The organism is uncultured Thalassolituus sp. (genome assembly GCF_950066645.1).
Lineage (GTDB): Bacteria > Pseudomonadota > Gammaproteobacteria > Pseudomonadales > Oceanobacteraceae > Thalassolituus.
This window is the reverse complement of the sequence record NZ_CATMFB010000018.1, coordinates 1-57,671: the sequence shown is the minus strand read 5'-3', so window position 1 is coordinate 57,671 and position 57,671 is coordinate 1. Positions and strand designations below refer to the sequence as shown.

Sequence of the window (57,671 nt, the reverse complement as noted above, 5' to 3'; positions counted from 1 at the left end):
TTGCAATGCAGATAAGTGCGAGAGTCAGAGATGCGGTGAAGTATAAGTAGTTGATAGGTATGGATTTTCTTATTGAATATATAAGTGCCCCTGAAAAGAATAGCTCACTTAGGACAAGGAATTTATGAATGAAAAGACTATTGAATTCCACTAGGTGGCGAAAGGCACTTATTAATACTAAGAATAGTAAAATTGAATACTCAGGGTTTTCTTTTAGTTTTCTGGATACATAATTTCCGCTGATTATGATGATTGGGAGTGTTATGTACATATATAATTCGAAGGGAAGTGACCATAAAGACCCGTTCACTGCAGTTCCGAGGGGATTCTCACTGAATACACCGGGCAGTTCGTAGTTTGCTCGAAATATCAGTATTGAATTCTTGAGTGTGTATACCAGGGTTTGGGTAGATAAAAAGTAGTCTGTCATTGAAAGGTTTGTGACGATAGGGCCTAGTACAAACACAGTAATAAGAATCATAATAAATAGGCCGGGATAGATTCTTAGGAACCGCGATAAGGCGTAGTCTCTGAGTGAAGGTCTTCTATCCAAGCTTGAATATATAAGGAAGCCGCTGGTGACAAAAAAGATATCTACAGCAAACGAGCCCAGGCTGCGGTCTAGCAAGTGGTGTAATGGCTCTAGTTCAGGTGACCCAAAGTGTATCGCGTAACTGTGGCTCACTAAAACAGCGAAGGCCGCAATGAATCGTATTAAATTGAAGTTGTTTTCTCTTCCTGCTGTGTAGCTAGATAACATCATGGTCAGTCCCGGACACCTATCTATTGGCACTTTTCGCAAGTAATACGTTACTTTAAGTAAGTGAAGCATGGCGTGCATGCCTGTCCGAGTGATATTATCATGTTTTACGAATTAAAGGACTTTTTTATGGCCGGTAAAGGTAAGGTTTGGTGGTTCATTAATGTTCAGCTCAGAAATTTTATTTTAGATATACGAATAAATTTCTATCGTAAGTTTTATGGGATGGATATAGGTCGCGGTGTCAAGATATCTTTGAATGCTAAGCTGGATAAAACGAATCCGCGTGGCGTTCACATTGGGGATGACACTTATATTGCATTTGATGCAGCTATTTTGGCTCATGATATGTCGCGACTCGTGCACAAGGACGTCTATATCGGTCAGCGATGTTTTATTGGTGCTCGTTCAATCATACTCCCAGGGGTTTCAATTGGAGATGAAGTCGTCGTTGCTGCAGGATCTGTTGTAAGTCGGGACGTTCCTTCCAACTGTTTGGTTGCAGGCAATCCTGCCAGAGTGATAAAAAGTGTTTCAACGGGCAAGCTAGGAATAATAAGTAAGTTACGAAATCATTAGAATCTATTGAGGGGTTCTTCTATGAGTGCCATTCGTGATTATTACAAAGGAATATGCAAGTGATTGTTCGCCATAACAATGTCGTATAGAGTGGGTTGTTTTAGATGTTGTGCTTTCGACAAAGCTTGCTTTTCTAAAATTAAGTAGTGCTTGGGAAAAGCACCATCTTTAATTTTTTGTATTTTAGTGGACTTACTATTTAATTATTTTTATCGCTGGGTACAGCAGCGGGGTTTAATTCCCGGATTGCATGGATGCGATCTGTTAGTACGCGAACAAAATTATCATAATTATATGTTTTCTTCACTGCTTCGTATGCTTTCTCTGTCATGCGTGTAGTAGAGCCTTGGTTGCTGATGAGGGAGTCAATAGCGCATACGATAGTTTCTGGTTTTGAGTCTTCTAATATTAACGATATTTCACCGAATAGATCTTCTCTTCCCTGGCCTTTAACCATAATTACAGGTAAGGAATTTTCCATAGCTTCGAAGTATACTATACCAGTACTTTCCCACTGTGATGGCATGCAAAAAATATTACTGGATCGTATAATCTGATCAAGTTTTTCTCTTCCAGACTTCGTTCCTTTGTCGATAAAGCCATGAACATTGGCTGAGTTGTTATTGATAGCTGGCTCGCAACCGACGATATCTAGCGTAGCTTTAGGGTATTTTTTTAACAGTAACTCGAAAGCCGATATAAGTTCTGGGCCACCTTTGCGCTCCCAGTCTTTTCCGATAAATAGTAGTCGAGGCTCAGAAAGCACAGGTTTACGGTAGGCTTTATTCGAGGTGGTGTTAATGCATGGGGGAAATACTAGCAATTTTTCTTCTGGTAGCCCGATTTTTCTGAGGTTATCAGCCGTCCATTGTGTATTAGTCCATATCAAGTCACACTGGTCAATGAATTCACTCTCCCCGGAAAGTGCATCTTCTATAATGCTTTTGGGTAAATCATAGAAGCCATATGATTTAGCGTAGACTTCGTCACTCATCGCCAGGCAGATTGGAATTTCTATGTGCGCAACTTTCAGGCAGTTTCTCGATGGCAGCCCTCCGCAACCAATCTGAAAGAATACGTCGAACTCTTGGTTGGCTAATTTCTTGTCTATTCTTGTTGATAGCTTTTTAGTTGTTGCTTGGCGAAATCGCCAGAGTGCATTTCGATATGGTTTTTTCTTTGTGAATGATTTTTTTATATCGAAAAAACCTGAGAAATAATCCAGCTTCTTGATATCGTACCCATTTATTCGCTGCTTTATCAAGGAAGCTTTATCCATTGCTTTGAATAGCTGATATGGAACGCCAGAATACGTCGATGCTGACGTTGGATCACCTATTGTCGACACAACAAATTTAAGGTTCTTTGCATTCTTGTTCATGAGCTTGATACCAAAGTACTTATTAACCTATGCGGTTTAGTTTATAGCTTCCAGTCAATACATTTTGCCACCATTTTGCATTGGTGAGGTACCATTGTACTGTCTTTCTCAGCCCACTCTCAAACGTCTCCTCGGGTTTCCACCCGAGTTCTTTATCAATTTTTGAAGCATCAATTGCGTAGCGTACATCGTGCCCAGGGCGGTCTTTAACGAAGGTGATAAGGTCCTCGTACTTTTCTACGCCTTCAGGTTTTTGAGGGGCGAGTTCTTCAAGCAGAGAGCAAACAGTCTTCACTACGTGTATGTTGCTCTGTTCGTTGTGGCCACCGATATTGTATGTTTCACCGATCTCGCCCTCGGTAACTACCTTATAAAGAGCGCGAGCGTGGTCTTCTACAAACAACCAGTCACGAATCTGCATGCCGTCGCCGTATACTGGTAGCGCTTTGCCGTGCAAAGCGTTAAGAATCATATGAGGGATCAGCTTCTCGGGGAAGTGATAGGGGCCGTAGTTGTTAGAGCAGTTCGTAACAATGACAGGAAGTCCATAGGTGCGGCCCCAGGCCCGCACCAGGTGGTCTGAGCTGGCTTTGCTGGCAGAGTAGGGAGAGCTTGGGGCGTAAGGCGTAGTCTCTGTGAACAGATCATCCGTACCTTCAAGGTCACCATACACTTCATCGGTAGAAATATGGTGAAAACGGAAGTTTGCTTTCTGCTCTTGCGGTAGTGCGCTCCAATACCCGCGAGCGGCATCCAGCATGTTAAATGTGCCTATGACGTTTGTCTGGATAAAGGCACCAGGGCCTTCAATAGAGCGGTCGACATGGCTTTCTGCGGCGAGGTGCATAACCGCGTCGGGTTTATGTTGTTCAAATACGCGCATAACTTCGTCTTTGTTGCAGATATCGACTTTCTCAAAAACGTAGCGCGAACATTCTGTAGCACCTGGGAGTGACTCGAGATTGCCCGCGTAGGTCAGGCAGTCCACATTGACGACTTCATCGTTTGTATTCTCGATTATATGTCTTACAACGGCACTTCCGATAAAACCTGCACCGCCGGTGACTAAAATTTTCATTAATTTTCTATCCTGTATCTTTAAACTTAATTCTTTACTGTTTTTGGGGGGAGCTCTGTAATCAGATCAATACTTCCCAAGCCCTGTCTTATATTCTGTGATTTGCCCGTCATAGCTGCACTTCGGTAGAGTTCTTTTCTATCTTCTCTAACCCAATCCATTGGTAGTATCAACCGGTAAACAAAGCTGAAAAACTCAGGCTTGGTCTTTTCTTCAATGTCTTTAATGGTCAGCTCGTTGGCTACATATGGGGCGTAGCGATCCAGTGCAGACGCGATTGATCCAGAGTTTTCAGTGAATTCTTTTTCCCATATTGGCGGATATCCGGCTTTCTCAGTGTTGATTGCCGTAATCACAAGAGCCCACAGGCTGAAGTTTCCGTAGAAGAATCCTTTGTGTTGCGAGGCTCGCACAGACTCATCATATATCTCACCGGTAGACTTTACAGCAAACGGGATCAGCTTGATCAGTGATGAAGGGTTTTCGTAAGGTCCTGATACGCCGTCGTCGTAGGCTGTACCGTAATAAACATAGTCAAGTAGGGCTTTGTCGTTCAGCGCCAGCCCTGCCGTTGCTAAGCCTGCGAGGCACCAGGATAAGTGATTGTCAGATCGATAACGCTCGTAAGCAGCAGAAAGGGGGTGTGTATCCGCGAATTTGGTCCAGACATGAAATCCAGAGTTAACGGCCGGCACCAGTTCGTTCGCTATCCATGACCTTACTGTTTGTATATCAGTATGTCGAACTGCTGCATATCCCGAATTCGCCAGCATGCTGTACGCTTCGCTAAAATTTATAAGTCCATATGTTTGCCAGATACTGTCTAGCATCATATTCCATGAGCGGTTACAGAACCCCTCTTCCATTCCAGGGAAGGAGCTACTGCTGTGATCGACTCCCCAGTGGTAAGTGTTGAGTAGTGTAGAGTCTTTCGCCCATGCCAGGATGATGTCCAGTGATGCGGAAAAAGCTTCATAAGAGCCGGTTATAACGTAAAGTTGAGCGAAGTTTCGGGCTTTCTGGGAGTCTTCTTCCAGCCGGGTTACCAGGTCTTTTAATGACTTGTTCCGTCGGGGGCGGTCAGTGCACCAGTCGAAGCTGAACGTCTCACCCTCAAGGTTAAATGGGTCGGCCGCACTGCTTGACTTCAGATAGCCCTTCAGATCGTTCAGAGCTTTGTTGAAAGAAGGGGCCGTTCTTGCTTCTTTTGTCGTCAGTGGGCTTGCGAGACTGGTGGTGATGTGTATGTTTGTGCTGGGCATGGAGCAGGAAATCAGGCAAAGAGCAGTGACTACTGTCATTACGTTTTTCAGGACGCTGAATTGCACTCGATATGAAGACATTGATCTATTCTGACCCTTCCATGTTGGTGTGATTCTACCGGTAAACAATACCGAGACCAACCTTCTTTGGGAAATGTCACTATTGTGCGAGTGTCGCAGTTAGTCAGAGAGCGAACGGTGCTCTTTCGTATGCCTCGTGATACCATGCGCAGCATTACCCGATAGGACGATCAGGCCGTCGCCTGATCAGATGCAATGGAGAAGTGTAGATGGCGACTGCCATTGTTCCCGCCCACAATGAATCGTCAGTGATCCGCCGTTGTCTGGATAGTCTGATTAGTCAGGAAGGTCTCGACACCATCATCGTTGCCTGTAATGGCTGTAGTGACGATACCGTCGACATCGTTCGACGTGAATACCCCACCGTTGTTTGTCTTGATATCGCAAAACCATCCAAGGTTAATGCCCTGAACGAAGCTGAGAAGCATATAACCTCCTGGCCTGTGTTTTACATTGATGCCGATATCGCTATCTCCGATGGTGCGGTTAAGCAGATCTGCGAAGGTATGAAAGAACAGAACCTGTTACTGGCTGCACCAGAACCACAGATTGATACCAGCCAGTCACCATGGTTAGTGCGTCGTTTCTATGATGCCTGGTTACGATTGCCGTACATCCGTGAAGGCGTGATTGCGACCTGCACTTTTGTGATCAGTGAGGAAGGGCGTAAGCGCTTTGGCGAGTTCCCTGACGTAATTGCTGATGACGGTTATGTCCGCTCACACTTTTACGATCACGAGCTGGGCAATGTGCCGGGCGCGACTGTCTATGTCGCAGCGCCTCGTACGGTGCAGTCCCTTATTAAGATCAAAACCCGCGCTCGCCTGGGTAACATCGAGTTAAAGGCGCGTAAGTTGGGCTATGACAAGCCTGCACCGGATTATGGGTCCATTCTCCCTTCGTTGTTGTTTAGCCGGCATTGGCTGTCAGCCGTTGTGTATATGGGTTTCGTGACTGTTTTCCGTCTGCGTGCGCGAAAGCAGTTTCAGAACCTGGATAATTACGAGTGGGAAGTCGATCACTCCTCCCGCTAATGTACTGAAATGACTGAAATTAAGGATTCCCGATGAATCAATACAAAGGAATAATTCTGGCAGGTGGCTCTGGCACTCGTCTGCACCCGATCACCATGGGTGTCTCTAAGCAACTGCTGCCAATTTACGATAAGCCAATGATCTACTACCCATTGTCAGTGCTTATGCTGTCGGGTATCCGTGACGTATTGATCATTTCTACCCCTGAAGATATGCCTTCGTTTCAGAGGTTGCTGGGCGATGGCAGTCAGTTTGGTATCGCGATCTCTTATGCTGTTCAACCGTCCCCCGATGGTCTGGCGCAGGCTTTCCTGATCGGCGAGGAGTTTCTGGGTAACAGCCCGGCCTCTCTGGTACTTGGGGATAATATCTTCTACGGCCAGCATTTCAGCAACAAGCTGAAAGCGGCCGTTGCCCGCGCTGAGGGTGGGACTGTTTTCGGATATCACGTCAGTGATCCGGAGCGCTTTGGCGTCGTTGAATTTGACAGCGAGGGTAAGGCGCTTTCTATCGAAGAGAAGCCAGCGAAGCCGAAGTCAAACTACGCGGTTACGGGCTTGTATTTCTATGACAATCAGATTGTCGATATCGCCAAAGCGGTTAAACCGTCTCCTCGTGGAGAGCTCGAAATCACCGACGTCAATAACGCATATCTCGAAATGGGTAAGCTGAATGTCGAGGTGCTCGGGCGGGGGTTTGCGTGGCTGGATACTGGCACGCACGATTCATTGATCGATGCCGGGACGTTCGTTCAGACCATTGAGCACCGTCAGGGACTGAAGGTTGCCTGTCTTGAAGAGATCGCCTTTGATCAGGGCTGGATCACCGTTGATGAGCTGGTTCAACGTGGAGAAGGTCTGAAGAAAACAGGCTACGGCCAGTACCTGCTTAAGCTTGCGGCGGAGGGCTGATTGTGGAAGTCATCAAAACCTCTCTGGAAGGTGTTGTCATCATCGAGCCAAAAGTTTTCGGTGATGAGCGCGGGTTTTTCCTTGAGACCTTTCAGGCCGACAGATACAGAGAACAGGCCGGAATAGATCTGCCGTTTGTACAGGATAATCACTCTCGTTCAGCCAAAGGTGTTCTTCGTGGATTGCACTTCCAGAAAACTAAGCCCCAAGGCAAGCTGGTTCGGGTTGTTCGTGGGGAAGTATTCGATGTAGCGGTGGATATTCGTCAAGGTTCTCCGACCTTTGGCCAGTGGGAAGGCGTCATTCTGAGCGAAGAAAACAAACGCCAGTTCTGGGTACCACCAGGATTTGCTCATGGCTTTGTAGTTCTGTCTGATGTTGCTGATTTTGAGTACAAGTGTACTGACTATTACGACCCCTCTGATGAGGGCAGTCTTGCCTGGGATGATCCTGAAGTTGCGGTCCAGTGGCCACTGGACAAACTGGATGGGGCGCCACAGCTGTCGGCAAAAGACAGCGAGGCGGGGTCTCTGGCTTCTCTGAGGGTGGCAGAATGAAGTGGCTGATCACTGGTGGAAACGGTCAGCTTGGTCGCTGTCTTCAGGATCGCCTTCAGCTTCGGCCTGGTGATGAATTCAGAGCAGTGGATGCCGATATCCTGGATATCACTGACGAGGCAGCCGTCGCCGCTGAACTCGCCTCATATCAACCAGACGTTCTGATCAATGCAGCGGCTTATACAGCGGTTGATAAGGCCGAGTCAGATGAGGCTGTTGCTGCTCGTGTCAATGCAGATGCGTCAGGTATTCTGGCCGCCGCATGTGAAAAGGCAGGGATCTGGCTTGCGCATGTTTCTACAGATTATGTGTTTGATGGTTCTGCAAGTATTGCCTATCGCGAAGAAGATCCGGTGTCTCCGTGTTCTGTGTATGGCGCAACTAAGCTTGACGGTGAGAAGCTGGTGACTGCTGGCACCAGCCGCCACCTTATTGTCCGGACAGCCTGGGTGTTCAGTGAATACGGCAATAACTTTGTTAAAACTATGCTGCGCCTCGGCCGTGAGCGCGACAAGCTGTCGGTCGTTGCTGACCAGTTTGGCTGTCCGACTTATGCGGGCGATATTGCAGACTGCCTGATCCGCCTGGTGTCGATGGCTCGTGATGGTAAAGCCGAAGCCGGTATTTATCATTTTGCAGGTGACCTGGCAGTGAACTGGTGGAGCTTCACTCGTGAAATTCATGCCATGGCGGTGTCAAAGGGCTTGATGTCTGAAGCACCAGTACTCGAGGCGATCCCGGGCTCTGCGTATCCGACACCGGCAAAACGCCCTGCGTTTTCTGTACTCGACTGTTCTAAGTTAAACGCGTTGGGAATTGCGCCCTCAGATTGGCGGTCAGGCCTGAATCACGTCTTAAATACTGTCTCTGAGTGAGGAAGTCATGGATCGAAAGCGGAAGATAATGGCGGTCGCCTCCGAAGGTGGCCACTGGATTCAGTTAATGCGCCTGCGACCGGCGTTTGAGGGGGCATCGGTAGTATATGTGTCCACTAATCCGGGGCTGGCGTCTGCATTCAACCTGGATGATTTCCGCTGTCTTCCGGACGCCAACCTGGATAAAAAACTCAAGTTGATGTGGGTGTTACTGAAAGCGTTTTTCCTGGTACTGAAAGAACGTCCGACGCACATTATTACTACCGGGGCAGCACCTGGGTTTGCGGTGCTTCTGTGTGGGAAGCTGCTCGGAGTAAAAACCATCTGGATAGACAGTATCGCTAATGCAGATGAGTTATCAGGAGCCGGTAGCAAAGCTGGCAAGGTGGCTGATCATTGGTTGACCCAGTGGGAGCACCTGACAGAAAAGTATCCAGGCCTCGAGTATAGGGGGCGGGTGATATGAAGAAGCGACTATCCTTAAGAGAGCTAAGCGTCATAAGAATACTAAATAATGAGAATTTAAGGCTGCACTAATGGAGTTGATATTAATCTTATGTACAGTGGTCGCATGTTTTTTCGTTGCAAAAATATTTTCTCTATTTGATGGCTTTAGTTATGTGGGTGATAGAAAGTCAAGGTTTGAGACTCTAGATGGTTTGCGCGGTTACCTAGCTTTGGCTGTGTTTTTACATCATTTTGTTATTACATATAAGTGGAAAACGATTGGTGAGTTTTTCAGTGCTGACGAAATTTACTTTCAAAATATGGGTAAGGTAGGTGTTGCCATATTTTTTATGATTACGGGGTTTCTGTTTTTTTCGAAAATAATCTCTGATAAGGGTAGGACTAACTGGCTAGGTTTATATGAGTCACGTTTTTTTCGAATAATGCCGTTGTATATTTCAACAGTTGTTATGATAGTTTTCTTTGCTTTTTGGGCAACGGATTTTAAGCTTCTAGTAGATTTTTCTACGATACTATTGCAGGTTTTTAAGTGGGTGTTTTTTTGGGGTGGGGAAGTTAATACGTATGAGGATACTAAGTTAATTATTTCAGGTGTTCATTGGACGTTGAAGTATGAATGGATTTTTTATCTTTCTCTTCCGCTCGTTTCAGCCCTTTTTGTAAGACTTGGTTTTTTCTCTATACTATTATTCCTGGTGCTGTCTATATACTTATACTACTATCCTTCTTATGCGATTGGTTTGTCGACAAAATATATCTATTTTTTTGCTTTCGGGTCTCTTGTTGCATGGGTTGTTGATGAATTGAAGGGAAGCTATTCCGAGTTCTTCTCTAATGGTTACTGGTCGTCCCTATCAATTGTCTTAATTTTATGTGCGGTGTTTTATCCGGATACTTTTGATTTTTTACATTTTATATTGATATCTTTATTTTTTGTTCTAATTGTTTTTGGTGTCGATATCTTTGGTTTGCTGAAACTGAGGGGGTCTATAATTTTAGGGGAAGTTAGTTATAGTATTTATCTGCTGCATGGAATGGTTCTGTATGTGCTGTTTAGTGTGTTTTTCAACGATGTTGTGACTGAGCTGTCTAGGTCCGAATATTATATGTACATGCCCTTGGTTGGCATTGTTGTTGTTTTGCTATCTATTTTTACTTTTTGGTTTATAGAGAAACCAGCGATACTCTACGGTAAAAGATATTTGCTATCAAATTTCATCTCCAGTTTTAGTGTGTTTAGGTTTAATGGAAAATAGATTTTTGATTCCCCCCCCCCTTCACCGTTTTATTTGGGTTGCCGTCATTGAGTTTAGAGTGGGTGTTAGTATTAGGGTTCGATGTTATAAGTAAACGCTGATCCTGATTAATCAGATTTACGCTGTCAATCAATGAATCGCTACTGGCTGATTGCATTTAGATATCGCTATGTGATTAGGATTCGGCCCCTGTAGTTTGAGATGCTTGTCTAGACCATTACCGCTGGCAACTTCGGCGCCTGTTAAAAAACTTCCTTGGTGAGCAGTAAGAGTGCAGTGGGTCTTGTGCTGGGAGGGCGCATGCGGAAACTGTTTTGGAGTAACAAAATGGGAATGGTTAACCTGAAGAAACTACCGAGCTCAGGGTTGAGTAGAATTGGATATAATTAATTATATCGAACGGTTCCATAATTCAAGAATGAGACGTAGACTTGTAACACAGAGTACGGAGGTTTAGTGCTTTATTAAGCTTTGCGGTTAGACGGGAAAAAACAGTCAGTTAGTACTATTTGATTATCGTGAGCAAAAAGCAACTATCCCGGGAATCACTTAAAAATCAGAACCCCTTTTAATGTGATAGTTAAAGAGTGACCTTCAAGTACGGGAATGAAAACTGTATGTCTTGCGGTTACTAACTTGCCGCTCCATAGTACTTCCGATGCCCTCGAGGCCTCTCTGGAGTACAGCTAATTACTTGGTTGAGGCTTAAAAATTCGGAGTTAGTTATATGATCTACGTCACAGTAGGGACTCAGTTGCCTTTTCCTCGTCTCATCAAGGCGATAAACGATTGTGCCGCAGAGAAGGGCTATGATGTGTTTGCTCAGATTGGTCCCGATGACGGCGACTATCCGGCGATCCGGACAGAGGCTTTTGTCTCGCCTGCAGAGGCTGACACGTTAATTCAGAAGGCTGATCTGGTGATCGCACATGCGGGCATGGGGACCATCATTACCGCCTCGCAGTATGGTAAGCCTCTGATTGTGATGCCTCGGCAGTTTCGCTTCGGCGAACATAGAAACGATCACCAGGTGGCGACGGCTAAGCGCTTCTGCGATTTTCCCAATATCGAGGTCGTCGAGTCTGATGAAGCCTTGAATGTGGCAATTGGTCGCTTTCTGGATAGTGCTTCCGACACCTCTTACCAACAGGCATCGCAGTTCGCTCCGAAAGAATTTACTGACGCTCTGAAAGAACTACTTTCAGACTGACTCTATGCTTGTTCCTGTTATTCTGGCTGGTGGCAGCGGCACCCGCCTTTGGCCTGTATCCCGGGAGCTTCACCCCAAACAGTTCCTGCGTTTTGGCTCTGATATAAGCTTTTTTCAGCAGTCCATTCTGAGGGCTGGATCTCTTTCTGAAGAAAAGCCCATTGTTATGGCATCCGAGGATCATCGTTTTCTTGTTGCTGAGCAACTTCGCGAGCTGGGTGTCGAGGCGCATATCATTCTGGAGCCATGTGGACGGAATACTGCACCTTCTATTGCGGTGGCGTCTGCCTACCTGTCTGAGAGCTTGAATGCTCCGAATGCCGTCATGGTTGTGATGGCATCGGATCACGTTATGGAGGATGTTAACCCCCTGCAGGTGGCCGTTAATGCATTGGCCTCAGAAGTAGTTGGTGAATCAATCGGGGTGTTGGGTGTGCAGCCTGATCATCCTGCGACGGGTTATGGGTACATTCAGTGCGGCGAAGCGTTTGAGTCTCGCCATTGTGAGTTGTGGAGTGTTGAACGGTTTATCGAGAAACCTCCTGTTGAGCTGGCCAGCGAGTTGATCAAAGATCCCGGCTATGCCTGGAATAGCGGTATGTTTGTCGCCACCGGCGATACTTTTTTGCAGTTGTTCTCCAGGTATTGCCCAGACATCCTGCAGGCGTGCGTGGGCGCATTGGAAGGGGCCTCCCGGGATCTCGATTTTCTCCGACTTGATCAGTCTGGCTTCACACAATGTCGTTCAGATTCCTTCGACTATGCCGTGATGGAACCTCTCTCTGCCGCCGCGGATGGCGTTGGAATTCTGATGGCCAGAATTGACAACGGCTGGAGCGATGCGGGTAGTTGGAGTGCACTGGCGGCAACGCAGCCACCTACAGGCGATAGTAATGTCTTGCTGGGTCACGGTGAGGTGGTGTGCGAGCAGACGCGAGACTCCGTGATTCATTCCTCGGGGAGATTAATCGCCACGCTTGGTGTAAATAACCTTCTTATTGCTGATACAGGTGATGCGCTCCTTGTGGCGGAGCGGTCCTGCGAGCAGGAGATAAAAACGGTGGTTCAGAGGTTACGTCAGCATAATGTTGGCGTAACACGTGAGCATGTGCGGGTTCATCGCCCCTGGGGGTTCTATGAAACCCTGGATGATGCTGTCGGGTTTAAGGTGAAACGCTTGTGTGTGCACCCCGGCGAGCGTTTGTCTCTGCAGAAGCATGAGCACCGGGCAGAGCACTGGATCGTAGTCTCTGGAGTTGCGACCACTCAGATCGGCGGCGACACCCATGAGTTTGGGGCCAATGAGTCAGTGTTTGTACCTTGTGGAGTTCCACACGCGCTGATCAATCAGGGCGCTGAAGACCTGGTAGTGATTGAAGTCCAGACCGGGAGTCGCCTGAGTGAAGATGATATTGTCCGTCTGGATGATCCTTATCATCGTTCCTGATCAGGAACGCGATGTTGCTGATAAGACAGAGCGGCTATTCTGTCTCGCGGGTAACTCCTTCGAGTGGTAACATCCACTTGTTTTTCACATTGTTCAGGGAACAACACTGATATGAAAATTGCGATTGCCGGTACAGGGTATGTAGGCTTGTCTAACGCTATGCTGCTCGCGCAGAACCACGAAGTTATTGCGGTAGATATCGTCCCAGAGAAAGTGGCTTTGCTGAATGACAAGCAGTCTCCGATCGTGGATGCTGAAATCGAAGACTTCCTCGCTAACCGTGAGATTAATTTCAGGGCGACACTGGACAAAGCAGAAGCATACGCAGGGGCGAAGTTTGTCATTATCGCCACACCGACTGACTATGACCCTGTTACCAACTACTTCAACACCCGCTCTGTCGAAAGTGTCGTGAAGGATGTCGTAGCGATTAATCCCGATGCGGTCATGATCATCAAATCTACGATTCCGGTTGGCTACACTGCACGGTTAAAAGAAGAGCTGGGCACCGACAATGTTATCTTTTCGCCAGAATTTCTGCGTGAAGGGAAAGCGCTCTATGACAATCTTTATCCTTCCCGGATTATTGTCGGAGAGCAGTCTGAACGGGCACAGGAATTCGCGAATCTCTTGCTTGAAGGCGCAGTGAAAGAGGACGTTCCGGTACTGTTTACGGATTCAACTGAAGCTGAAGCTGTTAAGCTGTTTTCGAATACCTACCTGGCAATGCGGGTGGCTTACTTTAACGAGCTGGACTCATACGCTGAAACACACGGACTGAACAGTCGTCAGATTATTGAAGGCGTTGGTCTCGACCCCCGAATTGGTAATCACTACAACAACCCGTCGTTCGGTTACGGAGGGTATTGTTTGCCAAAAGATACCAAACAGTTGCTCGCCAACTTCGAGGACGTGCCCAGTAATATCATCCGGGCGATTGTTGATGCCAACAGTACGCGCAAAGACTTTGTTGCTGATTCTGTGATCCGCAAGAACCCGAAGGTAGTAGGTATTTACCGTCTGGTGATGAAGTCAGGTTCTGACAATTTCCGGGCGTCTGCTATTCAGGGCATTATGAAGCGAATCAAGGCCAAGGGTATTGAGGTTGTGGTTTACGAACCCGTGCTGGAAGAAGACAACTTCTTTAATTCCCGCGTTATTAATGACCTTGAGGCTTTCAAAGCCGAGGCTGACGTCATTGTGGCCAACCGCTTGTCGGATGATATCCGCGACGTGGCTGACAAGGTGTATACCCGGGACCTGTTTGGCTCTGATTGATTCGGCCCCGTCATCAGATTGTAGAGGCTGCTTTAAATATCCTGTCATCCTCGCGAGGGCGGGGATCCAGCGTAAGAATGCATATGGATTCCCACTTTCGTGGGAATGACAGAGGCTGCTTGAAATACCCTGTCATCCCTGCGAACGCGGGGATCCAGCGTAAGAATGCTTATAGATTCCCACTTTCGTGGGAATGACAGAGGCTGCTTGCGATGCCCTGTCATCCTCGCGAACGCGGGGATCCAGCGTAAGAATGCATATGTATTCCCACTTTCGTGGGAATGACAGAGGTTTCTTGAAATGACAGAGGCTATTTGAAACGGCTGAGGCTGCTTGAAATATCCTGTCATCCCCGCGAAGGCGGGGATCCAGAGTAACAAGAAAACCAGGGAAGGTTTTTATGTACCAGATATCGCACCACGGTGCCGTCACCGGCGTGACCGGCTCCTGTCACCGCCTGACACTCGAGTCAGGCGGCTCCATCCTTGTCGATTGTGGCATGTTTCAGGGGGCAGAGTCGTCTCCGACCGAGCCGGGACAGTCTCCCATCGATTTTGATATTGAAGATGTCGAAGCACTGGTCGTGACGCACTGCCATATTGATCACGTTGGTCGCATTCCTTATCTGCTCGCTGCCGGGTTCAAAGGGCCAATCTTTGCGACCGAAGCAACTGCACAGTTGTTGCCGCTGGTTCTGGAAGACGCTCTTAAAGTAGGGGTGACCCGCGATGAGGCCCTGATCAAAACCTTTCTGAAGCTACTCTCTCAACGTCTGCGCCCCGTCCCTTACAAACAGTGGTTTCAACTGAGTGATCTTGCAGGAGTGAAAGCGAAGTTTCATCCTGCGGGCCACATTCTTGGCTCTGCTTATGTCGAGTTTGCCGTGGGCGCTTCACTGAGGCAGTCAAAAAGGGTGATCTTCTCGGGAGATTTAGGTGCGCCTTACTCGCCATTGCTCCCTGCACCAAAGTCGCCGTACCAATGTGATGATCTGGTGATTGAAAGTACCTATGGAGACAGGCTTCACGAGGGGAGAAAACACAGGCGCAAGGCGCTGCAGCTCGCAATTGAGAGAAGTCTGAAAAACGGCGGTACCATTCTGATTCCTGCGTTCTCAATAGGGCGGACCCAGGAGCTACTGTATGAGATTGAAGACATTATCCATCGGATGAAGAATCGTAGAGTGAATCGGGGGCAGGCGCTACGGTGGGAGGCGCTGGACATCATTGTTGATTCACCTCTCGCTGCGCAGTTCACAAGCCACTATCGCTCTCTTAAGCGATTGTGGGATGCGGAAGCGAGGCGAAAGACACGAAGTGGCCGGCATCCGCTGTCATTCGAGCAACTCACAACCATCGAAAGTCATCGCGAGCACTTGCAAAGTGTTCGATATCTTGCGGACTCCGGTCACCCGGCGATTGTAATCGCCGCGAGTGGCATGTGTGCGGGTGGCCGAGTTATGAACTACCTGAAGGCTTTGCTTCCCGATAGCCGCACGGACGTCGTGTTCGTCGGCTATCAGGCCGCGGGAACGCCAGGCCGGGACATTCAGAAGTATGGTCCTTCTGGCGGGTATGTCTTGATTGATCGGCAGAAGATCGATATCAGGGCGAACATACATACCTTGTCGGGCTATAGTGCTCACGCGGATCAGGGAGATCTGGTGCGCTTTGTCACGAGAATGAAACGGCCACCGGACATTATCCGCATTGTCCACGGCGACTCTACTGCTAAGCTTGCCTTGAAGCACAAATTCCAGGATAAGTTCCCTGATACACGTGTCTATGTACCAGATTGAGCCATAATTCTGCTTTCGGCTTTAGACATTCTGAGAACACTCTTGCGTTTTCAATGATGACAATCTGGTTCTTTGGTATGAAATCAGGAGTGACTTACCGGCTTTCCTGTCATATCCGGCATGGACATATTGCGCACACCCGACGATAATCACCACATCGACAGCACAACGCTGTGAAAGGAGATTTGCATGACGAAACAGGGAGTTATCCGGTCAAACGAAGGTACCTTCGGACTGGTCTATCGCGTCATTGATATGGCTGTCATTCTTCTCGCTCTGATGGCATCGCTGTCAGCGTTCGGGATTCAGCCAGACCCTCGTTATCTGATTGCGGGCCTCTCCGGTTCTGTACTATTTCTTTTGTTTGCAGAGTCTCTTGAGGTCTACCGCTCCTGGCGGGCGACATCCTCTATCAGGATGCTCTCCACCTCGACATTCGCATGGGTGATCGTTTCGGCCTGCCTCACAGTCATGGCTTTCTTTGCCAAAGTGTCTGAAGACTACTCCCGCCTGGTGATGGGGGTATGGATGTTGGGTACCTTATTTGCTCTCACTGGCTGGCGCTTCATATTCCGTCAGTTTCTGAGAGAAGTGCGGGTTCGCGGCTATAACACCCGGCGGGTTGCCATCGTTGGTATCAACGATGCTGCTATTGCCATGAAAAAGCAGATCGCGATGAACCCGGAACTGGGATACCAGTTCAAGGGCTTTTACGATGATCGTTGTCATGAACGCCTGAAGTCTGAGTTTCCTGATGCCACCCTTGAAGGAACGATTGATCAACTGATTGAACTGACGCAGGCAGGCAAAGTTCAGGTGATTTTCATTGCGTTACCTTTGAAAGCACAGAAGCGGATTGCGCAGATCCTTGAAAAATGCGGTGACACTACTGCGTCGGTACATCTTATCCCTGACTTCTTTACCTTCAACCTGCTGCATGCTCGTCTCAGTGAAGTGGGAAGCATGCAGACACTCAGTGTTTATGATTCGCCGATCTTTGGTATCAATGACGTACTGAAACGCATGTTCGACATCGTTTTTTCATTAAGTGTACTGTCGGTGATCGCTCTGCCGATGGCAGTGATTGCAGCTCTGGTGAAGATCACATCTCCCGGACCAGTGATTTTCAAGCAGGTCCGCTATGGGCTGGATGGTCGCCGTATCGAAGTCTGGAAATTCCGCAGCATGACCACCATGGACAACGGGGATAAAGTGGTACAGGCAACGAAGGGCGATGCCCGTATCACTCCATTGGGTGCCTTTATCCGTAAAACGTCACTCGATGAGCTGCCGCAGTTTATTAACGTCCTGCAGGGAAGTATGTCAGTGGTGGGTCCGCGCCCCCATGCTGTTGCTCACAACGAGGAATATCGGAAGCTGATTCCATACTACATGCTGCGCCACAAGGTGAAGCCTGGCATCACTGGGTGGGCACAGATCAATGGCTACCGCGGTGAAACTGATACACTCGACAAAATGGAAGGGCGGGTTGAGTATGATCTGGATTATATTCGCAACTGGTCGCTCTGGATGGACATCAAGATTGTCTTTTTGACCTTCTTCAAGGGATTCACGGGTAGTCACGTACATTGAGTGGAGAATCAATGTTGTCATCTGATAGACACCCGAAAGTATGGGTGTTTGCCTTCATGTTCTATGGCACTCTCTTGTCAGGGATGAGCTTGTGTAAGTCACTGGGCGTCTATGAGCCAGAGTTGAAAGATCTTGCGCGGTTGATGGGGGGCGATAAATGGATGCATTTCTTCTTTTCCGCTGGGCTGAGCGTTTTGACGCTTAAGGCCAGTCAATCCTGTTTCGTTAACTGCAATGAGGTCCTCAGAATATCCGTTATTGTAGTCCTTCTTCTTGTCATTCTCAGTGTAGAGGAGTTCCTGCAGCTATTCTCAGATAATCGAGCCGTCGACATTCGTGATGTTTTCTATGGTATGTCGGGTGTATTGTCAGGCACTGGCCTCTATACTTTGACCAACATTGGGAATATAAGAGTGCGGTTTCTAAGTGGTACAGATTTTGATTAAGACCAGTTCGGTATTTGGTATGTTGCGTCACTTTTTATTGTTCTTCCCTCTGGTTGTCGTTAATCATGTTGGAGCTTTGGAGCAGGCTGGTATCGCAGTCGGTAGCGGTTTCGTAGTGTTTCCCGCGGTTACTTATGGGATCAAGGATGACAGCAACGCATACAGTCAGCCGGATTCCACAAAGGAATCTGCCACGGTGACTAGTATAAGTCCTGAAGTCGTTATGACCCTTGATACGGGGCAGGGTGAGTACGAACTGATGTATGTGTTGGAACAAGGGGCCTACAGTACAAACGCGAACGATAATTACACTGACCAGACTTTAACTGCAGGGGGAGTAGTATCCTTGAGTCGGAGGTCGACGGCGACAGTAGAAGGTTCCTACGTGCTGGGACATGATGCGAGGGGGGCTGGTGTAGATGAAGGTGTGGTCGCTGTTGAGGATGTATTTTATCCAGATAAACATCGGACGGCTTCTATTGGTGGGAGTATTGAGTTGGGGGCTGAGAATTCGCTTCTTGGCTTTTCAACCTTTGGGCGGTTTACAGATAAGAATTACATAAATAATTTTGACAGAGGTACCGCGGACAGGGAGTATTTCTCTTGGCTTGCAGGGGTTGGCACATCGATATATCTGAGCCCGGATGCTGACATTGTTGTTGAGGGGCGTGCGACAAGAGTTGACTACATCAGTAGCTCTGGCGATGCGCAGTCTAAGGAAGCGAGTGGGCACTCACTTCTCGGCGGGTTTTCCTGGAGTTTTTCCGGAAAGAGTACAGGGCGGGCGGTTGTGGGTGCAACCCAGAGGGTGCCTGACGACACTAATCAGAGCGCTCAGACATCCCTTAGTTGGGAGGTTGAAGCAGAATGGAGCCCCAAGGCACATTCAACTTTTGCTTTGACCACTTCGCGGGCTTTTGCTGAAACGTCCGGGCCCGGATCATTCTCAAATGCATCATCAACCGTCATATCATGGGATCATGCCTACTCAATATTCTTCGCGAGCTCTATTCAGGCAATCTATTCAAGGCAGCTGTTTTATCTTAACGATAAGGTCGTCCGTACCGATAACTCATATACTTTGAGTCCCTCGCTAATATACTCACCTTCGCGAGCTATGGATATTTCTGTTGGGGTGAGTTATCTCACAAAGCAATCAACGAACGATGATTTGGAGTTTGATCGCATGATTTATTCTCTGGATCTGGCTTTGGGGATCTGATCAGAGTGTATAAAGCTTAACCATAAGAACTTAACTGGTGATGGATAATCTACGATGAAAGCGATTTTTTTGTTATTGATAACGTTATTTAGTGTTGGGGTGTCGGGCAATGAGGCGGACAACTATAAACTGGGTGCGGGTGACTTCATATCTATCTCAGTGTACGGTGAGCCAGACTTGAGCATCGACGTCCGGATAGGATCATCTGGCTCGATCTCTTATCCTTTCCTTGGGGATCTCACAGTTAGTGGGCTTACCGTCAAACAATTTGAAGAGAAAATTGTAGCAGGCCTGAAAGGTCCGTATCTGATTGATCCTAGTGTGACTGTTGGGATGATCGAATATCGACCTTTTTATGTTAATGGAGAAGTTAAACGCCCTGGTAGTTATTCATTTCAACCCGGCTTGACGGTCGATCGGGCGATTTCCATTGCGGGCGGTTATACCGATCGGGCATCCAGAAATAAGATATTTGTTGAACGCAGCCAGCCTAGTGAAGGGAAAACAACACGGATAAGTGTGAAGCTGCAGGATAACATCATGCCCGGTGATGTTGTCACCGTTGAACAGAGTTTCTTTTAAAGGGAAGGGTAGTCATAAATCATGTATCCACAAAATCAGAACGGACTTGGACTTGATAGCGGTGCTCCTCAAGGTCTGGATCTAACGAGGTATGTCCATCTAATTCGTAGGTATATGTGGCCAATTTTGGGGTTTTCCATATTGGTTACGACACTTGCCTTTTTCGCTGCAATGGCAATCACGCCAAAGTATCAGGCGGTTGCGACACTCCTGATTGAGGAGCAGGAGAGTAATGTAATTCCTATTCAGGAAGTTTACGGTATTCCAATGGGCTCGAGAAACTATCTCTCTACGCAGTTTGAAGTTTTGAAATCAAGAGAGCTCGCGAGGCGTGTTGTTCAGAATCTCAATCTGATCGATGAACCAGAGTTTAACCCACTTCATCCAAAGAACCTTGAATCGTTTTCCTTGAAACGTGTTATCAGAGAGGCGTTCTCGGGTCCCGTAGAGTTTGACGAAAATGATGTGATGGATGCGACAGTAGGCACATTCTGGTCTTCTGTGGCGATCCGCCCAGTGATGGGCACGCAGCTTGTGCACATTGTGGTGACATCTGAATCTCCAAGCCTGGCTCGTAGAGCAGCGAACCGAATGGCTGAAGGCTATATCGAGAGTCAGCTTGAAGCGAAAATTGGTTTGACACAGCAAGCAGCCGGTTGGCTAACAGAGAGGTTATCGGAGTTAAAAGATAATCTTGATGACTCTGAAGCTCGCTTACAGGCTTTTCGAGAATCGAATAATCTCGTAGATGTTTCGGGTGTTGGAACTATGGTATCGAGGGAGATAGACAATACTACCTCACTACTTGGGCAAGCCAGAGCGAAGCGAGTTGATCTTGAGAGTACTTACAGACAGATAAAGGCGCTTCCAAGTTACTCTTACGATAACCTGTCGACAATCCCGAGTATTTTGAACAACCACGTCGTAGCATCTCTTAAAGGTCAAGAGACGCAAGCTGAGTTGTCTGTATCAGAGCTGGGAAAACGCTATGGACCAATGCACCCTAAAATGATTGCTGCGCAGTCAGATCTTGATGCTGTGCGACAGTCAATGCTCACTCAGATGCGGCGCGTAACGCAGACGATTGAGTCAGAATACCTCGCAGCTCGTTCTAAAGAGCAGGCTTTAGAGCAATCACTCGCCTCAGCAAAAGATAGTGCCCGGGATATTAACCGAGTTGAATTTACCCTCAGAGAACTTGAGCGAGAGGTAAACACGAATCGTACGCTTTACGACACGTTTTACGAGCGAATGAGTGAAACTAAAGCAACTGGTGATATGCAGAGCGCTAATGCTCGTGTCGTTGACCCTGCGGTGTTACCGGTCGCACCATCTTGGCCAAACAGAAAAATGATTATCTTGTTTGCCTTTGCTGCAAGCCTTGGACTGGGTGTTGGCGTAGTGGTCTTGCGCGATTATCTGGACGCTACTGTGAAAAATACTGATGATGTGGATAGAAAACTTAAAGCCCCTATGCTTGGAATACTTCCTCTCGTAAGAGTTGCAACTAAGCAATCTGAGGAGGAGGCAGAAAAAGCCGCTGCAACCGCATTTACGGATGAAACCCAGACAGGTTTTGCGGAGTCTGTGCGGACGCTGCGTACCAGTATTACTCTGACTGGTCTGGAAAATCCTGCTCAGGTCATTCTTGTCACTTCCTCTGTGCCGGGCGAGGGTAAGACCACAACGGCCTGTAACATCGCGGAAGCGTTTGGTCAGATGGAGAAAGTGTTGTTGATTGACGCTGATATGCGTCGTCCGACCATGGCCAAAAAGCTGGGTCTTGAGCCTGGTAAGCCGGGTCTTTCTAACGCAGTAGCCTACCCGGATACGATTCAGGATTCGATTCAGACTGTTGAAGGTCTGAATATTGATGTTATGTCCGCTGGGCCGATTCCTCCGAATCCACTCGAGTTGCTGGCTTCTAAGAAGTTCCGTGAGATTCTGGAAAGCCTTCGCGGTCAGTACCAGCGTATTATCATCGACTCGGCGCCGGTTCATGCCGTGAGTGATGCTTTGTACCTGTCGACGGTAACGGACGGTGTGGTTTATATCGTCAAAGCGGACGACACCCGTGACAAGCTTGCCGCCGGTGGTATTGAGCGTCTGCGTGGCAGTAACGCCCGTATCCTTGGCGTGGTACTGAATCAGGTAGACGTAGAGCGTGAAGCGAAGTACGGCGGCTCGTATGCTGGCTACTACGATAACTACGGATACAGCACGCAAAGTTAAGGAAGGCTTTGATGTCTGACAGGGATTTACTGGCTGCGCGCAACTGGATTAAACGCCGCAGCTGGTGGTTACCGATGGGGCTGGCAATCGCTGGCCTCTACCTCAGTTTCTCTTTTCTTTTTGTTGGTATTGGCAGGGCGTTGCCGGCCGACAGCCCCGACAATATTGTCCTGGATACGATTCTTGCGCTTGCCCCCTTCAATCTGAAGGCGAGGGAGGCGAAAGCCTCATGGTTGCGTGAGTATGCGATGACCCTTGAGCCAGAAGAGCGCATTGCACCTATGACGGAAGTGATTGCGTTGCTGGAGCCGGCGACGAAATGGCGTCCGAGGTGGCCGTATTACCATCTGGCTTTGTTGGATGCGGAATATATTATTGGTAGTCCGGCTGAGGTGATTCAGGCTCGTTATGATGCTCTGCTATCGATAGCCCCTAATGAGCGTGGTCTGGACAGCTATATGATAGAAGTTGCTCTTCGCTCATGGCCTAAGCTCCGGGCTGACCAGAAGCAGCGTATCGCTGCGAATCTTAAGCGCTCGAAGTCCTACATTCTCACTCCTCTGCTCGACGTCGTGGAGCAGGAAGTGCCACGCCACCCTGAGTTGTGCGGTGAGCTGCCCTGGCCTATTGTTCAGCCATACTGCAGTACGCAGGGCTGAACATCTTTCTCCTGGTTTGATTTCTGCCACCCGATCCTGGCGTTTTTGACGTCAGGATTACGGCATACATATTGCTACTTACCTGTTAAACAACTAAAAGCGTCAGGAGATCGACGATGTTTGATGGTAAGAGCATTCTGGTGACGGGCGGTACCGGCTCGTTTGGCCATGCCTTTGTGCCTATGACGCTGGAAAAGTACAACCCTCGACGAGTGATCATTTTCTCCCGTGATGAGATGAAGCAGTGGGAGATGGCGAAGTTATTTGAGGGGGATCCTCGTGTACGCTTCTTCATTGGCGATGTCAGAGATAAAGACCGCCTTTACCGCGCCCTCGACGGTGTGGACTACGTTGTTCACGCGGCTGCAACCAAAATCGTTCCGATTGCAGAATACAATCCCTTTGAGTGTGTGAAGACCAATATCAACGGTGCCATGAATGTGATTGATGCCTGCATTGATCACGGTGTGAAAGGGTGTGTGGCGCTGTCTACTGACAAGGCGAGTTCGCCGGTCAACCTGTATGGTGCGACAAAACTTGCCTCTGATAAGCTATTTGTTGCCGGTAATTCGTATTCCGGAGATCACGGCACCCGCTTTTCTGTTGTCCGTTATGGCAATGTGATGGGATCACGGGGGTCGGTGATTCCATTTTTTATGTCCATCAAGGATAAGGGCACCTTACCGATCACAGATGCGCGGATGACGCGCTTTATGATTTCTCTGGAAGATGCGGTTAAGCTGGTCTGGCACGCTTTCGAAGACATGGAAGGAGGCGAGATTTACGTGAAAAAAATTCCTTCGATGAAGGTGACTGATCTTGCCCGTGTTATCGCCCCTGACGCCGAGCAGGAAGTGGTTGGCATTCGCCCGGGCGAGAAGCTTCATGAGCAGATGATCGGTAGTGAGGATGCCATTCATACGTTTGAGTACGATGAGCATTTTAAAATTCTCCCTGCGATTCACGGTTGGGATCGTTGCCCATCACGCATCAAAGATGGCCGGCCTGTGTCTGATGGCTTTGTGTATGCCAGTGATAACAACACAGAGTGGATGACCGATGAAGAACTCCAGGACTGGATTGCAGAAAATCAGGAAAAGATAGGTCGTATCTGAAATGATTCCGTATGGGCGTCAGGATATAACAGAAGAGGATATTCTCAGTGTCACCGAGGTGCTGAGATCGGATTTTCTCACCCAGGGGCCCGCCGTAGAACGATTTGAAACCAGTGTTGCCGACGCTGTGAGTGCGCCATTTGCGGTTGCGGTAAACAGCGCTACCTCGGCGCTTCATATTGCTTGCCTTGCTCTGGATGTTGGCCCTGGGGATATTGTCTGGACGTCCCCGGTCACTTTTGTTGCTTCAGCCAATTGCGCCCGCTATTGCGGCGCGGACGTCGATTTTGTAGACATTGATGAGTCTACATATAACCTGTCTGTCTCAGCACTGCGCACGAAACTTGAGGTTGCTCAGGCAGAGAACCGTTTACCCAAGGTTGTTATTCCTGTGCATCTTGCTGGTCAGTCATGCGATATGAAAGCGATCGCTGGGTTAGCTAAGGAGTTTGGCTTTCGGGTGATTGAAGATGCTTCACATGGCATTGGCGGCAGCTATAAAGATAGCCCGGTAGGCAATTGTCAGTATTCGGATATTACTGTATTCAGTTTTCATCCGGTGAAAATCGTGACTACTGGTGAAGGTGGCGTTGCCACGACGAAAGATGCCGCTCTGGCTGAGCGAATGCAGAGGCTACGCTCTCACGGCATTACCCGCGATACTGCATTAATGACCAAAGCGTCGGATGGCCCCTGGTATTATCAGCAACTGGAACTCGGGTTTAACTATCGGATGACGGATATTCAGGCGGCGCTTGGTATCAGTCAGATGAATCGGTTAAGGAGTTTTGTTGATCGCCGGCGACAGCTCGCCATGCAGTATTCTGAAAAGCTTTCTGAGCTGCCTCTGATACTTCCCCATCAGATATCAGAAAGCGACTCTTCCTGGCATCTGTATATTGTCCGTGTGAAACCTGAGGGAAAAATAGCGCGTGATCAGTTATTTGATGCGCTCAGAGAGCGCGGAATTGGGGTGAATCTGCACTATATTCCGGTACATCTGCAGCCGTATTATCAGGCGCTTGGGTTTCAGTCGGGTGATTATCCGGTAGCCGAATCGTATTATCAGGACGCACTCAGTATTCCTCTGTTTCACGGCATGTCCGATGCGGAACAGGACATCGTCGTTGCCAGTCTCAGGGAGTTATTGATATGAGTAGAGTTGCTGTCATTCCCGCGCGGGGCGGAAGTAAACGGATTCCCCGTAAGAATATTAAGATGTTTTACGGCAAACCTATGATCGCGTGGTCTATCGAAGCGGCCATAAACTCGGGCATGTTCGATCGTGTTATTGTTTCTACCGATGACGAAGAGATTGCCAGTGTGGCGAGATCGTATGGCGCGGAAACCCCTTTCATGCGGCCTGCAGATTTATCGGATGACCACACCCCCACCATTCCAGTCATTGCCCATGCGATCCAGACACTTACCGATCAGGGAGATCAGCCCCAGGAGGTGTGTTGTATTTACGCGACCGCTCCTTTTATCAGTATTGATGATCTGAAAGGTGCTCACAAACTGTTGGCTGCATCGGGCAGTCGTTACAGTTTCACTGTGACTGAATTTCCGGCGCCGATTTTCCGCTCTTTTCAGCTGCATGACGATGCTTCGGTTGAGATGTTCTGGCCAGAGAATTTTAATAAGCGTTCACAGGATCTGCCTCGTGCATTCCATGATGCAGGGCAGTTTTACTGGGGTGTCAGTGAGGCCTGGCTGAATGGTGACGTGATATTTTCATCGGCATCCCGGGCATATGAGATACCACGCTGGCGGGTTCAGGATATTGATACGGTCGATGACTGGGCGCGAGCTGAGCTGATGGCCCCAGAAATTATTGGTACTTCATCTGCTTATGAGTCGTGAGCAGATGAGGGTAGCCTTCAGATGTGATGCATCTCCCAGTCTGGGGACAGGCCATGTGATGCGATGTCTGACATTGGCAGAGAGCCTGAAAGCGGGGGGACATAAATGCGCTTTCTTTATGACAGAAGCTTCTGAAGTACTGCTTGGACTTCTGAGTAAAAAAGACATTGGTTATCGGCTATCTGGCACCGCCCGATCTGAACAGTATGCAACGGAAGGTGAGTGGAGCGTCTGCGAGCAAGAGGCTGATGCTCGTCACTTTCTGTCGGAAATGATGAATTTTCAGGCTGACTGGGTCGTGTCAGACCACTATGGTCTGGGTGCGCATTGGCAGAAACAGATTAAGGCAGCGGGCTTTCCTCTGATGATGTTGGAAGACTGGCCCCATCGTAAAATTCACGCCGATTTATTGTTAGACCCACGCCCGGGAGCCGCGTCAGAAGATTATAAAGAGATTACGGCCTGCGCAAGAATGCTGGCGGGTGCAGATTATACGCTCGTGCGTCCGGAGTTTTTTAACGTAGAAGATATTCCGGTGAACGAAAAATCTGATGTTCTCGTGAATCTGGGCGGCGCCGACCGGGATGGACTGACTGCCGAGCTGTTACGGCAGATGACCGGAATTCCGCAAGCCGAGGGCTTGAATATCACGGTTCTGGTTAATCGCAATTCACACTCCTGGGATGAAATTAAGGGAGCTGGCGGGAGCTGGCCATTTAATGTGCAACTCATTGCGTATTGTGAAGACATGTCCACCTTGTATGGCCGTCATAAACTCTGCATTGGTGCCGCCGGTGGTTCGCTGTGGGAGCGGGTCGCTGCTGGCCTGCCAACGGGGTTAGTTATTGTCGCAGACAATCAGGTGCCCCAGGCGCAGGAAGCCGCAGCCAGGGGTTGTGTGTGTATCGTGGGTGATTTTCGTCAGGCAGTCGCAGAAATAGATCGCGGGCTTATCTCAGAAATGATAGTGGATGCCGACGTGAGAAAGCAGATGCGGAGCCGTGGACGTCACCTTCTTGATGGGGCGGGGCCTGAACGTGTTGTTCGTGCTCTTTCGTCTACTGTTGCGTACGGTTTTGTTCTCCGGTCGGTGGATGCTGGTGATTGCGCGCGTCTGTATCAATGGCAGAAACAACCGGGAGCCAGGCGATTTTTCCGTCACCCTCAGGTGCCTCGCTGGAGCGAGCACCGGCGTTGGTTTGAGCGCCATCTGAAGCAAACCTCCTCGCGGATTTACATTGTGGAGTGGGATGGCTATCCGGCAGGGTATGTTCGACTTGATTTCGCTGGAAACAGAGGCCGCCGCAAAACCGCTGAGGTATCGGTGCTGATTGATCGTCGTTACCGGGGAAATAATCTCGCACGGCGTGCGCTGCGGGCCTGTTGCTTAAGGCACCCGGATATTTCTGTGGTCGCCGATATAGATACAGGCAATATCGCCTCTCGTCGTGCTTTCAGAAACGCCGGTTTTCAACGTGTGGGGCAGCGTTGCTATGTGTTCAGATAGAGCAGTGCAAACTTATATTATTGCCAGTAACAAGCGTTGGCATTTTGACAGTTTCTGTCAGCTACGGGATAGCTGCCCTGGTCACTGGATGTGGGTAGAAAACACAGCCGGGTTGGAGCAGGCGCTTGAATCTGCTGATGTGCGGTTTATTTTCTTTCTGCATTGGAGTGAACGGGTGCCTCAGTCGATATGGAGCAACTACGAATGTGTCTGCTTCCATATGACCGATCTCCCGTTTGGCCGGGGAGGAAGCCCGTTACAGAACCTGATTCTTCGCGGGCATACAGAAACAAAATTGTCGGCCTTCCGAATGGTGGAAGCAATGGATGCCGGCCCGGTATATATGAAACGCGTACTCCCGCTTGAAGGGCGTGCACAGGATATTTATCTGCGTGCCGGTCAACTGAGTTTTGAAATGATTCGGCTTATTACTGAGTCGGAGCCAGTGCCCGTAGAGCAGCAGGGACCCCCGCTGCTGTTTAAGCGCAGAACACCAGAGCAGAGCCAGATACCAGAGGGGCTGAACGAGCAACAACGATACGATTTTATCCGTATGCTTGATGCCGACGGCTATCCACATGCATACATAGAGCAGAGTGGTATGCGGGTGGAATTCCGGGATGCGGAAATGGTGGATGGCAGGGTCGTTGCACGAGCGACCTTTCTGCCCATTGAGTCGTCAGATAATGCAGAGGAGTCTGTATGACTTTTTCGATCAATAACAGAAAAATCGGACCAGAATATCCGCCTTATATTATTGCTGAGCTGTCAGCCAATCATAACGGCGATCTGTCGAAGGCGCTGCAGACGATTGATGCGGCGGCGGATGCCGGTGCCAGCGCGATTAAAATTCAGACCTATACCGCTGACACTATGACGATTGATTGTGACAAACCGGATTTCTGCATAGAGGGCGGTTTGTGGGATGGCTACCGTCTTTATGACCTGTATAAATGGGCAGAGACGCCCTATGACTGGCATCAGGCCATCTTTGAACATGCTGCACGGCGTGGTATCACAATCTTTTCAACGCCTTTTGATGAGACGGCTGTCGAGCTCTTAGAGTCACTGAATGCGCCTGCTTACAAGGTGGCATCGTTTGAATTGACTGATCTGCCTTTGATCCGTTGTATTGCAGCGACGGGGAAGCCAATGATTATGTCCACCGGGATGGCCACGCTGAGCGAGGTTGCTGAAGCGGTTGAGGCTGCAAGAGCAGCGGGCTGCCGTGATCTGGTGCTACTGCATTGTATCAGTAGTTACCCAGCGCCTATGAATCAGGCGAATCTGCGTCAGATGGCGTGTCTGCAGCAGGAATTCGGCGTTACCGTTGGCTTGTCAGATCATACTCTGGGTACGGTGGCTTCGGTTGCGGCAGTGTCGCTGGGAGCCTGCGTCATTGAAAAGCATTTTACCCTGAGTCGTGCAGATAAAGGGCCTGACAGTGAGTTTTCTATCGAGCCCGCAGAGCTGCAGCAGTTGGTGACTGACTCCGGATCCGCCTGGGAGGCACTTGGGGTTGCGGAATATAAACGTCAGCCTGCGGAAGAGGCGAACAAGCGCTTCCGTCGTTCGATTTATTTTGTGAAGGACTTACCTGCGGGCCACCAGATTACTCCTGATGATGTTCGCCGGATTCGTCCCGGTTTTGGGTTGCCTCCTAAGTACTTTGACGATGTGGTGGGGCGGACGCTGACAACCGCCGTCGACTTTGGAACGCCGGTCAGCTGGGACGTACTGACTGGCCCTGCTGCGGATGAACAGGTAGGTTGAATATGCCAAATTCTGAACAGGACATTGTGCTGGCAATCTTTGCACATCCGGATGATGAAGCTCTGGGTTGCGGAGGCGCTCTGGCCCGGCATTCTGCCCGAGGCGATCGTGTTTATGCCATTTTTATGGCAGACGGAGAAGGCGCAAGAGCCAGTGCAGACGACGAGTCTTTTGCTGCACGCAATCAGGCCACCGACCATGCGGCGGATAAGCTGGGTATTGAGCAGATTACACGTCTGAACTGGCCGGACAACCGCCTTGATGCGGTTCCGCTTCTGGATCTGGTTCAGAGCATTGAGCCCCTGATTGACGAAATTCAGCCAACGGTTGTATACACGCATTTTTATGGCGATCTGAATGTAGATCATCAGCTTACCGCTAAGACAGTGATGACGGCGTGCCGGGCTCTGCCGGGTAGTCGTATCCGCAAGATACTTGCCGCTGAAGTGCTCTCAAGTACTGAGTGGGGTATCGGCGACGCATTTCAGCCAAATTACTGGATTGATATTTCAGATTATATCGAAGCCAAAGAAAGCGCTTTACGTTCGTATGATGCGGAAATGCGGGAATATCCACATCCCCGCTCTTATCAGAACTGCCGACAGTTGGCCGGAGTCCGTGGGGCTGCGGTGGGTGTCGACTATGCCGAAGCATTTATGCTGATGCGTCAGGTAGATAAATGATGACACTGAGTGCACTCATTATCGGTTGTGGCCGGATCTCCGGGGGCTTTGATTCTGACCGGAAATCCGAAGTGCTTTCCGGCGCGGGCTGGCCGCTTTCTCATGCGGGAGCGCTGGCGCGGTGTGAGGGCGTGAGTGTTTCAGCGTGTGTCGACCCTGATGACCGAGCGCGTGCTCTCTTTCAGGAAGAATGGGGGATCACCAGCGGGTATCGCGCGTTGCAGGATGTCAGCGTTCCTGAGGCGGGTTTCGACATTATCACTATTGCAGCTCCGACGGCTTTTCACTCGCAGATGGTCGACCAGGCACTTGCTCTCAGACCGAAAGCAATCTTCTTAGAAAAGCCGGTGAGTCAAAGCCCCGCAGAAACTGAGGCCGTTGTGCATGCCTGCCGTGAAGCAGGTGTGTTGTTATTGGTAAATTACAGCAGACGTTGGGACGATAAACTTCAGGAGTTGCTCAGGGATATCCGTGATGGTGTGCATGGCAAATTACGCAGCGTTGTCGTCGTGTATAACAAGGGCATACTGAATAACGGCTCCCATATGCTGGATCTCCTGTTGACGCTCTGTGGTGATCTGACGCCTTTATGGGCCGCCTTTTCTTCCCCGGCGCAGGTGACTGATGAGTGTGATCCGGACGTGGATGCTGTTTTACGGTCTGGTGACGGTGTTTTGTGCCATCTGGTCAGTACTCAGGCCGCGGATTTTTCTCAGTTTGAATTGCAGATCCTGACCGAACATGGCGAGTTTCGTATTCTGGATAGCGGCTTTCGCTGGAGTATCCGCTCGGCGGATGAAAGTCCGGACTTTCCCGGTTATCGCCGCCTTGCCCGTGAGCATCATGAGGATGGCGGGTACCCTCCTGTTATGCAGAATGCATTTAACGAACTGACAGAACTCACTCGTGCAGGTATCCGGGTGCATTCGTCTGCGGATGCGGCAGTCCGAACAGAGTCTTTGTGTGATCAGATTAAAAGGTTGGCTTATGAAAACTGCTGACGAGTTACGGCAAGTCCCTTTGGCGGAAGCTGGTGGAACTCCGGTAATTGATCGTGTTTTTCCTCGGTATAACAGTCTCGGAACGGAAGAAGCCGAGGCTGTTCAGAAAGTCATGGAAACCGGTGTACTGTCCCAGTTTCTTGGGTGCTGGCATGAAGATTTTTACGGTGGTAGTAAGGTTCGGGAGTTTGAAACTCAGTGTCAGGAATACTTCGGCGTTAAGCATGCTATCACTGTGAATTCCTGGACCTCCGGTCTGATTGCAGCCGTAGGGGCATTGGACATTGAACCCGGGGATGAAATTATCGTGAGCCCGTGGACCATGTGCGCGAGTGCGACAGCCATACTGCAGTGGAATGCGATCCCGGTATTTGCAGATATTGATCCGCATACCTTCAATCTGGATCCTGAATCTGTACGGGCAAATATCACCGAAAAAACGCGAGCCATAATGGCGGTCGATATTTTCGGACAGTCAGCGGACATGGATGCGCTACGTCAGATTGCGGATGAATTTAATCTGCGGATTATTTCAGATACCGCTCAGGCGCCAGCGGCTCTGTATAAGGGTAAGTTCGCCGGTACGCTCGGAGACATTGGTGGTTACAGCCTCAATTACCATAAGCATGTCCATACGGGTGAGGGTGGGGTGGTTGTCACCAATGATGATGCACTCGCTGAGCGTGTACGCCTGATACGCAATCATGCTGAGGCAGTGCTGAATGATCGCGAAGAAATGCCTCTGAATAATATGCTGGGATATAACTTCCGCCTCGGTGAAATTGAGTGCGCTATTGGCATTGAGCAGCTTAAAAAGCTTCCTGCGCTGGTGGCGTCACGACAACACCTGGCCGAACGTCTTGCAGAGGGGATCCGTGACTTGCCAGGCCTGCAGGTTCCTGTGGTGGGTGAAGGCAATACCCATGTGTACTACGTATTTCCGCTGCTCGTTGATCCACTGATTACCGGGTGCTCCAAAGAAGAGCTGGCTGCTGCGTTAAAGGCAGAAGGTGTTGAACTGGCGACCCGTTATCAGAATTTGCACCTGTTGCCTATGTACCAGAAAAAAATGGCATATGGCTCTACGGGCTTCCCCTGGAGTGCAGAATTCAGTCGTCAATCGGTCAGCTACGACAAGGGGATATGTCCGGTCGCAGAGGTCATGAATGATTCAACATACCTCGGATTCGGGATGTGTGTGTATGATCTTAATGAAGCTGATATTGACTTGATTATTCAGGCATTTCGTAAGGTCTGGGCACACAAGGTTGCAGCGGTATGATGAAAGATCAGTTTATTGCGGCGCTACCTGTTTCTGCAGAGGATGTTACGGTCCGTTTGTTCAGAGCGGAAGATATTTCTGAGGCGTATATAGGGTGGCTGAATCATCCCGGGACGATGCGCTTCAGTAATCAGCGCTTTATTCAGCACGATGACGAAAGCTGTCAGGCTTTTTACCATTCTGTAAAAGCGTCCCCTTCGGTGTTTCTCGCTATTGAACACAAAGCTTTCGGTCACGTCGGCACTATGACAGTTCACTTCAATGACCGGCATGGTACCGCTGATATGGGGATTCTTGTCGGTGCCCCCGACGTTAAGGGGTCAGGTGTCGGACGTCGTGCCTGGCAGCTTGCGCTTGATCTGGCGTTATCTCTTCCTGAAATGCGTAAGGTGACAGCGGGCACTCTTAGCTGTAACAGGGCAATGCTTGGCGTGGCGGAGGCGACCGGAATGGTCCCGGACGGTATTCGTATTGCGCAGGAGTTAGTCGATGGGGAAGCCTATGACATGCACTACTTTGCCGCCTTCCGCTGATACAGACTCCCGCCCATCAGATATTCCAGCTGGGCGTTTTGCGGTTGTTGCCCACGACGCCGGCGCAGCAAATCAGATCTTTTCCTGGTTAAGTTCCGGGGATCTCGATCCAGATCAGGCTATTTTTGCACTTGCTGGCCCCGCACTGACTCTTGCGCATCAGTTTGGTTTTGACGGCACAAACTACTCAGTTGAACACGCGGTATCTGAATCAGGCTGGGTGCTGACCGGAACAGGCTGGCAAACCGACCACGAGAAATCCGCCATGTCTGCTGCTCGTCGCTGTGGTAAAAAATGCGTAGCCGTGCTGGACCATTGGGTGAATTATCGTCCTCGCTTTCACTTCTGTGATGAGGGTTCGGTGGAGATCGACGAGCTATGGGTTGTTGATTCAGAGGCTGCCAGGATCGCCGAAGAAGAAATTCCCGGAGCGGAAATCCGCAGAATGCCAGGCAGATATCTTGAGCGCCAGATAGCAGAAGTAAAGTCAGCGCCACATCGCGGACGTATTCTGTTTCTTATGGAACCCGTGCGGGATGCCTGGGGGATGGTCGGTGTTGGCGAGGCAGGCGAATTTGCCGCGTTCCGATTTTTTCTTCAATGTCTTGAAGATTCTTCAGCGGCGGTAGGGGATATCACTATCCGTCCTCACCCGTCAGATCCGGAGAATAAGTACACCTTATTAACTGACCATCAAATTTATAAGATTACCGTTGATAGCACCCGCTCTTTATCGTCAGCACTGTCTGAGGCTGATTGCGTTGTAGGGTTGAACAGCTATGCGATGGTGGTCGCGCTGGCAGCGGGAAGAAAGGTGTATTGTGCATTGCCGCCACAGGCACCTGCATGTGTTCTGCCACATGCAGGTATCATGGACCTCAGGTCTGTATCATTCTGCGTATAGATGTTCGTTCGAGACGATATCGTTGCGAATCCAGGGGTCGTCAGAATCTGGGTATGTCTTAGACGTAATGCTGTCAAAGTGTGCTGGCAGATCTTTCAGGAAGCTTCCGAAGTTTTCTTTCCACGCGTTTATAAAGTGATCACGGCTTATTTGATTCTCAATCGACAGTGAATGAGCGCACGCGACGTTCAGGTAATGCCAGATTGAGCCACGGATAAAGTACGCGGTCAGCCCGTATTTCGGAAAAATCTGTTGTATCAGATTCATGTTAATGGTGTGGCAGACCCGGAAGACATCCTCGGGCTCGGTCGACTTTAACGAATTCAGACAGATGGTCAGTGAGCGGCTGATTTCTGTCAGGAACGTTGCCAGTTCTTTTATTTTTTCGCGCATCTGCTTTTGCGTATAGGCAGTCCCTTTCAGTGATTTCAGAAACTCGGTGGATGTAATCTCGTCACGCTTACTGAAAAAACTGTCGACGTCTTCTGGTGTCAGATAGTTGGTATTAGCGATCTTTGCGCCCTCTGAGCAGGCATAACTTTTCGTACCCTGATGAATGGTCCTGTGTTTGATCAACTGCTCTATGCTCATCCGTGATGTGTTGTACATCGGGAATGTGTACATCAGATCTCCATGCACGGACTCAGTCTCAACCAGCTTTTCGAGGTTGCGTTTAACGCCCTCTTTGATCGAGTCACTCATCTTGTCGCTGAAGTAGATACTGTTCTTCGAGTGATGCTGATTCTTTTCGGGGAACCCGAAGTCCATCCCGTACAGAAATACGCTGTCGAGCTTCAGGTGTGTTGCGATAGCGACACCTGTGTTGGTACAGGTTGGAGTGGCGCGATGAACGATCTCTTCGGGTTTACCGAACATATTGCCCAGCGCGGTTGAATCTTTCAGGAAATAATATCCATGCCGGAACAGGCCAAATACCTGAGGCGGGAGTTGTAGTGCGCCGACGAGCAGGGTGTTCTCGAAAAATTCTTCAGCCTCAATCTTCGACAGATGATCGTAAGTCAGCATGTGTGACTCAATCTCAACATGAATATCGGGCATTAATCCGGCAGCAATGATGCTGTGCACCGCGGTCCCACAGGAGATCAGCAGCATTTTGCTTCTGTGACGCTTAATTTCTTCCACCCGCATATCGAATGATGGCCCGCCACCCACGATGACCGCTGGAAGGCTGGTATCAATCTGGTCATAAGACATCGGAGGAACACCGGCGCCTATGTTATGCAGTGCGTTGTTCAGCTGATTAATTTCATCATCGTAGTATCCCCACTGGTTCAGGAAGAAGTGCATATCGCCCTGAATACGTTTGATGATAGGGCTGTAAGGCTCGCTACTGATGTGGTTATAGAAGAGCGCACACAGTGGAAAGCTTGGTCCGTAGTTGATCAGCAGATTCCACAATGCTGGAGATGATACCTCGGGAGGAGCAACACCGCCGCTGGCTACCAGGATGTCTATTTTATTGCCCTTACGCTCGAACTCTTTAAACAGGTTTTCCCAGTCTGTGACGTACAGGCTGGCAAAGAAATACTCTGGGTCGGGTTCGAAGATAATGACATTGAGTATTCGGTGTTCCTGAATCATCTTCTCGATGTGGATGCCAAGCCCGCAACCGAAAAACGCAATCATCGGATAGAAATCGGGAATGGAGTAATACTGTGTCAGATCCGCGTCCTCCGGGATCTGATCTGTCAGGGCGTGCATACGTTTGGAGAAGAAGCGGTGGAACCCTATTGCTCCCGGCCTGGGGGGCAGAATAGTAGCAATTGACTCACCCGGCCCGAAATTGCGTTTGTAGGCGGCGACCTCTTTTTCAGCAAATGCGTGTGCATCTCCCTTGTACAGACTTTGCCTGTTCAGCCACAGGTCGACCTTTCCACTCTCGCCATCGATGTTAAGCGTCAGGCGGCTGAAGTTTTCCTGGAGTGCTGTCTGATAAAGCGCCGGGTGCTTATTTTTAAAAAACGCCAGATTTTTGTCTTTCAGCGCCATTGCTCCGGCGGCTCGCGGGTGTGTCATGCCATTTCTCCTTATTGAACAGAGAAAGTAGCAGAGATCATGCCATCTGAGTCCGGTACGAAGGCCCTGGCGAACCGGCAGAAAACAATTTGTAACAAACTTTTCTGAGGCCAGAAGTATCGGGCGTCAAAATTAAATTTCTATGTATTTCAGTGAGTTAGATGGGCTAACGATAAAGCGTCAAAGTAGTGTCGCAGGTGGGTGCTGTTTCGGTGGAAAAAACTTCTAAAGAACTCTGGAAAGGGGCCGTTAAAGGCTATGACAAAGTCAGGCGGAGCCGAAAAGCGTCCAAGGCGATGCCGGTTCCAATAGAAGTAGGTACAGGAGAAACACCATGCCTCAAATTATTAATACGAACATTGCCTCGCTGAATGCTCAGCGTAACCTGGACAAATCCCAGTCCTCGAACCAGCAGGCTCTGCAACGCCTGTCTTCTGGTCTCCGTATCAACAGCGCGAAAGACGACGCTGCGGGTCTGGCGATTTCTACCCGTTTCACTTCTCAGATTAAAGGTCTGAACGTTGCCGTACGTAACGCCGGTGACGGTATCGCTCTGGCGCAGACCGCTGAAGGTGCACTGGGTTCTATTAACGAATCACTGCAGCGTATCCGTGAGCTGGCAGTTCAGTCTGCTAACGCCACGAACTCTGATGTCGACCGTGAAGCTCTCCAGGCGGAGGTTGATCAGCTGGTGTCTGAGATCTCACGTACTGCAGATGAAACCGACTTCAACGGTCGTAAGCTGCTCGATGGTTCTTTCTCGGCAACGTTCCAGGTGGGTGCGAACGCTGGTCAGACAGTAGATATCTCCATCGGTGAACTGACCGCTGACAAGCTGGGTTCTTCTTCTCAATCTGGTCTTTCAGCGCGTGGTACTGACAACGCTCTGGAGAATGGTGACCTGGTTATCAACGGTACAGCAATCGCTGCATCCCGTGCAGAAGACGACACCTCTTCAGTATCTAACAACGCTGCATCTGCGATTTCTAAAGCAGCAGCGATCAACCGTTACAGCGACGAAACTGGCGTAACCGCGCAGGTAAATGAGAACGTTGCTGGCGGTAGCGAAATGAGCGGTACTGCAGGTTCAGGTACCTTCACCCTGAACGGCGTTGATATCTCTTTCTCAACCACCACTGATACCGCACAGTCCCGTGCTGCGATCACTCAGGCGATCAATGCGGTTTCTGAACAGACAGGCGTACGCGCAGTCGATACCGAAAACGGTTCTACCGGCGTTAACCTGGTTGCTGAAGACGGCCGTAACATCACCCTGACGTTTGACACTACTGAGCTGACTGGTCTTGACCAGGACACCTTCGCTGCGGCGACTGGCCTGGCAGGTGGTGCGACTCTGCAGTCAGGTACGACTTACAGCAACACCTACGAAGGTGGTTACACTCTGATTGCAGATGGCGATCAGAAAACCATCGAGATTTCTGGCGGTAACGGTACTGGCCGTGGTGATCTGGCCAACGCCGGTCTCACTGCTGGCACCTACGATCGTGCAAAAGCGGTGTCTGTATCTTCTAAAGTGTCTGATGATACGAAAGCGTCAACGGTTGGTGGCGGCTCGCTGTCGAATACACTGGAGCGTGCAGATTCAGGTGGTACTTTTATCTCGCAAGCGGGTGGTTCTGTGACTACCACTGTGACAACCACTGCAACTGCAGCACAGATTACCGATAGTGGTGCATCACTGACGATTGTTCAGGGTACTACTGCGGTTACCTACTCCAACGCGGGTGACCAGGACATTGCTGCCTACGCCGATGCTGCTGAAACAGCCGCAACAACCGCGGGTATCGATGTTAATTTCTATGAGCAGGGCACTATGACCCTGTCTGGTCTGGATGCCGGTGACTCGTTCGATATCGGTGGTGTGACCATCAACGTCTCTGGTTCTACTGCGATTCTCCGCGCTGAAAACGTTGTCGACCAGCTGAATGCCGGTAACTTCACGGCAGACCTGGGGGCAACTGGCTTCCTGAATGCAGAGTTGGATGGCACCGGTGGTGATGTAACCTTTACCTTCCGCAATGAGACCAACACTCAGCTGACTGCAGATCGTACGACTGCGGGTGCTGTGACTATCGACGGTACCACTATTTCTACCGGTGCGAATGCGACCATCCTGACGGGTGAACTGGGCTTCGCTTCAACCTCCGCTACAGGTGAAGCGGTTAATGTCACTCTGACTGACGCAGGCACGGAACTTCTGGCAGCTCCTGGCTCTGTAACAGCGAGCTCCTCTGCGGGTGATGTTCTGACGACAACTGCAGAAACCAACCTTTCTGTGAGTGTTGGCGGTGTTGATGTATCACCTTCTGCACCTCTGCAGGCAGGCTCTACGGTTGCTGAGCTGGCAAGCGCCATCGACGGTGTGAGTGGTGTCAGCGCTTACGAAGAAATTAACCTGACAATTACAGACTCCAATCTTGAGTCTGGTGAACAGCTGCGCTTCTCTGCAGGCGGCACGGATATCGACGTGACGGTCACCCCAGACAGTGCAGGTAACTTCACCCTGCAGGGCCTGGCTGATGACATCAACGGTACTGATTTCTCGACAGCCAATATGGACGTGTCTGCGACTTACGATGCAGATAGCGGCGAAGTCTCTCTGACCATCCGTAACTACAGTGCAAACACTGTAAGCTTGGAAACTGAGAACGCCAGTGGTCAGACCATCACTGTCTCTGAAGGCGGTACTACCGAGATCGGTGAAAACGCTCTGAACCTGTCGGGTGAACTCAAGTTCTACTCTGACGATGGCAAAGACGTGAATGTGACTCTGTCTGATCCTACAACCGGTGGCGAACTGTTCGCTGGTAAGAGTGCTTCTGAAGACTACACAGGTGTGAATGGTCTGGAAGACGGTGACCTGCTGATTAACGGCGTAACCATCGGTGGTGCTGATGTGAACGCAGATACGGCTTCAGCCACTGTGTCTTCCGATGGCTCTAAGATCCTGTCTTCTGAGAAATCGCAGTCTGCTATCGCGATTGCTGCGGCAATCAACAAAGTGGCTGATGAAACTGGTGTGTCTGCCTCTGTTAACGCAACTGAGGTTGTCGGTGGCGACGGTACTAACGTTGACCTGACTCAGTTTGAAGAGGGTGATCAGGCTGGTATCTACATCAACGGTGTAGAGGTTGGTACAGTCACTCTGCAGAGCGACGGTGGCGGCAACCTGGATGCTGACCGTGCACGCGCTGATGCTCTGAATCTGATCAATCAGAACTCAGGTAAGACTGGTGTCGTTGCGGAAGATAACGGTGTGTCTCTGACGCTGACTGCAGCAGATGGTCGTAACGTCTCTATCGCAATCGACGACAAGTCTGGCTCCAGCGCTTCTATCGGTGCTGTCCTGGGTCTGGATGCGGAAGTCGAAGGTATCGGTGAAGCAACCTTCGGTGAAGGTTCTGTTGCTGGTGGCGGTACGTCAGCGGAAGCTGCGGCTTACGAGACTACTTACGGTTCAATCTCACTGTCTTCTGCGAAAGAGTTCACTCTGGAAGGTGGTGCGAACGGTAACTCTGAACTGGATGCTATCGGTCTGGCGACAGGTACCTACGGTGGCGGTGAAGATGGTCAGTTCCTGGCTGATATCGACATCTCAACCTTCGAAGGTGCACAGGCTGCTATCACTGCGATCGATAACGCGATCGGTCAGGTGGCGAGCCAGCGAGCTGACCTTGGTGCGATTCAGAACCGTCTGGAATCTACAGTGAGCAACCTGCAGGTGACCTCTGAGAACCTGAATGCTGCGAACTCACGGATTCAGGATGCGGACTTCGCGGCTGAAACGGCAGAGCTGTCACGTACTCAGGTACTGCAGCAGGCAGGTATCTCGGTACTGGCCCAGGCCAACGCTGCAGGTCAGCAGGTACTGTCTCTGCTGGGATAAGATAAAGGGTAAGGTGGGCCTTAACGGCCCACCATTGCTGACTCAGATACCATAGAGGTGAATTATGAACGAGCTGAGAACTAACGTGATGGAGAAAGCCACAGCGGCGCCTTCGTCTGTCAGCGTCACCCGGGGTCAGTCTGCCCAGGTCAATGTCAGTACTTTCAGCGGCAAGGAATTGCCGCAGTTGACCGAAACCCAGGCAGAAGTTAATCCGGAAAAAGTCCGCGAAGCGGTATCCAGAATCAACGAATATGTTCAGCAGACCGAGCGTACTCTTGATTTTCAACTGGATGAAGCCAGCGGAAAGACGGTGATCAGTGTGTACGACAAGGCATCCGCGGAACTTATCCGTCAGATTCCTAGTGAACTGGCACTGGAGCTGGCGCAGAAATTGAATGATGAAGAGCCATCTTTGTTGTTCAGTGCGCAAGTGTAACGGTTAAGTAAACTAACCTTTAAAGAAACCCGCATTGGCCGATAAAGGCTATGTGGGTTTTTTTATGGCTGTAGGTTACAGCAAGAGGTTGTTATGGCGTCGATTGAGTCACTCGGACTGGGTTCGGGGGTTCTGACTACAGATCTGGTCGATAAGATCATCACCGCTGAGAAAGAGGTGAGTGAGCTACGTCTGGATAACCGCCAGGAACTGATTGAAGCCAAAATCACCGCTTATGGTGAAATCAAATCTCTGATGTCGACGATGCAGTCGGCAGTCAACACGCTGGCCAGCCCGAGCGCCGCAGGAGCAACGAAGGCCACCTCTTCGAACGAAGACATTCTGACAGTCACGACATCGTCTACAGCCGATCCGGGCAGCTACAACGTTGAAGTGCTGAATACAGCGAAATCGCACTCACTGGCGACAGGGACCTTCGCGAGCTTTGACGAGATCATTGGAACAGGCAAGCTCACCTTCAGCTTCGGGACTAACACGTACGACGGGTCCGGAAATATTTCAGGGCAGGATGTTAATACCGAACGTCAGACCAAAACGATTACTATCGACGACTCCAACCGTACCCTCAGCGGCATCCGCGATGCGATCAATACCGCCGATATGGGTGTGACTGCAACCATTATTAATGATGGCAGCGGCTACCGTCTTCTGATGACCTCCAGTGATACCGGTGCTAAGAATGCCATGCGGATCGAGGCGACAGATGATAGCGGCAACCTGTTGACGACAGGTCTTTCTGCACTGGCTTACAACGAATCCCAGAACGGTACCGGCAACCTTGAGCAGACCAGTAAAGGTGAAGATGCACAGCTGCAGGTCAATGGTCTCACGATTACCCGTACCTCCAATGCAGTGGCAGAGGTGATTAAGGGGGTCACGATTAATCTTCAGAGTGCGGACGTTGGTACTCAGGTGACTGTGAATGTCAGTGCAGACACCGACACCCTGGTTGAGAACATTCAGAAGTTTGTTGATTCCTACAATGAACTCAAGCAGTTCGTCGATGATCTGTCCGGTTACGATGCAGATCAGCAGCAGGCGGGGTTACTGCTGGGTGATTCAACCATGCGCACAATTCAGGGACAGATCCGTTCACTGATTTCTCAGCCTATTGCGGGGCTGAGCGGAAAATTCCGTTCTTTGACTGAGCTGGGCGTCAACACTGACCGTAACAACGATTTCCTGTTGGAGTTTGATTCGTCTGTTTTTACCTCGGCTGTCGCGCAGGAACGTTCGTCTATCGTCGGTATTCTGGCTAAGTCAGGTGTGACGACTGATAGCCAGATTACCTATGTGAATGATTCCATTAATACGAAGGCGGGCACCTACGACATTGAAATTACCCAGATGGCCACACAGGCGAAATATACGTCCGCCTCGCTGGCCCTGTTAGATTTCGCCTCGCCGGTACAGATTGATGCCAGTAACGACAGTTTTACCATCAATGTGAATGGCAAGGACGCTACCGTGAGTCTGACTCACGGTGATTACGCGACGGGCGACGCGCTGGCTAAAGAGCTGGCGCTGCAGATCAACAGTGATGATACGTTGGTTCAGTTCGGCCACTCGGTATCCGTTGATTACAGTTCAGCCGACCGTAACTTCAGTATTACTTCCAATAAATATGGGGCGGAATCTCAGGTTTATATCAAGTCTGTTGCCGGCAATACGGCCAACACGCTTGGTTTCAGTCCTCTTGGGGCAGGCACGTACGAAGGCGTGTCACTGACGACACTGAACGCGGATGCGTTCAGTGGCAAGGGGGCAAAAACGGACGTAGGCAGTCGCCCTGTGGATGCAGAAACAGGCATCAATTTTCAGGCAAACAATGCGACATTTGAGCTGGACGTTGACGGTGCGGGCCCTGTACTGGTCACTGTTTCCCAGAATGCCCAGGGCCAGGACCTGAACGGCGATGGTACCTTTGGCGACAGGCTCGATACCCTGCAGGCCATCCAGAGCGCGATTGACGCGACCTCGCTCTCTGGTTCTGTCATTGCCAGTTTCAACGATAATGGTTATCTGCAGTTTGAGACCTCCGCCGTCGGCGCAGCCCGCTCTATCGAGATTGCTTCAACCGGAGCTTCTGTGACGGATACCCTGCTGGGGCTGGATGCGACTCAGGGCGCGAAGACGAACGGCAAAGATCCGGGGCTGACATTCCCGTCGGCGGTTAATTTTAAAGTTCAGGTCGATGGTGTAGAGACCGACGGGTTTGTTTCCGTCTCTGCGGGCACGTATCTGACTGGCGCCGATCTGGCGACGGAAATTCAGACGCAGCTGGCTGCGACACTGAGCACAGATCCTAATTTCACCGGTGTGGTCCGGGGTGCTGAAACCAGTGCGGGCAGCCGGGATATCAGCACAAATATCGATTTTACGACCACCAATGGTGGCTTCACGCTGAATGTCTCGGGCAACGAGCAGGAAATTATCGTCAATTCCGATTCGGGCGATAACATCGTCGATATTCAGGCCGCTCTGGATACCGCATATGGTGCTGGTGTTGTTACGGCAAGTCTGGATGGCACTGGCCTGAAGCTCTCGTCAGTTGCCACCGGGCACAACGAATTTATTGAAGTCGTACAGGATGGACGTGGTGCTTACACCAGCAGTTTTGCTGATATCACGACGGGGTATGATTTTTCTGCCGCTTCCCAGAATGCAACCTTCACGCTTACCGTCGACGGTATCAATATTAATGTTGATGTGAACGGCGATGGTACTACCGGCAGTAATGATGAGCAGTCAAACCTGACTGTGATTCAGCGCGCGCTGGATACCGCGCTGGTCGACAGTGGTGAATACTCAGCGGGCGATGTTAAAGCGGCAGTGGATGGAAGCGGCCAGCTTTACTTTGAGACCGTAGCGAAAAACGGTGTTAAAACCGCGGCCACTTATGGTTCATCCGCGTCCGTTCAGGTCAGTAATCTTGGCGGTACCGCAGCTTCTGCTCTGGGCCTGTCGGCTGAAACCGTCACTAACGGATACGATGGCTTTGGGATGTCATCAGCGCGTACCTTTGGTTATGACCTGGATCCGCTGGTGGCATACGAGTACGACGCAGAGAAGAACCTGGGATCTTTCAGTGTGCAGATTGGTGGCGAAGGCACGTCGATCGGATTCACCGAGCTGGATGCCGATGCTATTGCCTTCCTGGGGCTTCAGGATGTGAGTAATTACTCACAGGAAATCCCAACGGGTAAAGACGTTGCGGGTAAGATCAACGGCGTTGAAGCCACGGGTTCCGGCCAGTTCCTGCGAGCAGTGGATGGTAATGTCAAAGCAACCCCTGGCTACTATATCGGAGCCGAATCGGCAGGCTTTGACAGCCCGGTCGTTCTGGATGCGAGCAACAGCACTTTCAGAATTGCCGTCGATGGCATTGAAGCAGAGGTTGCGCTGAACTTTCCTGCAACCTACATCAGCGGCAGTGCTCTTGCGAGTGCACTCCAGGTAGCGATCAACAATACGGCAGAGCTTAAAGCGGAAGGCAAAACGGTGAAGGTTGAATACACCTCAGACACCAGCTCTTTTGCCTATAACAAGTTCGGTATTATTTCGAACACGACCGGCGCAGAGTCCTCTGTGCAGATTAAAGATGTGTCGGCGGGTGCCGCGACGCTGTTTGGTTTTGTCACCGGCGCCGGTGACGGTGAGACCGGTAAAGACCAGAGTGGTGAGATTGACGACGCTTCTGGTCTACGACTGAAAGTCACAGGCGGCACGATTGGTAACCGTGGAAGCGTCACCTATATTTCGGGCTTTGGTGACCAGCTGAAATCCCTGCTGGACAACTACCTCAGTAACTCGGGGGGCACCATCGCCAACAAGTTGTCCGCGCTGGATGACGACCTGGATACCGTCGGCGAAGACCGGGACAAGCTTGAGGCCCGTATCTCTGCCCAGGAAGCCCGCCTGAAATCTCAGTTTCTGTATAACGACGCGCTTATCCAGACGCTCAACACGACGCTGGACTATGTGAAAGCGCAGTTTGAAGCCCTGAATGGCACGAATAAAGACTGATCACCGCGTGTGACTCCTCCTCTCTGGGTTGTCACGGATGAAACCCCTGCGTCTTTACTGTAAAATGCCGCGTCATTTTCATCCGTAAGACAGCGACAGGGGTACCCACCTTGGAAATCAATCCAATCGTCGAACAGATTAAAGACCTTCAGGCGCGCACCGACGTGCTTAGGGGGTATCTTTGACTACGCCAACAAAGTTGAGCGTCTCGAAGAAGTAGAGCACGAACTTGCACAGGGCGATGTCTGGGATAACCCGGATCGCGCTCAGGAACTGGGCCGCGAACGTTCAGCGCTTGAGATTGTGGTCAAGACCATCAACAACCTTGACGGCGGTCTGGGAGATGCCCGTGACCTGCTGGATATGGCCGTTGAAGAAAACGACGAAGACGCCGTAGAAGACGTGAAAAGCGAACTGAACAACCTTCAGAGTGAGCTTGAAGTCCTTGAGTTCCGTCGCATGTTCTCTGGCGAAATGGATGAAAACAACTGCTACGTTGAAATTCAGGCGGGCTCCGGTGGTACCGAAGCACAGGACTGGGCCAACATGCTTCTGCGTATGTATCTGCGCTGGATCGAAGCCCATGGATTCAAAGGCGAGCTGATGGAAGTCTCCGAAGGTGAAGTCGCCGGCATCAAAGGTGCCACGATTCACGTTCAGGGCGAATATGCCTATGGCTGGCTGCGGACTGAAACCGGCGTACACCGTCTGGTGCGTAAGAGCCCGTTCGACTCCGGCAACCGTCGTCACACCTCGTTCTCGTCTGTGTTCGTATCTCCTGAAGTCGATGACAATATCGAAATCGAGATCAACCCGGCTGACCTGCGTATCGACGTCTACCGCGCCTCAGGTGCTGGTGGTCAGCACGTAAACCGGACCGAATCTGCGGTACGTATTACCCACTTGCCGACGAACACCGTGACTCAGTGCCAGAACGACCGTTCCCAGCACAAGAACAAAGACCAGGCGATGAAGCAGATGAAGGCCAAGCTCTATGAGCTGGAACTGCAGAAGCGTAATGCCGAGTCTCAGGCGCTGGAAGACAGCAAAGCCGATATCGGCTGGGGCAGCCAGATCCGCTCTTACGTGCTTGACGATGCGCGTATTAAAGACCTTCGTACCGGCGTTGAAACGCGTAATACGCAGGCCGTTCTCGATGGGGATTTGGATCAATTCATCGAAGCGAGCCTGAAAAAAGGCCTCTGAGGCCGTTTCTGCTCGGTAGAGCTGTGTTGGTGGCCGGTTTCGGGATGCTCATGTACTACTTGTACACTCCGCTCCCTCAACCGACCACCGCCTTGCTCTGCCTTCGCAGAATTCGCCCTCAGCGCACAAAGTGGTGGGCGAGGCTCACCGGACTACACAGAATTTAATTTTCCCAGACACGAATGGGTGCAGAATGACCGACCAGAACCAAACCGCTCAGGAAGAAAACAAACTCATCGCTGAGCGTCGTGCAAAACTCGACAAACTCCGTGAAGGCAGTAAATCCAATGGCCACCCGAATGATTTCCGCCGCGAAAATCTGGCCGGTGACCTGAAAAAGCAGCACGGTGAGAAGAGCAAAGAGACTCTGGTCGAAGAAGGCAATCGCGTTGCCGTAGCGGGTCGCGTGATGCGTCGTGGTGGTCCGTTTATCGGCCTTCAGGATGCGACCGGTTCGCTGCAGGTATATATGGCTAAGCCACTGCAGAAAGAAAGCGAAGCCTGGCAGGCGCTGGATGTCGGTGACATCGTCTGTGCGACGGGTGTTCTGCACCTTTCAGGCAAAGGCGAACTGTACGTTGATGTTGCGGAACTGAGCGATTTCCAGATTCTGACAAAGTCTCTGCGTCCGCTGCCAGACAAATTCCACGGTCTGGCCGATCAGGAGCTGAAATACCGTCAGCGTTACGTAGATCTGATCATCAACGAAGAAACGCGCAAAACCTTTCTGCTGCGTTCAAAAATTATCGAAGGCATCCGTTTCTACCTGTCGCAGCGCGGCTTTATGGAAGTAGAAACGCCCATGCTTCAGACCATCCCGGGTGGTGCAAGTGCGAAGCCGTTTGAGACTCACCACAACGCGCTGGATATCGATATGTTCCTGCGTATTGCGCCTGAGCTGTATCTGAAGCGTCTGGTGGTCGGTGGCTTCGAACGTGTGTTCGAGATTAACCGTAACTTCCGTAACGAAGGTCTGAGTACGCGTCACAACCCTGAATTCACTATGATTGAGTTCTATCAGGCGTATGCTGATTACCGTGACATGATGGATCTCACAGAAGGCATGCTGCGTTTTATCGCTGAGACCGTCATCGGTAACACGACGATTAAATACGGCGAGTCGGAATACGATTTTGCTCAGCCATTCCAGCGTATCACTATGGTTGATGCGATTAAGCAGTACAACCCGGATATGGATCTGGCGGTACTGAACGACGCAGAAAATAATATTGAAACGCTGAAAAAATACGCCCAACAGGTAGGCATTCACCTTGGCCCGAAAGAAGCCGGTTGGGGGCCAGGTAAGCTGATTTGTGAAATCTTTGAAGCGACTGCCGAAGAGAAACTGGATCAGCCAACCTTTATTACCGAATATCCATGGGAAGTATCACCACTGGCGCGTCGTAACGATGACAACCCATTCGTGACCGACCGTTTCGAATTCTTCGTCGGTGGCCGTGAACTGGCAAACGGCTTCTCGGAACTTAACGACGCTGAAGATCAGGCGGCACGTTTCCGTAAACAGGTTGAAGAGAAAGACGCCGGTGATGACGAAGCGATGCACTACGATGCAGACTACGTTCGTGCGCTGGAATACGGCCTGCCACCGACAGCGGGTGAGGGGATTGGTATCGACCGTCTGGTGATGTTGTTTACCGATTCGCATACCATCAAAGATGTGATTCTTTTCCCGCATATGAAACCATTGGCGTAAGTAGCTACCTGCATCGCCAGAACTGTGTTGCAGCTAGCTCCGGAATGCTCACGTACTAAAGTACGCTCCGCTACCGAAGCTAGCTGCGCCTTGTTCTGCCTTCTTCGGTGACGCTCCCAGGTAGGTTTTCAGGCGACGCTCGCTGACGCCTCAGGGCGTAAGTAGTTACCTGTATCGCGCTACTTATCTGTCATCCCCGCGAAGGCGGGGATCCAGGCGCTGAACAACATTTTCAAGGACAGCTCATGACCAAACCCGGTGAACTCCATCCCTCCTGGCAGGCCATGATTGGTTCTGAATTCGACCAACCTTACATGCAGAATTTAAAAGAATTTCTGCAGGCCGAAAAATCCGCCGGTAAAACGATATACCCTCCAGGCCCTCTGATTTTTAATGCCTTTAATCATACGCCTTTCGATCAGGTGCGGGTGGTGATTATCGGGCAGGACCCTTACCACGGTCCGGGTCAGGCAATGGGGTTGAGTTTCTCTGTGCCTCAGAGTGTGAAAGTGCCTCCGTCGCTGGTGAATATTTTTAAAGAAATTCAGCAGGATCTCGGATTAACCATGAGCGGTTCGGGTGATTTAACACCGTGGGCTGATCAGGGTGTGCTGTTGTTAAATGCGACGTTAACGGTTGAGCAGGCGAAGGCCGGATCTCATCAGAAGAAAGGGTGGGAACAATTTACCGACGCTGCCATTGCCGCACTGAATGTCCAGAGAGAAGGCCTGGTGTTTGTTCTGTGGGGTAGCTACGCGCAGAAAAAAGGTGCGGTCATTGACCGCACAAAGCATCTGGTTCTGGAATCTGTGCACCCGTCGCCACTGTCGGCACATCGAGGGTTTTTTGGTAACCGCCAGTTTTCTACGATTAATGATTATTTAATCAGCCGCGGAGAGGCGCCAGTTAACTGGCAGATTTAACTCACTGCGGTTTCCGCACATAAAACTGATACATGCCGGAGAACAACGCAGGGTGCAGTTGCTCCAGCGTGTGCCAGTCATTCAGTGTGAGGTTTTCCGGCGCGAGTTTCAGTTCGTTTCTGGCGAGTGTACGCGCACCCGCCGGAGGGACGATACCCACCCAATCGAGTCCACAATGCTCGATCATGCGCCGGATTTCCTGAAGATCAAACACATGTTCCTGTGCGTGAAACAGGAGATCGCGGCAGGCACTGAGATTATAGAAATCCGGTGACTGAAATATTCCGGCCCAGTCGTCGCTGTTCTGTTGTAGCAGAGCTTCACGTACCCGACGGATGTCACTTTCGGATTCTGGTATGTCACCGGCAAGTTCTTTACGTAGCTCGGTAACCAATGTTCGAGCCTGACGACTATAGAGTGCAATCTTCATCAGCCCTCCGTTGCGCAGGCGTGCTACAAGGGCTTTCAGGCCAGCTTCCGGGCTCTTCATGTGGTGAAGCACACCAGAGCACTCAATGACGTCAAAATCCTGTCCCAGTCGTTCTGAAACGAGAATGTCACCCTGAACGAAGTCTACGTTAAGACGATATTCTTCCGCTTTCATCTGTGCGTACGCCAGCGAGGCTGAGCTGAGATCCATCGCGGTGACATTCAGTTTGTGGAAGTAGCGTGCAAGGCGCAGAGCATGGCGGCCTGTTCCGCATCCGGCGACAAGCACGTTGATCCCATGACTGCCCGACGCCAGGTCGTTCAGTTGAGACGGGAAAAGTGCCTGCAGCGACGCATAATAGTCTGCCGGTTGGTTGTATCCCAGGCTGTTCCAGCTCGGGTACGGATGAGTTTCATACTGAGCACGCACCCGGGCTGATGTGGAGCTGGCGCTGAGTCCAAGATCCGGAATTTCGCGGGCAAGCTGAAGCAGAACCTGCGGTTGTCGGATCGCTCGGTTCATCAGTGCGGTCAGATGCTCTGGCCATGCCCATTCTGCACCGGCAATCCGGCTGAACAGTGGGGTGGTGCTTAGCGGCTGGTACATCATGATCAGCAGCAACAGACCGGTGACGTCATCGCTATGCAGGTTATCAATGGTCAGAATTCTTCCGGCCAGCGCCGTCAGCTGTTCTGTCAGGCTCTGCTCGTGCGGGCTGATATACCAGACCGCATCATTCAGCTCGCACTGATGCGCGATCGCCACGACCAGAGGAAGAAAATGACTGCTGATGGCCAGCTGACGGCTGCTCGACAGCAGAATACTCTGCCGCAGTGTCATCAACAGGCGCTCGAACAGAGGATCGGCGAAACAGAAGTGGCTGAGCGCTTTGATCAGTAACGGGTCGGCCGCGAGTGTTTCAATCTCAAGAGGACAACCAGCTTCTGACAGTCTGAGTTTGTGCTTCAACAATGAGGTGGTCAGGCCCCGCAGCTGACTGTAGTCGACATCTTCAAATTCAAACCAGCGCAGCAGTTCCTCTTCCAGTTCCTGAGAATAGAAATCGGCGGTGATATAGCTGGTGGCCTCAAATAACTTGTTTCGGACCTGAGGGTCGTCGGCCCGGGTTTTGATCAGCTCGCGGTATTGCTGAAAGGCTTCAACATAATCGCCTTTCAGCAATCGTACGTGTGCCAGAAATACAGCCGCCTTAGTATTTACGCGTGAGATACGGCAGGCGTGTTCGAAACAGCTTTCTGCTTCGTCGAGGTCGTTGGCTGCCAGAGCGATGTGGCCCGCGCTGTAGAGCAGTGACGTGCTGTCTGCTTTAAGAGCAAGACCAGAATTTACCCAGTCTCTGGCTTCGTCCAGCAGGCCGCGATGCAGAGCGATCCGGGCAAGCAGGTTGATGCCGGGAAGGTAGCTGTTATTGAGTTGCCACGCTTGCAGCGCCAGCTCAGCAGCAGACGCCAGCATACGCACGTCGTCGGAGCGCGTGGCGTCGGTGTAGCAGCGGCTGGCCGCTTCAAGCAGTGCTTTGTGATCAGCACTGTGCGCGTGTTGCGTTTGCAGGTGTGACAGTGGGTTAGCCATGGCCGGCCCCTCAACAGAATGCATGTGGGGTCGTATCAGCAGTTATTGTGCCATTTTTTAACTGTATGATTTTTATAGGAAAATACTTGGGCGGCAACCCAGGCGGCGGCCTGTCTCCTCCTGTTGCCGGGCAAATTCTTGCCGCCTGAAACAAAAATTTACTAAAGAATTCCGGTTCTGAGCCGTCAAAGAGAGTAGTGTCGGAGATTCTTTCCGGCGTAAGCGATTCAGTCAGGAGACCGACTATGTATCAATCCGGAGCGTCGCAATATCAGAAAGTGAACGTGACTTCTGAAGTGCTGGATGCAGATCCACATCGTTTGATTCAGCTGCTGATGGAAGCAGCCCTGACCCGAATGGCTCAGGCGAAAGGCGCTATTCAGCGCAAAGATATGGAAGAAAAAGCCCGTCTTCTCGGACGAGTGAACGAAATTATTCAGACTCTTCAGTCCAGCCTTGATCATAATCAGGGAGGGGATCTGGCGGGTAATCTGGATCGCCTATACGACTATATGATCCGGCGCATCATCGAAGCGAGCAGCCATAACGATACCGACATGATCGATGAGGTGATGGGGTTAATGCTCGAAATTAAAACCGGATGGGATGGTATCCGTCAGGAGTACCTGCAAAGTATTCATGGTCAGCGCCCGGACTCCGCCGGAAGCGATGGTCAACGCCTGACAGGCTCTGTATCTGCCTGATTATTATCAAGTTTCTGTGCTGTTCCTTTTCTCTTGCCCCTCCCTGTGAGGGGCTTTTTTATTGGTTTTTAACGACATAAATCGATATTTCATGTGCCAGTTTCCGGGCGATTATTCTAATTCGGCCCGATTGAAAAGATTTAACGTCAGAAGTTTGACTTTGTCGGAATTTACTACTTAACTGAAATACGGGAAGTCAATTCAATGACGGACGGGTGAAAAAGGCCCCGTCGTACAGAAAGGAAAGGCAAACGCCATGTGGAGAGAGATTAAAATACTGCTGATCGATGACAACGAGCAGCGCCGCCATGATCTCAAGGTAATTCTCGACTTCCTCGGGGAAGAAGTTATTGTCGCCGGAGCGGGCGACTGGCGTAAAAAGGCTGATGCCAGCGTCGAAGACAGTACTGAAGTCAGTGCGGTCATTCTGGGTGACAGCGAAGGTCAACCGATTGATAGCCTGCTCGAAGGACTTTTTGAGTGGGACAAAGGGCTGCCGGTTCTCTACGCCGGAAGCGACAACCTGCCAGAGCAGCTGACTGAGAATCTGCGTCGCGGTGTTCTTGCATCTCTGGCCATGCCGCCGAGCTACAACAAGCTTCTGGACAGCCTCCACCGTTGTCAGATTTATCGCGAGCAGTACACGCACAACCGTAGCCGCGGTGAGCGCCGTGAAGTGCAGCTGTTCCGCAGCCTGGTGGGAACCAGTCGCCAGATTCAACATGTCCGCGAACTGATCATGCAGGTGGCAGACAAAGACGTCAGCGTCATGATCCAGGGGGAAAGCGGCACCGGCAAAGAAGTGGTTGCCCGTAATCTTCATTATCATTCCCATCGCCGTAACAAACCCTTTGTTCCCGTAAACTGTGGCGCTATTCCTGCTGAACTGCTTGAGAGTGAGTTGTTCGGTCACGAGAAGGGCGCTTTTACGGGGGCAATCAACAGCCGCCCAGGTCGCTTTGAGCTTGCGGAAGGAGGGACTCTGTTCCTGGATGAAATCGGTGATATGCCGTTGAACATGCAGGTTAAGATTCTGCGTGTTCTGCAGGAGCACACGTTCGAGCGGGTTGGGTCGAATAAAACGCTGAATGCGAACGTTCGTGTGATCGCCGCGACTCACAAAAACCTCGAAAAAATGATCGAAGAGGGCACGTTCCGCGAAGATCTTTACTATCGCCTTAATGTCTTCCCCATCGATATGCCGTCCCTGCGCGAGCGGGTAGAAGATCTGCCATTACTCCTCAATGAGTTGATTTCCCGCCTCGAGAACGAAAAGCGTGGTTCTATCCGGTTTAATTCAGCGGCCATTATGTCGCTCTGCCGTCACGAATGGCATGGCAACGTCCGCGAGCTGGCAAACCTGGTTGAGCGACTTGCCATTCTTCACCCTTACGGAGTGATTGGCGTCAACGAACTGCCTAAGAAATTCCGTCATGTTGACGAGGGCGATGAACAGTACACACCACCGGTGGTTGCGGATGTGACTCAGAGTGACGGCCTGGCCGGAGTGGATAGCCCTGCACTGCTTCCTGTGAACGGTCTGGATCTGCGTGAGTACCTTCAGGATCTCGAGTGCTCTCTGATTCAGCAGGCTCTGGACGACGCTAACGGTGTCGTCGCCCGCGCCGCTGAAAAACTGAATATCCGGCGGACGACGCTGGTCGAAAAAATGCGCAAGTACAACCTTGCCCGTAAAGAAAAGGACATGGCGTAAGCCTGTCCTTTTTTCCTCCTTTTCTATCCTCGCATAACGTCTTTTTCCTCTCTGGCACGCTAATTGCCAAATACCTATAAATGACATTTTTCCGCCACTTTTATGGCGAAATGGTGAGGTATTTATGGCGATTGCTGCTTTGAGTCCGGAGTTACCGGGCCAGTCTCTGGACCCGGTCGAGCTTAAACGCGCGTTCTCTCTGTTCAATGAGATGTCCCAGCAGCTGACCGATTCTTACGCGTTTCTCGAAAATAAGGTTGAGCAGCTGAGCGGTGAGCTGGCGACGGTGTCCGCCCAGCGGATGCACGAGCTGGCGGAGAAAGAACGTCTTGCTGACCGGCTGGAAAGTCTGCTGCAGATGCTTCCTGCTGGCGTGCTTCTTATTGATGAATTCGGGGTGGTCGTACAAAGCAATCCGGCGGCCGATGATCTTCTTCTTAAGGCATCGGGGGCGCAGAGCCTGACAGGCAGCCGCTGGCGCGATCTGATTCGCGTGTGTTTTAAACCGCGCCGCGATGATGGCCATGAAATTTCGCTCGTTGATGGTCGCCGGGTGAGCCTGCGTACGGCCGCCATGATGAATGAGCGCGGCCAGTTGATTCTGTTGACTGACATGACCGAAACCCGGGCGCTGCAGTCCCAGCTGGCGCAGCATGAAAGGCTGTCGGCGATGGGGAAAATGGTTGCCTCACTGGCTCATCAGATCCGTACACCTCTGGCTGCCGCGACATTGTATGCCGGCCATCTGGCATCACCTGATCTCGCTGAAAATCACCGCGTCCGGTTTGCCGGAAAACTACAGGAGCGTCTCCATCATCTCGAGAGCCAGGTGCGGGACATGCTCATTTTCGCCCGTGGCGAAGCGCCGTTGAATGACGATGTTTCAGTGTCTGATCTGCTCAAAGGTATTGCTGCAGCGATGGAAGTTCCCCTGGCACAGTATCGGGCCGACTGCGAGTTTGAAAATCACCTGCAGGACGCGTCACTGATGTGTAATCGAGACGCCCTGATCAGTGCAGTGATGAATCTGGTGAACAACGCGCTGGAGTCCGGTGAGCATCCGATTGAAATCCGGATCATTGCTGAGGCGCTGAGCGAAGGCCGCATGGTGCTGCGCATCATGGATAACGGCCCTGGCCTGAAAAAAGAACAGAAAGCTCAGATGATGGAGCCTTTTTACACAACAAAATCGAACGGTACCGGCCTGGGCCTGGCCGTCGTTCAGGCGGTGGTGCGTGCGCATCACGGTGAATTTACCCTGGCTGACAGCCCACTCGGTGGTGTGTCAGCAGAACTGATTCTGCCGCTCGCGCGCGGCTGATTTCCGGAGGAAAGTATGATGCGTTTACTGGTAGTGGAAGACGATCCGAAACTGCGCGAAGCCGTGGTAGATACACTGATGCTGAAGGGCTATGACGTGCTTGAGGCGCCGAACGGTATTGAAGCGATGGCGCTGGTGCGTAGCCACAATATTGATGTTGTTCTGTCCGATATTAATATGCCGGGCATGGATGGTCTGGAGCTGCTCGATCAGATCAAGACCGAACACCCCTGGCTGCCAGTGCTGTTGATGACGGCCTATGGAGATGTTGGTCAGGCGGTACAGGCCATGCAGCGCGGTGCGAACGATTATCTGATGAAGCCTTTCGAACTGCGTGAACTCGACGAGTTACTGAAACCCTACACTCATACGGGTGCAGAGAGTGATAGCGACGGCGATCAGCCCGTGTGTGAGGCTCAGGTTTCGCAGCAACTTTTTCAGATGGCTCAGCGTGTCGCTCAGACAGACTCTACCGTACTGATCAGTGGTGAAAGTGGTACGGGTAAAGAAGTGCTCGCGCGGTATATTCATCAGAATTCCCAGCGTAAAAAAGGGCCTTTTATCGCGCTCAACTGTGCTGCGATTCCGGAGAATATGCTGGAAGCCATGCTCTTTGGTTACGAGAAAGGTGCATTCACCGGGGCCTACAACGCGATGCCCGGTAAGTTCGAACAGGCAGAAGGGGGCACGATTCTGCTCGATGAAATCACTGAAATGGATCTTGGTCTGCAGGCAAAACTGCTTCGTGTTCTGCAGGAGCGTCAGGTTGAACGTCTGGGCGGAAAAAAAGTGCTCGATCTCGATGTACGAATTATCGCCACAACTAACCGCGAGCTGGCAGATTATGTGGCGGAGGGGAAATTCCGGGAAGACCTCTATTACCGCCTGACGGTATTCCCATTGCAGTGGTTACCTCTGCGGGATCGCCGTGATGACATCTTACCTCTTGCGCGTCGCCTGCTGACGCACCACGCAGCAAAAATGAAACGCCCGGCGCCCGCAATTATGTCGGATGCCGAGCAGAAGCTGCTGGCACACAGCTGGCCGGGTAACGTACGCGAACTGGACAACACAGTGCAGCGCGCTCTGATCCTGCAGACTGGCCCGCAACTGAATGCTAATGATTTTCTGCTGACTCCAGTGCCGAAAAACCGCCAGTCCGATACTTCGAATCCCGTCATAAATATGTCGCCTGTACTGGATGAAGGCGAGTTGGGCTCGGATCTCCGTACCCGTGAGGTTGAATTGATTGTTAAAGCGCTGCGGGAAGAACCCAGCAGAAAAGAAGCTGCTGAGCGCCTTGGCATCAGCCCCCGCACTCTCCGCTACAAAGTGGCACGCCTGAGGGATGAAGGCGTGGATGTTGAGTCTATGGTTTTAGCCGTTTCCTGAGGAAATCTGGCAAGCCCTTTGCAACGTCAAATAAAAGCTCTGAATTTCAATAAAATAGCGTCAAAAAAACGATAAAGAAATTCGGCACACAGGTGAGTAAGAGGGTAGTGGTATGGTTGATCGAGTCGATGTGAGTTCCGTTCTTATGCAGATGCGCCAGGTGAAAACCCAGCTGCGCAGCCAGCATGAGCAGGCAACCCAGAATGTTCGTCCCGCTCAGGAAATGGACGCTACTGCGCGAATCTCTCAGGAAGCCCAGCGTATCAGCAGCATGGCAACGTCTGAAGTCTCAGGAGACAACACAGTTCCTGATTTTCAGACGATGTTTAAAAATGCCATTGATAACGTGAATGAAAACCAGAAGGTCGCTGCCGATTTGGCGACCCGCTTTGAGCAGGGAGATGCTTCTATCGACCTGCCCGAAGTCATGATTGCCCTGCAGAAATCCAGTGTCTCTTTTCAGGCGATGACACAGGTGCGCAATAAGCTCGTTGAAGCTTATAAAGATATTATGAACATGCCGGTGTGATGGACTGAACTATGGAAAACGTACCTGCACAGGCAGCAGCTGGCGCTGGTGCTGACGACTCGCAGAGCAGCGCTTCCACTGCCATGGCTCCACCTCAGGAGTCGGCCGCAGAGAATATCGCTGGTCATCCTCTTCTGGCTGGCTTTAACAGTCTTCCCGTTACCCGTCAGGTCATGGCGATCGGTGGAGTTGCTCTGGTCATTGCCATCGGCATTGCCATCATGATCTGGTCGCAGGAGCCGACCTACAAGCCTCTTATTCACCGTATGCAGGATCACAACGCTCAGGATATTGTGGAAATTCTGCAGCGCGAAAGTATCCCTTTTGAAATTGATCCCGTAACTCAGGTTCTGATGGTCGAGGCGGGTGATCTCCATGAAGCCCGGATGAAGCTCGCGGCCGCCAGTCTGATTGACGATAAAACAGTCGGTCTGGAAGTACTGGAACAGGACAGCGCTCTGGGCACCAGTCAGTTTATTGAGAATGCCCGTTACCGCCGCGGCCTTGAAGGCGAACTGGCGCGCACAATTGCCAGCGTGAAGTCGGTACGGAACGCACGGGTACACCTGGCGATTCCGAAGCAGTCTGTGTTTGTACGTGATCAGCGTAAGCCGCGTGCGTCAGTTTTTGTTGAATTGTATCCGGGCAGCAATCTGTCAAAAGATCAGGTGGAGGCCATCGTTAACCTGGTAGCGTCCAGCGTCAGCGATATGGACCGGACAGATGTATCAGTAGTCGATCAGTTCGGTAATCTGCTGTCTAAAATTGAAGAGAGTACAGATGAAATGCTGGCGACCCGTCAGCTTGAATATACGGATAAGGTTGAAGCGTCGATCGCCAATGCGGTCAACAACATCCTTAAACCGGTGCTGGGTAGTGAGAACTATAAAGCAGAAGTCTCCGCCGATATCGACTTCACCGTGCGTGAAGAAAGCGAAGAGCTGTTTAACCCCGATCTGATTGCACTTCGCAGTGAGCAACTGATTAATGAGTCCAGCTCGGGCGCAGGTGACGGTGGTATTCCTGGGGCACTGTCAAATCAGCCACCACCGGAAGCAACGGCTCCCGAACAAGCAATCGGTACTGGGGCGGGTGCAGGCGCAGGTGGTGCTGGGGCAGCAGGTAAAAGTCGCTCGGAAGCCACACGCAATTACGAAGTCGACCGGACCTTGAGCTACCGCTCCCACCCGGTTGGAGACATCCGCCGTCTGACCGTTGCGGTGGTGATTAACGACAAAGCGGTGGTGAACGACGAGGGCGATTCTGTGTATGAACCCTGGTCCGATGCCGAACTGCAGCGCCTCGAAATTCTGGTTAAAGACGCGGTTGGCTTTAACGCCGCCCGTGGTGACAGCGTGAACGTGATTAATTCACCGTTCATGGGCAAAGACAGCATGACCCTGGGCGAGCCAGACTTCTGGACGCAGCCTTGGTTCTGGGACGTGATCAAGCAGGTACTGGCGGGGCTGTTTGTACTGATTCTTATCTTTGGTGTGATCCGGCCGACCATCAAGAGTATCGCCAATAAAGGGCGGGAAGATAATGAAGTCCTGCTGGATGAACTGGAAGATGCTGAAGCAGGTCTCGATGATGACAAAGTGACTCTGGCAGGGATGGATGAGTATCTTCTGCCGGGCGCATCTGAGAGCTATGAACGTCAGCTGGATGCACTTAAAGGGCTGATTGCGGAAGATCCTGCCCGGGTTGCACAAGTAGTTATACAGTGGGTAAACGACGATGCCTGAGAACCTTCCTGAAAACGCTAACGGCCTGGCCAACCTCAGCCGGGTCGAGCGGGCAGCGATTCTGTTGATGTCGCTGGGTGAAAAAGATGCCGCAGAAATTCTGAAGCATATGGGCCCGAAAGAGGTTCAGCGTGTGGGCTCAGCCATGGCAAGCCTGAAGAACGTTAATCAGCCTCAGGTTGAAGGCGTGGTGTCTGAATTTCTGGATGCCGTCAGTGGTCAGACGGGCATGGGACTGGGGGCTGACGACTATATCCGTAACATGCTGACGCAGGCGCTTGGGAATGATAAAGCGGGCGCGCTGATTGACCGTATTCTGCTCGGGGGAAATACCACCGGGCTGGATTCGCTTAAGTGGATGGAAGCACGTCAGGTGGCCGATCTTATCCGCCATGAGCACCCTCAGATTCAGGCCATTGTTGTGTCGTATCTGGATGCCGATCAGTCGGCTGAAGTGTTGTCGAATTTTGATGAAAAGGTTGTGCTGGATATCATCATGCGTGTTGCTTCGCTGGAAGCTGTCCAGCCAGCGGCACTGCAGGAACTGAACGACATTCTCGAACGCCAGTTCTCTGGCAAAGCAGGCACTCAGACCACCAC

The 57,671-nt window shown here is 50.8% G+C and carries 46 protein-coding genes and 1 pseudogene (1 of these 47 running past the window's edge); 41 read left to right on the top strand and 6 right to left on the bottom strand.

The features are described 5' to 3' along the window. Positions 1 to 832, bottom strand: partial view of an acyltransferase gene (locus Q1L85_RS14885; RefSeq protein WP_300433505.1) — the 5' portion only. 287 nt of this gene lie to the left of the window's left edge; 832 of the gene's 1,119 nt are visible here — the first part of the coding sequence; its start codon is at positions 830 to 832; the stop codon falls past the left edge of the window. Positions 833 to 889: 57 nt separating this feature from the next. On the opposite strand from Q1L85_RS14885, the gene Q1L85_RS14880 reads away from it, so the two are divergent. Further along, positions 890 to 1,339, top strand: a complete 450-nt coding sequence (locus tag Q1L85_RS14880) for a DapH/DapD/GlmU-related protein (protein WP_300433504.1) — start codon at positions 890 to 892, stop codon at positions 1,337 to 1,339. 199 nt (positions 1,340 to 1,538) lie between these two features. Here Q1L85_RS14880 and Q1L85_RS14875 read toward each other — a convergent pair whose 3' ends face one another. The 3 genes from Q1L85_RS14875 to Q1L85_RS14865 are packed head-to-tail and all read right to left on the bottom strand — an operon-like array spanning position 1,539 to position 5,099. Continuing rightward, the gene (locus Q1L85_RS14875; protein ID WP_300433503.1) at positions 1,539 to 2,720 is read right to left on the bottom strand and encodes a glycosyltransferase family 4 protein; all 1,182 of its coding nucleotides are present in this window, start codon (positions 2,718 to 2,720) and stop codon (positions 1,539 to 1,541) included. 22 nt (positions 2,721 to 2,742) lie between these two features. Next, on the bottom strand, positions 2,743 to 3,798 hold the full coding sequence (gene rfbB / locus Q1L85_RS14870) for a dTDP-glucose 4,6-dehydratase (protein ID WP_300433502.1): 1,056 nt from the start codon (positions 3,796 to 3,798) through the stop codon (positions 2,743 to 2,745). A gap of 26 nt (positions 3,799 to 3,824) precedes the next feature. Then, positions 3,825 to 5,099: an alginate lyase family protein gene (locus Q1L85_RS14865; RefSeq protein WP_300433501.1), complete on the bottom strand. Its 1,275-nt coding sequence runs from the start codon at positions 5,097 to 5,099 to the stop codon at positions 3,825 to 3,827. Positions 5,100 to 5,350: 251 nt separating this feature from the next. Between Q1L85_RS14865 and Q1L85_RS14860 the strand changes: the two genes are divergently transcribed. From Q1L85_RS14860 to Q1L85_RS14730, 27 genes are all read left to right on the top strand, one after another. Beyond that, positions 5,351 to 6,175 carry a glycosyltransferase family 2 protein gene (locus Q1L85_RS14860; protein WP_300433500.1) on the top strand — a complete coding sequence of 275 codons (825 nt, stop codon included), beginning with the start codon at positions 5,351 to 5,353 and terminating at the stop codon, positions 6,173 to 6,175. 32 nt (positions 6,176 to 6,207) lie between these two features. Further along, a complete protein-coding gene (gene rfbA, locus Q1L85_RS14855) occupies positions 6,208 to 7,086 on the top strand; it encodes a glucose-1-phosphate thymidylyltransferase RfbA (protein ID WP_300433499.1) in 879 nt (292 codons plus the stop codon). Positions 7,087 to 7,088: 2 nt separating this feature from the next. Beyond that, positions 7,089 to 7,643 (top strand): dTDP-4-dehydrorhamnose 3,5-epimerase, encoded by a 555-nt coding sequence (gene rfbC, locus Q1L85_RS14850; RefSeq protein ID WP_300433498.1) that lies wholly within the window; start codon positions 7,089 to 7,091, stop codon positions 7,641 to 7,643. Next, positions 7,640 to 8,518 carry a dTDP-4-dehydrorhamnose reductase gene (gene rfbD / locus Q1L85_RS14845; protein ID WP_300433497.1) on the top strand — a complete coding sequence of 293 codons (879 nt, stop codon included), beginning with the start codon at positions 7,640 to 7,642 and terminating at the stop codon, positions 8,516 to 8,518. The genes rfbC and rfbD overlap by 4 nt, the downstream gene beginning before the upstream one ends. Before the next feature lie 7 nt (positions 8,519 to 8,525). After that, positions 8,526 to 8,984: a UDP-N-acetylglucosamine--LPS N-acetylglucosamine transferase gene (locus Q1L85_RS14840; protein WP_300433496.1), complete on the top strand. Its 459-nt coding sequence runs from the start codon at positions 8,526 to 8,528 to the stop codon at positions 8,982 to 8,984. Positions 8,985 to 9,054: 70 nt separating this feature from the next. Continuing rightward, positions 9,055 to 10,242 (top strand): acyltransferase, encoded by a 1,188-nt coding sequence (locus Q1L85_RS14835; protein ID WP_300433495.1) that lies wholly within the window; start codon positions 9,055 to 9,057, stop codon positions 10,240 to 10,242. Positions 10,243 to 10,969: 727 nt separating this feature from the next. Then, complete coding sequence (locus tag Q1L85_RS14830) at positions 10,970 to 11,452, top strand: glycosyltransferase (RefSeq protein ID WP_300433494.1); 483 nt, start codon at positions 10,970 to 10,972, stop codon at positions 11,450 to 11,452. A 4-nt stretch (positions 11,453 to 11,456) separates the two neighbouring features. Then, positions 11,457 to 12,899: a mannose-1-phosphate guanylyltransferase/mannose-6-phosphate isomerase gene (locus tag Q1L85_RS14825; RefSeq protein ID WP_300433493.1), complete on the top strand. Its 1,443-nt coding sequence runs from the start codon at positions 11,457 to 11,459 to the stop codon at positions 12,897 to 12,899. Positions 12,900 to 13,010: 111 nt separating this feature from the next. After that, positions 13,011 to 14,177 (top strand): nucleotide sugar dehydrogenase, encoded by a 1,167-nt coding sequence (locus Q1L85_RS14820; RefSeq protein ID WP_300433492.1) that lies wholly within the window; start codon positions 13,011 to 13,013, stop codon positions 14,175 to 14,177. Between the two features lie 400 nt (positions 14,178 to 14,577). After that, on the top strand, positions 14,578 to 15,975 hold the full coding sequence (locus Q1L85_RS14815) for an MBL fold metallo-hydrolase (RefSeq protein ID WP_300433491.1): 1,398 nt from the start codon (positions 14,578 to 14,580) through the stop codon (positions 15,973 to 15,975). Between the two features lie 189 nt (positions 15,976 to 16,164). Further along, positions 16,165 to 17,568, top strand: a complete 1,404-nt coding sequence (locus Q1L85_RS14810) for an undecaprenyl-phosphate glucose phosphotransferase (RefSeq protein ID WP_300433490.1) — start codon at positions 16,165 to 16,167, stop codon at positions 17,566 to 17,568. Positions 17,569 to 17,579: 11 nt separating this feature from the next. Then, complete coding sequence (locus Q1L85_RS14805; RefSeq protein WP_300433489.1) at positions 17,580 to 18,014, top strand: VanZ family protein; 435 nt, start codon at positions 17,580 to 17,582, stop codon at positions 18,012 to 18,014. Continuing rightward, on the top strand, positions 18,007 to 19,236 hold the full coding sequence (locus tag Q1L85_RS14800) for an outer membrane beta-barrel protein (protein WP_300433488.1): 1,230 nt from the start codon (positions 18,007 to 18,009) through the stop codon (positions 19,234 to 19,236). The genes Q1L85_RS14805 and Q1L85_RS14800 overlap by 8 nt, the downstream gene beginning before the upstream one ends. Before the next feature lie 54 nt (positions 19,237 to 19,290). Then, entirely contained in the window at positions 19,291 to 19,818 is a 528-nt protein-coding gene (locus Q1L85_RS14795; RefSeq protein WP_300433487.1) for a polysaccharide biosynthesis/export family protein, read from the top strand. A gap of 21 nt (positions 19,819 to 19,839) precedes the next feature. Then, on the top strand, positions 19,840 to 22,050 hold the full coding sequence (locus Q1L85_RS14790; RefSeq protein WP_300433486.1) for a polysaccharide biosynthesis tyrosine autokinase: 2,211 nt from the start codon (positions 19,840 to 19,842) through the stop codon (positions 22,048 to 22,050). An 11-nt stretch (positions 22,051 to 22,061) separates the two neighbouring features. Next, entirely contained in the window at positions 22,062 to 22,709 is a 648-nt protein-coding gene (locus tag Q1L85_RS14785) for a hypothetical protein (RefSeq protein ID WP_300433485.1), read from the top strand. Between the two features lie 116 nt (positions 22,710 to 22,825). Next, positions 22,826 to 23,824 (top strand): UDP-N-acetylglucosamine 4,6-dehydratase (inverting), encoded by a 999-nt coding sequence (gene pseB / locus Q1L85_RS14780; RefSeq protein ID WP_300433484.1) that lies wholly within the window; start codon positions 22,826 to 22,828, stop codon positions 23,822 to 23,824. A 1-nt stretch (position 23,825) separates the two neighbouring features. After that, the gene (gene pseC / locus Q1L85_RS14775; protein ID WP_300433483.1) at positions 23,826 to 24,980 is read left to right on the top strand and encodes a UDP-4-amino-4,6-dideoxy-N-acetyl-beta-L-altrosamine transaminase; all 1,155 of its coding nucleotides are present in this window, start codon (positions 23,826 to 23,828) and stop codon (positions 24,978 to 24,980) included. Then, complete coding sequence (gene pseF, locus Q1L85_RS14770) at positions 24,977 to 25,687, top strand: pseudaminic acid cytidylyltransferase (protein WP_300433482.1); 711 nt, start codon at positions 24,977 to 24,979, stop codon at positions 25,685 to 25,687. Before pseC ends, pseF begins: the two co-directional genes overlap by 4 nt. Further along, on the top strand, positions 25,677 to 27,194 hold the full coding sequence (gene pseG / locus Q1L85_RS14765; protein ID WP_307726832.1) for a UDP-2,4-diacetamido-2,4,6-trideoxy-beta-L-altropyranose hydrolase: 1,518 nt from the start codon (positions 25,677 to 25,679) through the stop codon (positions 27,192 to 27,194). The genes pseF and pseG overlap by 11 nt, the downstream gene beginning before the upstream one ends. 4 nt (positions 27,195 to 27,198) lie before the next feature. Next, positions 27,199 to 27,900: a hypothetical protein gene (locus Q1L85_RS14760; RefSeq protein ID WP_300433481.1), complete on the top strand. Its 702-nt coding sequence runs from the start codon at positions 27,199 to 27,201 to the stop codon at positions 27,898 to 27,900. Further along, positions 27,897 to 28,967 (top strand): pseudaminic acid synthase, encoded by a 1,071-nt coding sequence (gene pseI, locus Q1L85_RS14755; RefSeq protein ID WP_300433480.1) that lies wholly within the window; start codon positions 27,897 to 27,899, stop codon positions 28,965 to 28,967. Before Q1L85_RS14760 ends, pseI begins: the two co-directional genes overlap by 4 nt. Positions 28,968 to 28,969: 2 nt before the next feature. Further along, positions 28,970 to 29,650: a PIG-L deacetylase family protein gene (locus Q1L85_RS14750; RefSeq protein WP_300433479.1), complete on the top strand. Its 681-nt coding sequence runs from the start codon at positions 28,970 to 28,972 to the stop codon at positions 29,648 to 29,650. Further along, positions 29,647 to 30,651, top strand: a complete 1,005-nt coding sequence (locus tag Q1L85_RS14745; protein ID WP_300428606.1) for a Gfo/Idh/MocA family oxidoreductase — start codon at positions 29,647 to 29,649, stop codon at positions 30,649 to 30,651. The genes Q1L85_RS14750 and Q1L85_RS14745 overlap by 4 nt, the downstream gene beginning before the upstream one ends. Continuing rightward, the gene (locus Q1L85_RS14740) at positions 30,638 to 31,933 is read left to right on the top strand and encodes a DegT/DnrJ/EryC1/StrS family aminotransferase (protein WP_300428604.1); all 1,296 of its coding nucleotides are present in this window, start codon (positions 30,638 to 30,640) and stop codon (positions 31,931 to 31,933) included. The genes Q1L85_RS14745 and Q1L85_RS14740 overlap by 14 nt, the downstream gene beginning before the upstream one ends. Next, positions 31,930 to 32,466 (top strand): GNAT family protein, encoded by a 537-nt coding sequence (locus Q1L85_RS14735; protein WP_300428602.1) that lies wholly within the window; start codon positions 31,930 to 31,932, stop codon positions 32,464 to 32,466. The genes Q1L85_RS14740 and Q1L85_RS14735 overlap by 4 nt, the downstream gene beginning before the upstream one ends. Next, positions 32,435 to 33,370 (top strand): hypothetical protein, encoded by a 936-nt coding sequence (locus Q1L85_RS14730; RefSeq protein WP_300433478.1) that lies wholly within the window; start codon positions 32,435 to 32,437, stop codon positions 33,368 to 33,370. Before Q1L85_RS14735 ends, Q1L85_RS14730 begins: the two co-directional genes overlap by 32 nt. Here the strand turns inward: Q1L85_RS14730 and Q1L85_RS14725 are convergent. Then, entirely contained in the window at positions 33,356 to 35,407 is a 2,052-nt protein-coding gene (locus Q1L85_RS14725) for a motility associated factor glycosyltransferase family protein (RefSeq protein ID WP_300427847.1), read from the bottom strand. The genes Q1L85_RS14730 and Q1L85_RS14725 overlap by 15 nt on opposite strands. A gap of 334 nt (positions 35,408 to 35,741) precedes the next feature. Between Q1L85_RS14725 and Q1L85_RS14720 the strand changes: the two genes are divergently transcribed. The 6 genes from Q1L85_RS14720 to ung all read left to right on the top strand — a co-directional run bounded on the left by Q1L85_RS14720 (position 35,742) and on the right by ung (position 47,643). Then, positions 35,742 to 39,314: a flagellin gene (locus tag Q1L85_RS14720; RefSeq protein WP_300427845.1), complete on the top strand. Its 3,573-nt coding sequence runs from the start codon at positions 35,742 to 35,744 to the stop codon at positions 39,312 to 39,314. 64 nt (positions 39,315 to 39,378) lie between these two features. Further along, positions 39,379 to 39,753: a flagellar protein FlaG gene (locus Q1L85_RS14715; protein ID WP_300427843.1), complete on the top strand. Its 375-nt coding sequence runs from the start codon at positions 39,379 to 39,381 to the stop codon at positions 39,751 to 39,753. Positions 39,754 to 39,846: 93 nt separating this feature from the next. After that, positions 39,847 to 43,800: a flagellar filament capping protein FliD gene (gene fliD, locus Q1L85_RS14710; RefSeq protein ID WP_300427841.1), complete on the top strand. Its 3,954-nt coding sequence runs from the start codon at positions 39,847 to 39,849 to the stop codon at positions 43,798 to 43,800. A gap of 110 nt (positions 43,801 to 43,910) precedes the next feature. Beyond that, a protein-coding gene (gene prfB / locus Q1L85_RS14705; protein ID WP_300427839.1) for a peptide chain release factor 2 occupies positions 43,911 to 45,006 on the top strand; the annotation gives its coding sequence in 2 pieces (ribosomal slippage) (positions 43,911 to 43,982 and positions 43,984 to 45,006; 1,095 coding nt in all). 193 nt (positions 45,007 to 45,199) lie between these two features. After that, entirely contained in the window at positions 45,200 to 46,720 is a 1,521-nt protein-coding gene (lysS, locus tag Q1L85_RS14700; protein ID WP_300433477.1) for a lysine--tRNA ligase, read from the top strand. 245 nt (positions 46,721 to 46,965) lie between these two features. After that, positions 46,966 to 47,643, top strand: coding sequence for a uracil-DNA glycosylase (gene ung, locus Q1L85_RS14695; protein WP_300427835.1), 678 nt, complete (start codon positions 46,966 to 46,968; stop codon positions 47,641 to 47,643). A gap of 1 nt (position 47,644) precedes the next feature. Here ung and Q1L85_RS14690 read toward each other — a convergent pair whose 3' ends face one another. Continuing rightward, positions 47,645 to 49,666 carry a methyltransferase domain-containing protein gene (locus Q1L85_RS14690; protein WP_300433476.1) on the bottom strand — a complete coding sequence of 674 codons (2,022 nt, stop codon included), beginning with the start codon at positions 49,664 to 49,666 and terminating at the stop codon, positions 47,645 to 47,647. A 245-nt stretch (positions 49,667 to 49,911) separates the two neighbouring features. On the opposite strand from Q1L85_RS14690, the gene fliS reads away from it, so the two are divergent. The 7 genes and pseudogenes from fliS to Q1L85_RS14655 form a co-directional block, all read left to right on the top strand. Next, positions 49,912 to 50,370 (top strand): flagellar export chaperone FliS, encoded by a 459-nt coding sequence (fliS, locus tag Q1L85_RS14685; RefSeq protein ID WP_300428416.1) that lies wholly within the window; start codon positions 49,912 to 49,914, stop codon positions 50,368 to 50,370. A 256-nt stretch (positions 50,371 to 50,626) separates the two neighbouring features. Next, complete coding sequence (locus Q1L85_RS14680; RefSeq protein WP_300428415.1) at positions 50,627 to 52,084, top strand: sigma-54 dependent transcriptional regulator; 1,458 nt, start codon at positions 50,627 to 50,629, stop codon at positions 52,082 to 52,084. 124 nt (positions 52,085 to 52,208) lie between these two features. Continuing rightward, positions 52,209 to 53,405: a PAS domain-containing sensor histidine kinase gene (locus tag Q1L85_RS14675; protein WP_300428414.1), complete on the top strand. Its 1,197-nt coding sequence runs from the start codon at positions 52,209 to 52,211 to the stop codon at positions 53,403 to 53,405. An 18-nt stretch (positions 53,406 to 53,423) separates the two neighbouring features. Further along, a complete protein-coding gene (locus Q1L85_RS14670) occupies positions 53,424 to 54,797 on the top strand; it encodes a sigma-54 dependent transcriptional regulator (RefSeq protein WP_300433526.1) in 1,374 nt (457 codons plus the stop codon). Positions 54,798 to 54,909: 112 nt separating this feature from the next. Next, positions 54,910 to 55,326 carry a flagellar hook-basal body complex protein FliE gene (gene fliE / locus Q1L85_RS14665; RefSeq protein ID WP_300433475.1) on the top strand — a complete coding sequence of 139 codons (417 nt, stop codon included), beginning with the start codon at positions 54,910 to 54,912 and terminating at the stop codon, positions 55,324 to 55,326. Positions 55,327 to 55,337: 11 nt separating this feature from the next. After that, positions 55,338 to 57,071, top strand: a complete 1,734-nt coding sequence (gene fliF, locus Q1L85_RS14660; protein ID WP_300433474.1) for a flagellar basal-body MS-ring/collar protein FliF — start codon at positions 55,338 to 55,340, stop codon at positions 57,069 to 57,071. Further along, a pseudogene (locus tag Q1L85_RS14655) lies at positions 57,064 to 57,671 on the top strand (flagellar motor switch protein FliG); the annotation flags it as partial. The gene fliF and the pseudogene Q1L85_RS14655, both read left to right, overlap by 8 nt.

Coding starts and splice junctions, on each gene's coding strand:
- Q1L85_RS14790 (WP_300433486.1), top strand. CDS start 19,840: ATGTATCCACAAAATCAGAACGGACTTGGACTTGATAGCGGTGCTCCT.
- Q1L85_RS14715 (WP_300427843.1), top strand. CDS start 39,379: ATGAACGAGCTGAGAACTAACGTGATGGAGAAAGCCACAGCGGCGCCT.
- rfbB (WP_300433502.1), bottom strand. CDS start 3,798: ATGAAAATTTTAGTCACCGGCGGTGCAGGTTTTATCGGAAGTGCCGTT.
- Q1L85_RS14825 (WP_300433493.1), top strand. CDS start 11,457: ATGCTTGTTCCTGTTATTCTGGCTGGTGGCAGCGGCACCCGCCTTTGG.
- Q1L85_RS14805 (WP_300433489.1), top strand. CDS start 17,580: ATGTTGTCATCTGATAGACACCCGAAAGTATGGGTGTTTGCCTTCATG.
- Q1L85_RS14875 (WP_300433503.1), bottom strand. CDS start 2,720: ATGAACAAGAATGCAAAGAACCTTAAATTTGTTGTGTCGACAATAGGT.
- pseF (WP_300433482.1), top strand. CDS start 24,977: ATGAGTAGAGTTGCTGTCATTCCCGCGCGGGGCGGAAGTAAACGGATT.
- fliF (WP_300433474.1), top strand. CDS start 55,338: ATGGAAAACGTACCTGCACAGGCAGCAGCTGGCGCTGGTGCTGACGAC.
- Q1L85_RS14675 (WP_300428414.1), top strand. CDS start 52,209: ATGGCGATTGCTGCTTTGAGTCCGGAGTTACCGGGCCAGTCTCTGGAC.
- Q1L85_RS14670 (WP_300433526.1), top strand. CDS start 53,424: ATGCGTTTACTGGTAGTGGAAGACGATCCGAAACTGCGCGAAGCCGTG.
- pseI (WP_300433480.1), top strand. CDS start 27,897: ATGACTTTTTCGATCAATAACAGAAAAATCGGACCAGAATATCCGCCT.
- rfbA (WP_300433499.1), top strand. CDS start 6,208: ATGAATCAATACAAAGGAATAATTCTGGCAGGTGGCTCTGGCACTCGT.
- Q1L85_RS14690 (WP_300433476.1), bottom strand. CDS start 49,666: ATGGCTAACCCACTGTCACACCTGCAAACGCAACACGCGCACAGTGCT.
- Q1L85_RS14810 (WP_300433490.1), top strand. CDS start 16,165: ATGACGAAACAGGGAGTTATCCGGTCAAACGAAGGTACCTTCGGACTG.
- Q1L85_RS14680 (WP_300428415.1), top strand. CDS start 50,627: ATGTGGAGAGAGATTAAAATACTGCTGATCGATGACAACGAGCAGCGC.
- Q1L85_RS14815 (WP_300433491.1), top strand. CDS start 14,578: ATGTACCAGATATCGCACCACGGTGCCGTCACCGGCGTGACCGGCTCC.
- ung (WP_300427835.1), top strand. CDS start 46,966: ATGACCAAACCCGGTGAACTCCATCCCTCCTGGCAGGCCATGATTGGT.
- Q1L85_RS14735 (WP_300428602.1), top strand. CDS start 31,930: ATGATGAAAGATCAGTTTATTGCGGCGCTACCTGTTTCTGCAGAGGAT.
- Q1L85_RS14860 (WP_300433500.1), top strand. CDS start 5,351: ATGGCGACTGCCATTGTTCCCGCCCACAATGAATCGTCAGTGATCCGC.
- Q1L85_RS14750 (WP_300433479.1), top strand. CDS start 28,970: ATGCCAAATTCTGAACAGGACATTGTGCTGGCAATCTTTGCACATCCG.
- fliE (WP_300433475.1), top strand. CDS start 54,910: ATGGTTGATCGAGTCGATGTGAGTTCCGTTCTTATGCAGATGCGCCAG.
- Q1L85_RS14795 (WP_300433487.1), top strand. CDS start 19,291: ATGAAAGCGATTTTTTTGTTATTGATAACGTTATTTAGTGTTGGGGTG.
- rfbD (WP_300433497.1), top strand. CDS start 7,640: ATGAAGTGGCTGATCACTGGTGGAAACGGTCAGCTTGGTCGCTGTCTT.
- pseG (WP_307726832.1), top strand. CDS start 25,677: ATGAGTCGTGAGCAGATGAGGGTAGCCTTCAGATGTGATGCATCTCCC.
- pseB (WP_300433484.1), top strand. CDS start 22,826: ATGTTTGATGGTAAGAGCATTCTGGTGACGGGCGGTACCGGCTCGTTT.
- fliS (WP_300428416.1), top strand. CDS start 49,912: ATGTATCAATCCGGAGCGTCGCAATATCAGAAAGTGAACGTGACTTCT.
- Q1L85_RS14745 (WP_300428606.1), top strand. CDS start 29,647: ATGATGACACTGAGTGCACTCATTATCGGTTGTGGCCGGATCTCCGGG.
- Q1L85_RS14725 (WP_300427847.1), bottom strand. CDS start 35,407: ATGACACACCCGCGAGCCGCCGGAGCAATGGCGCTGAAAGACAAAAAT.
- Q1L85_RS14740 (WP_300428604.1), top strand. CDS start 30,638: ATGAAAACTGCTGACGAGTTACGGCAAGTCCCTTTGGCGGAAGCTGGT.
- Q1L85_RS14865 (WP_300433501.1), bottom strand. CDS start 5,099: ATGACAGTAGTCACTGCTCTTTGCCTGATTTCCTGCTCCATGCCCAGC.
- pseC (WP_300433483.1), top strand. CDS start 23,826: ATGATTCCGTATGGGCGTCAGGATATAACAGAAGAGGATATTCTCAGT.
- Q1L85_RS14880 (WP_300433504.1), top strand. CDS start 890: ATGGCCGGTAAAGGTAAGGTTTGGTGGTTCATTAATGTTCAGCTCAGA.
- lysS (WP_300433477.1), top strand. CDS start 45,200: ATGACCGACCAGAACCAAACCGCTCAGGAAGAAAACAAACTCATCGCT.
- Q1L85_RS14730 (WP_300433478.1), top strand. CDS start 32,435: ATGACATGCACTACTTTGCCGCCTTCCGCTGATACAGACTCCCGCCCA.
- Q1L85_RS14835 (WP_300433495.1), top strand. CDS start 9,055: ATGGAGTTGATATTAATCTTATGTACAGTGGTCGCATGTTTTTTCGTT.
- Q1L85_RS14830 (WP_300433494.1), top strand. CDS start 10,970: ATGATCTACGTCACAGTAGGGACTCAGTTGCCTTTTCCTCGTCTCATC.
- Q1L85_RS14785 (WP_300433485.1), top strand. CDS start 22,062: ATGTCTGACAGGGATTTACTGGCTGCGCGCAACTGGATTAAACGCCGC.
- Q1L85_RS14840 (WP_300433496.1), top strand. CDS start 8,526: ATGGATCGAAAGCGGAAGATAATGGCGGTCGCCTCCGAAGGTGGCCAC.
- fliD (WP_300427841.1), top strand. CDS start 39,847: ATGGCGTCGATTGAGTCACTCGGACTGGGTTCGGGGGTTCTGACTACA.
- Q1L85_RS14720 (WP_300427845.1), top strand. CDS start 35,742: ATGCCTCAAATTATTAATACGAACATTGCCTCGCTGAATGCTCAGCGT.
- Q1L85_RS14820 (WP_300433492.1), top strand. CDS start 13,011: ATGAAAATTGCGATTGCCGGTACAGGGTATGTAGGCTTGTCTAACGCT.